The organism is Paenibacillus sp. RC84 (assembly GCF_041260495.1).
Lineage (GTDB): Bacteria > Bacillota > Bacilli > Paenibacillales > NBRC-103111 > Paenibacillus_F.
The window spans coordinates 1-57,671 of record NZ_JBGBYL010000016.1 but is presented as its reverse complement, the minus strand read 5'-3'; the positions used below and the strand labels follow the sequence as shown (position 1 = coordinate 57,671).

Annotated in this window: 59 protein-coding genes and 1 riboswitch (1 of these 60 running past the window's edge); of the genes, 55 read left to right on the top strand and 4 right to left on the bottom strand. The window is 53.5% G+C overall.

What is annotated here, in order from left to right:
* The 4 genes from ABH899_RS27350 to rsmI all read left to right on the top strand — a co-directional run.
* Positions 1-504 carry the 3' portion of a PSP1 domain-containing protein gene (locus ABH899_RS27350; protein WP_016424270.1) on the top strand. The gene continues 300 nt to the left of window position 1, outside the view, so only the last 504 of its 804 coding nucleotides appear in the window; its start codon lies beyond the left edge, outside the window; its stop codon occupies positions 502-504.
* A gap of 36 nt (positions 505-540) precedes the next feature.
* Complete coding sequence (gene yabA / locus ABH899_RS27345) at positions 541-879, top strand: DNA replication initiation control protein YabA (protein WP_326055251.1); 339 nt, start codon at positions 541-543, stop codon at positions 877-879.
* Between the two features lie 74 nt (positions 880-953).
* On the top strand, positions 954-1,751 hold the full coding sequence (locus tag ABH899_RS27340) for a tRNA1(Val) (adenine(37)-N6)-methyltransferase (protein ID WP_370001969.1): 798 nt from the start codon (positions 954-956) through the stop codon (positions 1,749-1,751).
* 6 nt (positions 1,752-1,757) lie between these two features.
* Entirely contained in the window at positions 1,758-2,855 is a 1,098-nt protein-coding gene (gene rsmI, locus ABH899_RS27335; protein WP_370001967.1) for a 16S rRNA (cytidine(1402)-2'-O)-methyltransferase, read from the top strand.
* 352 nt (positions 2,856-3,207) lie between these two features.
* Here rsmI and ABH899_RS27330 read toward each other — a convergent pair whose 3' ends face one another.
* On the bottom strand, positions 3,208-3,462 hold the full coding sequence (locus tag ABH899_RS27330; protein WP_009671874.1) for an AbrB/MazE/SpoVT family DNA-binding domain-containing protein: 255 nt from the start codon (positions 3,460-3,462) through the stop codon (positions 3,208-3,210).
* Between the two features lie 340 nt (positions 3,463-3,802).
* On the opposite strand from ABH899_RS27330, the gene ABH899_RS27325 reads away from it, so the two are divergent.
* Complete coding sequence (locus ABH899_RS27325; protein ID WP_370001965.1) at positions 3,803-5,077, top strand: HD domain-containing protein; 1,275 nt, start codon at positions 3,803-3,805, stop codon at positions 5,075-5,077.
* Positions 5,078-5,113: 36 nt separating this feature from the next.
* Positions 5,114-5,881: a TatD family hydrolase gene (locus ABH899_RS27320; protein WP_009671899.1), complete on the top strand. Its 768-nt coding sequence runs from the start codon at positions 5,114-5,116 to the stop codon at positions 5,879-5,881.
* Here ABH899_RS27320 and ABH899_RS27315 read toward each other — a convergent pair.
* Complete coding sequence (locus ABH899_RS27315; RefSeq protein WP_370001963.1) at positions 5,864-7,126, bottom strand: ABC transporter permease; 1,263 nt, start codon at positions 7,124-7,126, stop codon at positions 5,864-5,866. The two genes, ABH899_RS27320 and ABH899_RS27315, sit on opposite strands and share 18 nt — an antisense overlap.
* Positions 7,123-7,866, bottom strand: a complete 744-nt coding sequence (locus tag ABH899_RS27310; RefSeq protein WP_009671901.1) for an ABC transporter ATP-binding protein — start codon at positions 7,864-7,866, stop codon at positions 7,123-7,125. Before ABH899_RS27310 ends, ABH899_RS27315 begins: the two co-directional genes overlap by 4 nt.
* Positions 7,867-8,154: 288 nt before the next feature.
* Positions 8,155-8,349: riboswitch (cyclic di-AMP (ydaO/yuaA leader) on the top strand.
* A 279-nt stretch (positions 8,350-8,628) separates the two neighbouring features.
* Here ABH899_RS27310 and ABH899_RS27305 point away from each other — a divergent pair.
* The 12 genes from ABH899_RS27305 to ABH899_RS27250 all read left to right on the top strand — a co-directional run bounded on the left by ABH899_RS27305 (position 8,629) and on the right by ABH899_RS27250 (position 18,559).
* Positions 8,629-9,750, top strand: a complete 1,122-nt coding sequence (locus ABH899_RS27305; RefSeq protein ID WP_370001960.1) for a resuscitation-promoting factor — start codon at positions 8,629-8,631, stop codon at positions 9,748-9,750.
* Positions 9,751-9,856: 106 nt separating this feature from the next.
* Positions 9,857-10,402, top strand: coding sequence for a ribonuclease M5 (gene rnmV / locus ABH899_RS27300; protein WP_009671863.1), 546 nt, complete (start codon positions 9,857-9,859; stop codon positions 10,400-10,402).
* A 48-nt stretch (positions 10,403-10,450) separates the two neighbouring features.
* Positions 10,451-11,371: a 16S rRNA (adenine(1518)-N(6)/adenine(1519)-N(6))-dimethyltransferase RsmA gene (gene rsmA / locus ABH899_RS27295; protein WP_317956938.1), complete on the top strand. Its 921-nt coding sequence runs from the start codon at positions 10,451-10,453 to the stop codon at positions 11,369-11,371.
* 62 nt (positions 11,372-11,433) lie between these two features.
* Entirely contained in the window at positions 11,434-12,312 is an 879-nt protein-coding gene (gene yabG, locus ABH899_RS27290; protein ID WP_009671923.1) for a sporulation peptidase YabG, read from the top strand.
* Positions 12,313-12,694: 382 nt separating this feature from the next.
* The gene (veg, locus tag ABH899_RS27285) at positions 12,695-12,976 is read left to right on the top strand and encodes a biofilm formation stimulator Veg (protein WP_009671869.1); all 282 of its coding nucleotides are present in this window, start codon (positions 12,695-12,697) and stop codon (positions 12,974-12,976) included.
* A 182-nt stretch (positions 12,977-13,158) separates the two neighbouring features.
* Positions 13,159-13,338: a small, acid-soluble spore protein, alpha/beta type gene (locus ABH899_RS27280; protein WP_009671894.1), complete on the top strand. Its 180-nt coding sequence runs from the start codon at positions 13,159-13,161 to the stop codon at positions 13,336-13,338.
* 353 nt (positions 13,339-13,691) lie between these two features.
* A complete protein-coding gene (gene ispE, locus ABH899_RS27275) occupies positions 13,692-14,546 on the top strand; it encodes a 4-(cytidine 5'-diphospho)-2-C-methyl-D-erythritol kinase (RefSeq protein WP_370001957.1) in 855 nt (284 codons plus the stop codon).
* Between the two features lie 169 nt (positions 14,547-14,715).
* On the top strand, positions 14,716-15,540 hold the full coding sequence (gene purR / locus ABH899_RS27270; protein ID WP_009671872.1) for a pur operon repressor: 825 nt from the start codon (positions 14,716-14,718) through the stop codon (positions 15,538-15,540).
* A gap of 16 nt (positions 15,541-15,556) precedes the next feature.
* Positions 15,557-15,943 (top strand): RidA family protein, encoded by a 387-nt coding sequence (locus ABH899_RS27265; protein WP_370001954.1) that lies wholly within the window; start codon positions 15,557-15,559, stop codon positions 15,941-15,943.
* 114 nt (positions 15,944-16,057) lie between these two features.
* On the top strand, positions 16,058-16,342 hold the full coding sequence (gene spoVG / locus ABH899_RS27260; RefSeq protein ID WP_009671859.1) for a septation regulator SpoVG: 285 nt from the start codon (positions 16,058-16,060) through the stop codon (positions 16,340-16,342).
* Positions 16,343-16,457: 115 nt separating this feature from the next.
* Positions 16,458-17,855 carry a bifunctional UDP-N-acetylglucosamine diphosphorylase/glucosamine-1-phosphate N-acetyltransferase GlmU gene (gene glmU, locus ABH899_RS27255; protein WP_370001977.1) on the top strand — a complete coding sequence of 466 codons (1,398 nt, stop codon included), beginning with the start codon at positions 16,458-16,460 and terminating at the stop codon, positions 17,853-17,855.
* An 80-nt stretch (positions 17,856-17,935) separates the two neighbouring features.
* The gene (locus tag ABH899_RS27250) at positions 17,936-18,559 is read left to right on the top strand and encodes a 50S ribosomal protein L25/general stress protein Ctc (protein WP_009671870.1); all 624 of its coding nucleotides are present in this window, start codon (positions 17,936-17,938) and stop codon (positions 18,557-18,559) included.
* Between the two features lie 115 nt (positions 18,560-18,674).
* Here the strand turns inward: ABH899_RS27250 and ABH899_RS27245 are convergent, their stop codons facing one another.
* Positions 18,675-18,875: a hypothetical protein gene (locus ABH899_RS27245; RefSeq protein ID WP_009671908.1), complete on the bottom strand. Its 201-nt coding sequence runs from the start codon at positions 18,873-18,875 to the stop codon at positions 18,675-18,677.
* 231 nt (positions 18,876-19,106) lie between these two features.
* Between ABH899_RS27245 and pth the strand changes: the two genes are divergently transcribed.
* The 37 genes from pth to lysS all read left to right on the top strand — a co-directional run bounded on the left by pth (position 19,107) and on the right by lysS (position 57,491).
* Complete coding sequence (gene pth / locus ABH899_RS27240) at positions 19,107-19,676, top strand: aminoacyl-tRNA hydrolase (protein ID WP_009671867.1); 570 nt, start codon at positions 19,107-19,109, stop codon at positions 19,674-19,676.
* Between the two features lie 216 nt (positions 19,677-19,892).
* Positions 19,893-20,123, top strand: a complete 231-nt coding sequence (gene fin, locus ABH899_RS27235; protein ID WP_009671878.1) for an anti-sigma-F factor Fin — start codon at positions 19,893-19,895, stop codon at positions 20,121-20,123.
* A 127-nt stretch (positions 20,124-20,250) separates the two neighbouring features.
* Entirely contained in the window at positions 20,251-23,772 is a 3,522-nt protein-coding gene (mfd, locus tag ABH899_RS27230) for a transcription-repair coupling factor (RefSeq protein ID WP_042235299.1), read from the top strand.
* Positions 23,759-24,919 (top strand): peptidylprolyl isomerase, encoded by a 1,161-nt coding sequence (locus tag ABH899_RS27225; protein ID WP_009671918.1) that lies wholly within the window; start codon positions 23,759-23,761, stop codon positions 24,917-24,919. The genes mfd and ABH899_RS27225 overlap by 14 nt, the downstream gene beginning before the upstream one ends.
* A 232-nt stretch (positions 24,920-25,151) precedes the next feature.
* On the top strand, positions 25,152-25,694 hold the full coding sequence (spoVT, locus tag ABH899_RS27220; RefSeq protein ID WP_009671922.1) for a stage V sporulation protein T: 543 nt from the start codon (positions 25,152-25,154) through the stop codon (positions 25,692-25,694).
* Positions 25,695-25,852: 158 nt separating this feature from the next.
* Positions 25,853-26,395, top strand: a complete 543-nt coding sequence (gene spoVT / locus ABH899_RS27215) for a stage V sporulation protein T (RefSeq protein WP_370001950.1) — start codon at positions 25,853-25,855, stop codon at positions 26,393-26,395.
* Between the two features lie 44 nt (positions 26,396-26,439).
* Positions 26,440-28,239, top strand: a complete 1,800-nt coding sequence (locus ABH899_RS27210) for an oligosaccharide flippase family protein (RefSeq protein WP_370001948.1) — start codon at positions 26,440-26,442, stop codon at positions 28,237-28,239.
* A 108-nt stretch (positions 28,240-28,347) separates the two neighbouring features.
* Positions 28,348-29,829: a bifunctional methyltransferase/pyrophosphohydrolase YabN gene (gene yabN / locus ABH899_RS27205; RefSeq protein ID WP_370001947.1), complete on the top strand. Its 1,482-nt coding sequence runs from the start codon at positions 28,348-28,350 to the stop codon at positions 29,827-29,829.
* Positions 29,830-29,943: 114 nt separating this feature from the next.
* A complete protein-coding gene (locus ABH899_RS27200; RefSeq protein WP_009671911.1) occupies positions 29,944-30,216 on the top strand; it encodes an HU family DNA-binding protein in 273 nt (90 codons plus the stop codon).
* Positions 30,216-30,476, top strand: a complete 261-nt coding sequence (locus ABH899_RS27195; RefSeq protein WP_009671920.1) for an RNA-binding S4 domain-containing protein — start codon at positions 30,216-30,218, stop codon at positions 30,474-30,476. Before ABH899_RS27200 ends, ABH899_RS27195 begins: the two co-directional genes overlap by 1 nt.
* A 121-nt stretch (positions 30,477-30,597) precedes the next feature.
* A complete protein-coding gene (yabP, locus tag ABH899_RS27190) occupies positions 30,598-30,879 on the top strand; it encodes a sporulation protein YabP (RefSeq protein WP_009671862.1) in 282 nt (93 codons plus the stop codon).
* The gene (yabQ, locus tag ABH899_RS27185) at positions 30,876-31,457 is read left to right on the top strand and encodes a spore cortex biosynthesis protein YabQ (RefSeq protein WP_370001943.1); all 582 of its coding nucleotides are present in this window, start codon (positions 30,876-30,878) and stop codon (positions 31,455-31,457) included. The genes yabP and yabQ overlap by 4 nt, the downstream gene beginning before the upstream one ends.
* A gap of 55 nt (positions 31,458-31,512) precedes the next feature.
* Positions 31,513-31,854: an FtsB family cell division protein gene (locus ABH899_RS27180; RefSeq protein ID WP_370001942.1), complete on the top strand. Its 342-nt coding sequence runs from the start codon at positions 31,513-31,515 to the stop codon at positions 31,852-31,854.
* 106 nt (positions 31,855-31,960) lie between these two features.
* Positions 31,961-32,443: a S1 domain-containing RNA-binding protein gene (locus tag ABH899_RS27175; RefSeq protein WP_016424266.1), complete on the top strand. Its 483-nt coding sequence runs from the start codon at positions 31,961-31,963 to the stop codon at positions 32,441-32,443.
* Positions 32,444-32,774: 331 nt separating this feature from the next.
* Positions 32,775-35,267, top strand: coding sequence for a stage II sporulation protein E (gene spoIIE, locus ABH899_RS27170; RefSeq protein ID WP_218231775.1), 2,493 nt, complete (start codon positions 32,775-32,777; stop codon positions 35,265-35,267).
* Positions 35,268-35,509: 242 nt separating this feature from the next.
* The gene (locus ABH899_RS27165) at positions 35,510-36,229 is read left to right on the top strand and encodes a vWA domain-containing protein (RefSeq protein ID WP_009671875.1); all 720 of its coding nucleotides are present in this window, start codon (positions 35,510-35,512) and stop codon (positions 36,227-36,229) included.
* Positions 36,213-37,133, top strand: a complete 921-nt coding sequence (locus ABH899_RS27160) for a protein kinase domain-containing protein (RefSeq protein WP_009671868.1) — start codon at positions 36,213-36,215, stop codon at positions 37,131-37,133. Before ABH899_RS27165 ends, ABH899_RS27160 begins: the two co-directional genes overlap by 17 nt.
* A gap of 84 nt (positions 37,134-37,217) precedes the next feature.
* Positions 37,218-38,735: a tRNA lysidine(34) synthetase TilS gene (gene tilS, locus ABH899_RS27155; protein WP_370001939.1), complete on the top strand. Its 1,518-nt coding sequence runs from the start codon at positions 37,218-37,220 to the stop codon at positions 38,733-38,735.
* 40 nt (positions 38,736-38,775) lie between these two features.
* Positions 38,776-39,315, top strand: a complete 540-nt coding sequence (gene hpt / locus ABH899_RS27150) for a hypoxanthine phosphoribosyltransferase (RefSeq protein WP_009671909.1) — start codon at positions 38,776-38,778, stop codon at positions 39,313-39,315.
* A gap of 95 nt (positions 39,316-39,410) precedes the next feature.
* Positions 39,411-41,387, top strand: coding sequence for an ATP-dependent zinc metalloprotease FtsH (ftsH, locus tag ABH899_RS27145; RefSeq protein WP_370001937.1), 1,977 nt, complete (start codon positions 39,411-39,413; stop codon positions 41,385-41,387).
* A gap of 213 nt (positions 41,388-41,600) precedes the next feature.
* Positions 41,601-42,539, top strand: a complete 939-nt coding sequence (gene nadA / locus ABH899_RS27140; protein ID WP_370001935.1) for a quinolinate synthase NadA — start codon at positions 41,601-41,603, stop codon at positions 42,537-42,539.
* Positions 42,540-42,579: 40 nt separating this feature from the next.
* The gene (gene nadB / locus ABH899_RS27135) at positions 42,580-44,211 is read left to right on the top strand and encodes an L-aspartate oxidase (RefSeq protein WP_370001933.1); all 1,632 of its coding nucleotides are present in this window, start codon (positions 42,580-42,582) and stop codon (positions 44,209-44,211) included.
* Positions 44,192-45,061: a carboxylating nicotinate-nucleotide diphosphorylase gene (nadC, locus tag ABH899_RS27130; RefSeq protein WP_370001931.1), complete on the top strand. Its 870-nt coding sequence runs from the start codon at positions 44,192-44,194 to the stop codon at positions 45,059-45,061. Before nadB ends, nadC begins: the two co-directional genes overlap by 20 nt.
* Positions 45,058-45,831, top strand: a complete 774-nt coding sequence (locus ABH899_RS27125) for a type III pantothenate kinase (RefSeq protein WP_370001929.1) — start codon at positions 45,058-45,060, stop codon at positions 45,829-45,831. The genes nadC and ABH899_RS27125 overlap by 4 nt, the downstream gene beginning before the upstream one ends.
* A 23-nt stretch (positions 45,832-45,854) precedes the next feature.
* On the top strand, positions 45,855-46,730 hold the full coding sequence (hslO, locus tag ABH899_RS27120) for an Hsp33 family molecular chaperone HslO (protein WP_009671895.1): 876 nt from the start codon (positions 45,855-45,857) through the stop codon (positions 46,728-46,730).
* An 18-nt stretch (positions 46,731-46,748) separates the two neighbouring features.
* On the top strand, positions 46,749-47,699 hold the full coding sequence (locus ABH899_RS27115; RefSeq protein ID WP_370001927.1) for a peptidylprolyl isomerase: 951 nt from the start codon (positions 46,749-46,751) through the stop codon (positions 47,697-47,699).
* Positions 47,700-47,811: 112 nt separating this feature from the next.
* Positions 47,812-48,750 (top strand): cysteine synthase A, encoded by a 939-nt coding sequence (cysK, locus tag ABH899_RS27110; RefSeq protein ID WP_370001926.1) that lies wholly within the window; start codon positions 47,812-47,814, stop codon positions 48,748-48,750.
* Positions 48,751-49,045: 295 nt separating this feature from the next.
* A complete protein-coding gene (locus ABH899_RS27105; protein WP_370001925.1) occupies positions 49,046-50,644 on the top strand; it encodes an anthranilate synthase component I family protein in 1,599 nt (532 codons plus the stop codon).
* A 23-nt stretch (positions 50,645-50,667) separates the two neighbouring features.
* Entirely contained in the window at positions 50,668-51,255 is a 588-nt protein-coding gene (pabA, locus tag ABH899_RS27100) for an aminodeoxychorismate/anthranilate synthase component II (protein WP_218231767.1), read from the top strand.
* On the top strand, positions 51,256-52,134 hold the full coding sequence (gene pabC, locus ABH899_RS27095; RefSeq protein ID WP_370001922.1) for an aminodeoxychorismate lyase: 879 nt from the start codon (positions 51,256-51,258) through the stop codon (positions 52,132-52,134).
* 21 nt (positions 52,135-52,155) lie between these two features.
* Positions 52,156-52,986, top strand: coding sequence for a dihydropteroate synthase (gene folP, locus ABH899_RS27090; RefSeq protein WP_370001920.1), 831 nt, complete (start codon positions 52,156-52,158; stop codon positions 52,984-52,986).
* Between the two features lie 89 nt (positions 52,987-53,075).
* Positions 53,076-53,444, top strand: coding sequence for a dihydroneopterin aldolase (gene folB, locus ABH899_RS27085; RefSeq protein ID WP_009671857.1), 369 nt, complete (start codon positions 53,076-53,078; stop codon positions 53,442-53,444).
* Complete coding sequence (folK, locus tag ABH899_RS27080) at positions 53,441-53,977, top strand: 2-amino-4-hydroxy-6-hydroxymethyldihydropteridine diphosphokinase (RefSeq protein WP_218231764.1); 537 nt, start codon at positions 53,441-53,443, stop codon at positions 53,975-53,977. The genes folB and folK overlap by 4 nt, the downstream gene beginning before the upstream one ends.
* Positions 53,929-54,141, top strand: a complete 213-nt coding sequence (locus ABH899_RS27075; RefSeq protein ID WP_009671865.1) for a helix-turn-helix domain-containing protein — start codon at positions 53,929-53,931, stop codon at positions 54,139-54,141. Before folK ends, ABH899_RS27075 begins: the two co-directional genes overlap by 49 nt.
* 11 nt (positions 54,142-54,152) lie before the next feature.
* Complete coding sequence (dusB, locus tag ABH899_RS27070; RefSeq protein WP_009671892.1) at positions 54,153-55,163, top strand: tRNA dihydrouridine synthase DusB; 1,011 nt, start codon at positions 54,153-54,155, stop codon at positions 55,161-55,163.
* A 147-nt stretch (positions 55,164-55,310) separates the two neighbouring features.
* Entirely contained in the window at positions 55,311-55,787 is a 477-nt protein-coding gene (gene greA, locus ABH899_RS27065) for a transcription elongation factor GreA (protein ID WP_009671888.1), read from the top strand.
* A 204-nt stretch (positions 55,788-55,991) separates the two neighbouring features.
* Positions 55,992-57,491, top strand: coding sequence for a lysine--tRNA ligase (gene lysS / locus ABH899_RS27060; protein ID WP_218231763.1), 1,500 nt, complete (start codon positions 55,992-55,994; stop codon positions 57,489-57,491).
* Positions 57,492-57,671 lie beyond the last annotated feature (180 nt).

Below are 57,671 nucleotides of genomic sequence, written 5' to 3'. Positions count from 1 at the left end.
AAGCTGGTGGACGTGGAATATACATTTGACCGGAATAAAATCATTTTTTATTTTACGGCTGAGGGAAGGGTTGACTTCCGGGAGCTGGTTAAGGACCTGGCGAGCATTTTCAGAACGCGTATCGAACTCCGTCAGATCGGGGTAAGGGATGAAGCCAAAATGCTGGGCGGTATCGGACCGTGCGGTCGAATCTTATGCTGCTCTTCATTCCTGGGTGATTTCGAACCGGTGTCGATCAAGATGGCCAAGGACCAGAATCTGTCCCTGAATCCGACCAAAATTTCCGGATTGTGCGGCCGGCTTATGTGCTGCTTGAAGTTCGAGCATGACAACTACGAAAGCGCCAAAGACAGCGTGCCTTCCGTAGGAACTTATGTGATTACCTCACTTGGCAACGGCAAGGTGCTTTCACTGAACATGAACGAAAAAACTTGCAAGGTTCAGCTGTACGATATCGGCAAAATAATGGATCTTCCTTTTGACGATGTAGCGGAGCAAGATTAGTTAACGGATGCAGGAAGCGTTACTTGAGGTGAGACAGTGGAGAAACATGAAATGTTTGCGCAAATCGACGGTTTGGAAGAGCAGATCGGAAAAGCATATGCGGAGCTTGGCGATTTGAAGAAAACCATCATTTCTTTGCTTGAGGATAACCAAAGGCTGATGATGGAAAATCAACAGCTTCGCAAATTGCTGAAGCAGGGGGATGCCGAGGAGACGGACTCCGAACCGGAGAAAGGCGTTGAGCCTGTAATCGGCGAGGGGTACGACAATCTGGCCCGTCTGTATTATGAAGGCTTCCATATCTGCAATGTCTATTACGGACACCTGCGGACGGAAGGAGACTGTTTGTTCTGCCTGTCTTTCTTAAATAAATAACGTAAGCCGTAGGGAGCTTTTCTCTACGGTTTTTTCCATATGAGAATTCCGGTTAAAATAAAGGAGGAGTCCACGTGCAGGTTGCACTGCATGAAACGGAGCGGATCGACGATCTGCTGACACATGATTTGAAAATCATCCAAAGTGAAGAGGTATTTGCCTTTTCTTTGGATGCGGTTTTATTGGCAAGGTTCTGCACGGTGCCTCCACGGGGCAAAATTGTGGATCTGTGCTCCGGCAACGGAGTTATTCCCCTTCTGTTGTCTACAAGGACACCCGCAGCCGAGATCTGGGGCGTCGAAATCCAGGAGCGCTTGGCAGGTATGGGAAGACGCAATATCGAACTGAACGGTTTGCAGGAAAGGCTTCACATGGTACATGCCGATCTCAAGCAGATTCACCGGACATTGGGAGCTTCCCGGTATGATCTGGTGACGGTCAACCCGCCCTATCTGCCTGTCCCTGCGGGCGAACAAAACCGCAACGAGCATGTGGCGGCCGCAAGACACGAGCTATTCTGTACCTTGGAGGACGTGGTAGCCTCTTCCGCTAAACTGCTGAAAGCCGGAGGCAAGATGGCCATGGTACACCGGCCGAACCGGCTGGTCGATATCTGCACGTTGATGAGACAGTACCGCGTCGAGCCCAAAAGAGTCCGTTTCGTTCACCCGCGGCAGGGGGAAGAGGCGATGATGGTACTGATCGAAGGTATCCGTGACGGCAAAGCGGATATGCGAACTCTTCCGCCGCTTTTCGTTCATGAGGAGGGCGGACGGTACTGCGGCGAACTTCATGCCGTATTCTACGGGGAGAAGAGTGAGTTGGAAGCAGGCGGGCAAAAAAGCCCGGAAAACGAAAGAAACAGAGGATAATCCGGCATGAATTTTAATATACAGCGAAGCTATATAATGAAGAAAGACGATCAGCGCATAATCGGGAAGGAGGGAGATGCGGCGGATACAGCGGAGAACATAAAGGGTCGAGCGGCGTTAGAAGTGGAAGATTCACCGAACACGGAAAGGCAGACCGGTGCTGATACGCTCCAAAAAGGTGCCTACGGCCATGACGCTATCTCGTCTATACCGGAACAGGTTCAGGGCAGAGTCCGCAGCCGTAAACCGGAAAAGTCGATCGGCATGGGGATGCTTTACCTGGTAGGCACTCCGATCGGCAATCTCGAAGACATGACCTACCGGGCTGTCCGTGTCCTGAAGGAAGCGGACCTTATCGCCGCTGAGGATACGCGCCAGACTCGCAAGCTGCTGACTCACTTCGATATTTCCGGGAGGCTCGTCAGCTATCACGAGCACAATAAGCAGGCGAGCGGCCCGGAGCTGGTCCGGCTCATGAGCGAGGGGCAGACCATCGCGCTCGTCAGCGATGCGGGGCTGCCGGCCATCTCCGATCCGGGGCACGATCTTGTCCGGCTGGCAATTGAAGCCGGAGTTACGGTCGTGCCGATCCCGGGAGCGAACGCGGCCTTGTCGGCCCTTATCGCCTCAGGGCTGCCTACCGATGAATTTACCTTCATCGGGTTCCTGCCGCGCGATAAGAAAGATCAGCAGCGGGAGTTGGCGAGGCTGGCGCCTGCGCAGGGCACGCTGCTGTTCTACGAATCCCCCCATAGGGTTGTCCGTACGCTCGAGCAGATGCTCGAATCATGGGGGGATCGGGAGATCTGCCTAGCGCGCGAATTGACGAAGCGCTATGAGGAATTCGGGCGCGGCCGGATCAGCGGGGCGCTGGCCCATCTCGGCGAGCATCCGCCGCAGGGCGAGTACGTCGTCCTCGTGGAGGGACGAAGCGCAGCCGAAACGGCGGAGGCGGAAGCCGCCTGGTGGAAGGAGCTTTCACTGGAGGAGCATGCCGCCCATTACATGGGACAGGGGCTGAGCAAGAAGGAAGCGATCAAAAAGACCGCTTCCGACCGGGGGCTGCCGAAGCGGGACGTCTACAACGAGCTGCTTCAGAATTAAGCTGCCGGTCCAAGAGAAATTATGCCGAGGCTTGCGGGTATGATGGCAGAGGCTCCGGAATCACCGGGCGGATCAGGGAATGAGCGCTTCCAAACGAGGCCCGATGCAAGTGATGACGGAGCCATTCTGTACGGAGACGGGTGTACACTTTCAGCGGCTCCTATTCCCTCAGGTTTCGCATGTGGTGCTTGGTAACTGTACCCTGCAGCAGAAAGCTTTTTCACGTTTCCGGACAAAAAAATGTCCCTAATCCATGGCGGTGGTCCGCCGGGATCAGAGACGTAGAGGAGATATGAAAAAGGTTAGAATTACCAATGGGAACTTTGCTAGTTCTTATTATATACTATTTTTCTTATTTTGTCACAGGTATTGGCATTTCATTTAAACATTCGTGACAAACAATTTTTCCTTTGAAATAAGTCACATTTTCAGCGTTGCCGCAGAAGATACAAGCAGGCTCATATTTCTTGAGCATGATGCGTTCGCCGTCTACATAAATCTCCAGCGCGTCCTTTTCACCGATACCGAGTGTACGGCGAAGTTCGATTGGAATAACGACACGCCCCAATTCGTCGACTTTTCTTACAATACCTGTGGATTTCATCATATATAAAAGCTCCTTCCAATCTACTGAAATAATTAATCGTCATTATTCGACATAGTTTTCGATATTCATGATACCAAGCATTCCCAAAATAGTCAACCCAAAATTGGTCTCTAATTGCAGTTTTTATATTTAATGAATTCTTTGTGAAATGCCGAATTCCTCCTTAACCCTTAAAAATAAGTGGATCTTTTGCAGTTAACCGCTTTCCTTTGAACTGACAATTGTTTTATTTTTGTGACAAGTACCACTTGGTTTGGAAAATGGCCAGAAACATTATTCGACAAATTCCTTGTTTAATTGGTCAAATAGTCGGCTTTTATGTCGAAAAGGAGGCGGAAAAATGATAGAAGAAAAAGTTTTTAAAGACCCTGTCCATAAATATATTTATGTGCAGGACCGTACGGTTTGGGACCTCATCAACACCAGGGAATTTCAGCGGCTGCGGCGTATCCGCCAGCTAGGCACTTCATTCCTGACCTTTCACGGCGCGGAGCACAGCCGTTTTTCCCACTCGCTCGGCGTTTACGAGATTACGAGAAAGATTATTTCTCAATTCGAAAGAAATTCATATGCCGACTGGCCGGAAGAGGAAAGGCTGCTTTGTTTATGCGCCGCCCTGCTGCATGATGTCGGTCACGGGCCATTTTCCCACTCTATTGAAAAAGTATTCGGAACGAATCACGAAAATTGGTCCTGCCGGATCATTTTGGGTGACAGTGAAGTAAACCAGGTGCTTTCCAGAGTGTCGCCGACGTTTGCCCATGACGTTGCCGGTGTCATTTGCAAAACCTATCGCAAGGAAATCGTAACGAGTCTCGTCTCGTCCCAGCTCGATGCCGACCGGATGGATTATTTGCTGCGGGACGCGTATTTTACAGGTGTGAATTACGGAACTTTCGATCTGGAGCGTATTCTGAGGGTAGTACGGCCTTATAAAGGGAAAATTGTTGTAAAAGAGAGCGGGATGCATGCCGTCGAAGATTATTTGATGTCCCGATACCAGATGTACTGGCAGGTTTATTTTCATCCGGTTACCCGGAGCGCGGAGATTTTGCTGGGGAAAGTTCTGGAGTGCGCCAAGGCGCTATTCGAAGACGGTTACTCGTTTACATTTATGCCGGAGCCGATCCTTCATCTTTTCCAAGGAAAATTGTCGCTGGAGGATTATTTCCTCCTGGACGAATCTTTGATGCAGACGGTCCTGATGTATTGGAGTTTGGAAAAAGACTCCGTGCTGGCTGATTTGTCCGGCCGCTTTCTGCACCGCCGCTTGTTCAAATTCTCGGCCGTGGAAGAGTGGGACAAAGAACTCCTGACGGAATTCCGTGAGGCTCTGGTGGAGGCCGGGTTTGATGCGGATTATTATCTGGAGCTGGATTTCCCGTCGGACCAGTCATACGATGTATACCGGCCCGATACCGGCAAGGAAGACAAACAACCCATTCTGCTGCTTGACGGCCAGGATAAATTGACGGAAATTTCGGCACGCTCCGAAATCGTCAAATCGATCTCGGGCATTCATATGGGGCAGCACCGTATATATTACCCCGCCGAGTTGTTTGAAAAAGAGGGCGGCAAGGCTGCGGCTCTCCGTAAGAAGCTGTTCGACGCCTAATTCAAAAAAACAGACGAAACAAAAGGAGTTCCCGTTATGCTGACCGATACTCATACTCATATGAACAATGAAGCTTTCAACGAAGACCGTGATGATGCTATCCAAAGGGCGTGGGACAACGGGGTAACCCGGATTGTTAACGTAGGGTTCAACCGCGAAACCATTCCTTCTTCCATCGAGCTTGCCGAGAAGTACGATTTTATATGGACGACAGTAGGCTGGCACCCGACCGATGCGATCGATATGCGGCCCGGCGACCTTGAATGGATCGAGGATCTGTGCAAGCACGAGAAAGTAGTGGCGATCGGGGAGATCGGGCTGGACTATCACTGGGATACGTCGCCGAAAGATGTGCAGGCGAAAGTGTTTCGCGAACAGATCCGCCTTGCACGCAAGGTCGGACTTCCGATCGTGATCCATAACCGAGAGGCTCACCAAGATATCGTCGATATCCTGAAAGAAGAAAAAGCCGCCGAAGTCGGCGGCATTATGCACTGCTATTCCGGCAGCTGGGAAACGGCGAAGCAGTGTCTGGATATGAACTTCCATATTTCCTTCGGGGGTCCCATTACGTTCAAAAACGCCAAGCAGCCCAAGGAAGTCCTCAAGCAGGTGCCGCTTGACCGCCTGCTTATCGAAACGGATGCGCCTTATTTGACGCCTCATCCGTTCCGGGGCAAGCGCAACGAAACGTCATACGTGCGTCTCGTTGCCGAAGCGGCGGCCGAGCTGCGCGGCATGAGCCTGGAGGAACTGGCCAAAGTGACGACGGACAATGCCGTGCGTTTACTCGGCCTCAAATGAAGCGGTAAATTTCCGCTTCATTACCGTAGCGCAAAGCATGAGGCCGAGCGCGAGCCCCGCAAGCGGGGCGGCTGCATAAACGCCCGCCCCGCTTAGCACCATCAGCAGGGTAAGAACGATACCCTGCAGGGTGAAAGCGGCGCTGATGATCCGCACCACGGCGTCCACTTTCCGGCGCGGATCTACCGGATAAGTCTGCAGCCAGAACGTGTAGCGGTGCGATTGTTCCAGCGAGGTGAGCTGGATCAGCGAAATGAACATGGCCGCGAGGCAGACGGCGGCGGCCACCGGTGCGGATTGAACGGCCGCGGCTGCGAGGCCGGCGACAAGCGTGATCCGGACGACGATGCCGAGCAGCTCCGAACGGACGAACGTCTTCGTGAAGAGATACAGATAAAGCGAGGAGGACCGGAACGAATACCGGTTCGTAATCCCGGCCAGCCATCGTCTCTGTTTTACGCGCACAGGAAGCTGGGGCACATCGGCGAAGCCGCTAAAAAACAAGTACAGGCGGTACTGCTGTTTGCGCTCGTTGTCGATGAGGTAATCCCAGGCTACGCCGATTGCCCGCCGACCGGGCCCAAGCCTGTACATGACCGCCCAGACGACAAGTCCCGCCAATAGAACGACCCCGCCCGGAAGCGGTCCCGTACCGAACAAGGCGAAAACGACGGCTGCGCTTAAGACCCAGCGGTAACCCGCTGAGATCAGACGCCATCCGGGGGATGAAAAACGGCCTTCCTGCCACGAGCCGAGCAGGTTGGCTGTTTTTATTAGAAGAACAAAAATCGCCATCAGCCACAAGGGCTGTCCTTCCGTACCCGTGCAGTGTTTGTATAAAGGCCATGCAATCAGCATCAGAACGATGGATCGTGCGGCCTGGATCCCCAGACTGTAGCGGAAAGCCGCCCGGAAGAACACGTTCATAACGGGTTCCAGAGGAAGCAGAAACACCCGGTCCGCATTCTTTAGAAGGGTTCGCACTGAGCCGGCTGCGAGAGCCGGAACGAGGACGAGCAGAACGATCCAAATGTAAGGAAAAGATGTCGGAAGCTGCTGAAGTATTTTTGCATAATAATAGGAAGAAACGATAAAAATCAGGAAAAGAAAACCGAAAAATTGGCTTCTTGCGACATAAGCCCAGTAACGGGACGTTTCCTGGCGGTAATGGTCGAATCTGCGCTTCCACAGCTGACGGACAGCCCCGGCCGTGCCCTCTCTGTGAACGGCTGCTTCTTGGTTCATGCCGGATTCCTCCGCACCAGCTCATAGAACAGCTCGTCCAGGGTCGCATCGGACAGCCCGGTTTGTTGTCTCAGCTCGTCGAGTGTGCCCTGGGCAAGAATTCGTCCCTGATGGAGAACGACGAACCGGTCGCAGTATCTTTCGATCGTGGCCAGGATGTGGGAACAGATCAGGAAGCTGGCGCCCCTGCTCTTGAAGTCCGCCATAATGTCGAGAAGAGAGCGCATCGCCAGCGGGTCAAGGCCGAGGAACGGCTCGTCAATGACATAAAGCGCGGGCTCGACAAGAAACGCATTCATGATCATGACTTTCTGCTTCATCCCTTTGGATAGCTGGCCCGGGAAGCTTTTGCGCTTAGGCTCCATCTGGAACTCGCTCATCAGGCGGCCGGCACGTTCCTTGAACGCTTCCTTCGGAATATCGTAAGCCATCGCCGTCAGTTCCAAATGCTCTTCAATCGTCAGATCGTCGTACAATTCGGGAGACTCCGGGACGAAAGAGTACGAGGACCGGTAGCCGAGCGGATCTTCCTCCAATGTCCGGTTACGGATGCGGACGCTGCCTTCCTGCGGCTTCAGGAGCCCGAGGATGTGTTTGATGGTCGTGCTTTTTCCCGCTCCGTTGAGTCCAATCAGACCGACCATTTCACCTTGTCCGACTGTAATTTCGAGATCGCGGAGAATCGGTTTTCCGGGCAAATAGCCTCCGCTGAGACGGGAAATGTGAAGAATCGGATTCATGCCTTCACCTGCTTTTCTTCAATCGGTTATTGCGGCTTTCGGCCTTTTCGGGCGGATTGCCGTATCTTTTATTATAGTCAAAAAATGCCTGGAAGCCCAATGCCCAAGCGGAACGGCGGAAATGGGGAAAACTAGAAGCGAGATAACGGGAGAAAAAAGGAGAACGACTGCAAGATAATTAGATAAATGCCGTTGGTTTGGTTAAATTTGCTTATTTTTAGGGAATATGCCCCCTTTACAGGTTGGATATTTGAGCGTAATATACTTTCATGATAACTTAATAAACGCCAAGTTTTAACGCTGAGTTTCCGTAAAAGGAAAACGGGGGAACCGCTGTCAAGGTCGGAACAGCTTTGGGCCGATACAACAGGAAACAATTTGGGGTGAATCTCAATGGCAGGTGCAGGCAGCACCGCCGGCGAGTAGGGCAGCTCTCACGGCCCGAATCCGTCAGCTAACCTCGTAAGCGTACCGGGAGAGATACCAACTGTCGTGTCATTCTGTTTAGTCGCGCTCACACACAGGCCACCGGGAAGCTTTCTCTTTCCGATGGCCTTTTTTGTTCCATATCGGACGGGTATTCGACCCGCATAAACATCAAGCGGAGGTGATGCCGACCCCGTAGAGACTGAGAGCAACCGGTCAGCCGGCGGGAAAGAAGCCAATTGCAAGGGTTCCGTTAGGAACCGCCAAATAAACCTAAGTCGCGTCCAAATCATCATGCGTATCACAGAGGCGAGGCTTTGAAGGAGGACCGAAGAAGTGGGCAATATCTCGCAATCAGAGACCCATGTTAAGCGATCATCCAGCATGTCCTTCGCATTGCGATGGAAGCATGAAAACTTGCGTATGATCATTCTTGCAGCTATCATTTCATTCGCTTTGACTTTCATGTTTTTGGTGTTGTTATACGGTACGGCTGGTAAAAGCGTATCATTGGTGGTAAACGGACGAGAAACCGTTGTGGAAACAAGACAATGGGTCCTACAGCGCCTACTGGATGAACAAGCCATTACAATCGGTGAGCACGATCAGGTATCTATGCCGCTTGACGGCAAGATTCAAGACGGTCAGAAGATTGTCATTGATCATGCATCACCCGTGCAGCTAACTGCCGACGGGCAGACACAAACTGTGCATACCACTGCGAAAACGGTAGATCAAGTTCTGCAAGATTCAAATATTTCGCTGGGAGAGCACGACAAAGTGACTCCGGCCAAAGACACGGAGCTTTCAGCCAATGCGGCTATCGAAGTTGTCCGGGTGAAGAAAGAAACGGAAGAAATTTCGGAGCCCATCGCATTCAGTGTGGTCAAGAAATCCGATGAGGATCTGCTGAAAGGCAAAGAGCAGGTCGTACAGGAAGGCCAGGAAGGCGTATTGGTCAAAAAGAAAGAGAAGATTTTCGAAAACGGAAAACTCGTATCCGAGCAAGTTATCGATCAAGCAGTCAAAAACGCCAGTGTGGATAAGATTGTGGCTATAGGCACAAAAAATCCGGTCGTTACGGTGGCAGCCGCATCCGAACCGGTTAAGCCTAAGCAGGTAACTAAAGCAGGTACCGACATAGACGCGAAGAAAATATTAAAGAACGTTACCTTGACCGCTTACTCTTCCGAAGAGCCGGGCGTAGGCAACCGGACCGCCAGCGGAACGAAGCCTGTTCAAGGCCAGACGATTGCCGTAGATACATCAGTCGTGCCGTTAGGCTGGTGGGTGTACATTGAAGGCATCGGATACCGCCGTGCAGAAGATACGGGCGGTGCTATTAAAGGCCAGAAAATGGACGTTTATTTCGACAGTATGAGTTATGCCAAGACTTTCGGTGTGAAACGGGGATATACCGTTTACGTCATCGGTCCGAATAAACCGACACAAGATTAGGATAACATGTTACCTGTAACGAAGATTTACAAACCGGTAACAAACCGTATGCAAAAAGAAGAGGGACACCCTCTTCTTTTTGTGCGCTTAAGAGAGGATAAAGAACATGATCAAAGAAATCATTGTTGTCGAAGGAAAAGACGATACGACCGCTATCAAGCGGGCGGTTGAAGCGGATACGATCGAAACCGGAGGATCGGCAATCAACCGGGCAATTCTGGATCGTATCCGGCTGGCCCAGGAGCGCAGAGGGGTCATCGTCTTTACGGATCCGGATCATGCGGGTGAGCGCATCCGTAAAATCATTTCGGGCAAGGTGCCCGGCTGCAAACATGCTTTTCTCCCCCAGGAACTTGCCGAGAAGCGGGGGGATATCGGAGTCGAGAACGCGACTCCGGACGCTATACGGTCCGCTCTGGCGAACGTAAAGACCGAATATGAGGGCGCCGCGTCTCTTTTGACATGGGAGGATCTGATCGCCGCCGGCCTCGTTGTTCATCCCGATGCAGCGGCCAGACGACTGGAAGTAGGAAAAAAGCTCGGAATCGGGTATTGTAATGGTAAGCAGTTTTACAAGCGCTGCGCCGCTTTTCAAATTTCCCGGGAAGAGTTCGAAGCTGCCGTAGAGCAGTTGGACCGTCCGGATCAATAATTTACGCACAGGCAGCTTTCGTCAGGGACGGAAGCTTGGAGGATGACTATGAAATTAAATGAACAAGGCAGCGGCCCGTCCTTTGCTTCTGAAGATGTGGCAACGCCCAAACGGACCAAAGATATTCTAAACCGGCACAATCTGGTGCTCAAAAAAAGTCTGGGACAGAACTTTCTGACGGACGGCAACGTTCTGCGCAACATCATCTCCGCGGCGGAGCTTACTCCCGAGAAGGGGGCGCTGGAGATCGGGCCCGGAATCGGCGCCCTGACCCAGCAGCTGGCGAAAGAGGCCGGCCGCGTCGTGGCGGTAGAGATCGACCAGCGTCTGCTCCCCATCCTGCGGGAGACGCTGTCGCCCTATCCGACGGCCGAGGTCGTCCACGGCGACGTGTTGAAGCTCGATCTGAGGCAGCTGATCGAGGAGAAATTCTCCGGCTTGTCCGGAATCAGTGTCGTCGCCAACCTTCCGTATTACATCACGACGCCGATCATCATGAAGCTGCTCGAAGAAAAGCTTCCGCTCGAAAACATCGTCGTGATGATCCAGAAGGAAGTGGCGGACCGGATGGCGGCCAAGCCGGGCGGCAAGGAGTACGGCAGCCTCAGCATCGCCGTACAATTCTATTGCGAAGCGGAACTGGTTACAATCGTTCCGCGCACCGTTTTCGTGCCGCAGCCGAACGTCGACTCGGCTGTGATCCGCCTGCGTCTGCGCAAAGGACCTCCCGTCGAAGTAGCGGACGAAGACTTCTTCTTCGAGGTGGTACAAGCCAGCTTTGCGCAGCGGCGCAAAACGATCTATAACAACCTCGGAGCCCGGTTCTTCTCCAAAGAGAACAAACGCGATTTGGAGGCTCTTCTGCTGGAGGCGGGCATCGAACCAAGCCGCCGTGGCGAAACGCTCAGCATGGAGGAATACGGCCGCGTGGCGGAAGCTCTGCGGAACTGCCCGACCTGCAGCAAATAGAAGCGGGCTAATCACCAATTGCCCACCCCTGCCATACGATAGGCTTAGGAGGGGATGGCTTCATGAGGCAAGGCGATCTGGCGACCCGCAAATCCTACGGCAACGATATCATTTTTCGAATCCAGGAGATCGATACGACAAGGGCGATTCTTCGGGGAGTCGATTTTCGCCTGCTGGCGGACGCTCCCATTGCTGATCTATCCCGCGTAACGGCCGCCCGCGATTCGGATTTTCCGAGAGTGAATTTGCCGAGGGTAGGCGAGACAATCCGCAGCATCCGCCAGTTTCGTCAGGAGCTGTATCAGCTCAACGATAATCTGGTGCGTAATAAGCTGCCCGAGAATACGCAATATTTCGAGATGCCGGGTAAAATCCTGCATCTGGACGGCGATCCGAACTATCTGCGCAAAAGCATGAATCTGTACGGAGAGCTTCGCATCCCCGCGGAGGGCTTCTATGTGAGCGAATCACAGATGGCTGTGACCCTGCAGCGTCTCCTGCCGCAGGTGAAGCCCGATATCGTCGTTGTCACGGGACATGACGGTCTGCTGAAAAACAGAAAGAAGCTGGACGTACATCAGCTCGACAGCTATAAAAACTCGCTTCATTTCGTCAGGGCCGTCCAAGTCGCGCGGCAATACCAGAGCAACCGCGATGCGCTCACGATCGTGGCGGGTGCCTGCCAGTCCCACTTCGAGGCGCTGCTGCAGGCGGGGGCGAATTTCGCTAGCTCTCCCGCCCGGGTGCTCATTCATGCGTTGGATCCCCTATGTATAGCCGCCAAAGCTTCCTACACATCGATTCGCGAAACCGTGTCCATGGTCGATCTGGCCGGCGTTACGGTAACGGGTCTGGACGGAGTCGGCGGCATTGAAACCAGGGGGAGCTACCGGATGGGTGTGCCCAGGCTCGTGAACCTGACCGCGGAAGCCACCGTATAAGCTTCTGGCAGGGCGGCTGATGAGGCCGAGGACGCGAAGCGGTGCCAAGGGGCTTCGGAACAAAGGATGCGGCTTTAGCACCTGTTTGGCGTTTAAAGATAAGCGTACAGAACCATGTATCTTGGATACAAGGGGCTGTACGCTTTTTTATACGTTGCGGTTTAAGGGCGGAGAAATGGCCTTTATGGAATCGGCGGATCTTAGGAAAAGGCAGCAGTGCATAATTCTGCAGGTTTTGACAAAAGCTAAGCCTGTGAAAAGAATTAAAAATAGGATTTTATACCGTTGACAACGTATTTGTCTGGCTGATATAATATTTGGCTTGTTTGACAAACGCACTGTTTTGAGGTATAATAAACAGAGAAAGAGGTGGTAGATCACAATGGCTAAAAATGCGCTGTTGGAAATCAAACGCAGTCTTGAGCCTCATGTTGGACAGAAAATCATGTTGAAAGCAAATGGCGGCCGTCGGAAAACCATTGAGCGTTTCGGTGTTTTGGAAGAAACCTACCCTTCTGTTTTTATCGTAAAGCTAGACCAAGAACAACAATCATTTAAGCGGGTCTCGTACAGCTACGCGGATATTTTGACCGAATCCGTTGAAGTTACGGTTTGTGACGATGACGCAGCAGAAGAACTCCGCATCACGTATATACAGCATTAAGAACAGCGGCACTCCTTTGGGAGCTGCCGTTTTTTGCTTTTCGAGGGCGTTTGTGTGCAAAGATTGCATGGGTACAAGTGATACGTTCCTGTCCTGTCCCGGTGCGAGTGAATGACATTCCGTTCTCGACGCATACTACTGGGGGAAACCTACCGCAATCGCACTCCAAAGGAGGAACTAAGATGAGCAGAAGAAGAAGAGGCGTCATGTCGGAGGATTTTAAGTACGAACTAGCTAAAGACCTTGGTTTCTATGAGACTGTCGAGCGTGAAGGCTGGGGAGGGATACGGAGCAAGGATGCGGGAAATATGGTGAAAAGAGCTCTGCAGATCGCCGAGCAGAACCTAAAACGCCGTCCGTAAGCGGGGGAAGCTGCTGCTCATTAACGCGGAAGGGCACCGAGGCTGAATTTCATCCGACAAGGTTAGCTTAAAAGATGCGGCACATTCATCGGAATGGTGTTATCGAGTTTGCCTGGAATTTCCTAACCGAAGAAAACGGGCGGATGAGGAATTTGCAGGTTCATCCTCTTATGGAAGCTAAGATAGTACCGGATAATCACCGTTAAATACAATTGTTAATAAATAAGTGAACAAATGGAAAATGCCCGCCCCGCTTGTATTTGAACCGTGCGGAAGCTTTAGCTTTTCTTAGAGGCATTTGCTATAATATGTGAAGCTATTATCGGCAAAGCGCCCAAAAGAAGGTGACCGTTGTGAAAATATACGAAAGAGCTTCGGCCAAAATCAACCTGTCCCTGGACGTGTTACGGAAACGGGAAGACGGCTACCACGAAGTGGAAATGGTTATGACGATGGTCGACCTGGCCGACCGGATTGAAATGCAGGAGCTCCCCCGGGATACGATCATCATTTCAAGTCAGGCCGGCTACATTCCGCTTGATGAGAAGAACCTCGCCTTCCAGGCCGCGAGGCTCATAAAAGATCGGTACGACGTCCGCAAGGGCGTCTATATACATTTGGATAAAAAGATTCCGGTGGCCGCAGGGCTCGCCGGAGGAAGCAGTGACGCCGCGGCTACGCTGCGCGGCTTGAACCGGCTGTGGGGACTCGGCATCCCCACGGAAGAGCTGCAGAAGCTTGCCGGCGAGCTGGGCTCGGACGTTCCTTTCTGCGTAACGGGAGGAACTGCGCTCGCCACCGGCCGCGGAGAGATTCTTCACCCGGTGGACAACCCTCTGCAATGCTGGGTCATTCTCGCCAAGCCGCCCATCAACGTGTCCACCTCCGAGGTGTACGGCAAGCTGAATGCTGCGGGAATCAACCATCACCCGGATACCAAACGGGTTTTGGAAGCCATCCGGCATAAACGGTTCGACGAGCTGTGCGGAAGTCTCGGCAACGTGCTCGAAGAGGTGACGCTCCAACTGTATCCTCAAGTCCGGCAGATGAAAGAAGTGATGGAGAGGCTTGGAGCCGACGGTGTCCTTATGTCGGGCAGCGGTCCGACCGTATTCGGACTCGTATCGAAGGAAGCCAAGGTTGCCCGGATCTATAACGGGCTAAGAGGGTTCTGCAAGGACGTATACGCGGTCCGGATGCTCCCATAGGCACCGAGCATTCGAGATCCGTGCGATAGCTCCCGGTGTGGAGCTTTTTTTCTGTCTTGGCGGGGGGCGGCCTTGTCCCGAATGTGACGTTTCCTTGTATAGGTTGTACAAAGACGGACAAAAATGGTATATTCTCTTTATAATATTCGGTTTTTATTAGGGGTGCGTCATGAAAAAATTGAAGCGAAGCGCTCGGTTGGTTGAGATGACGCAGTATTTGTTGTTTCGGCCGCATACGCTCATACCGCTGACTACATTCGCGGAACGTTACAGTTCGGCCAAATCTTCGATCAGTGAGGATCTGGCGATTATAAAAGAGGTATTCGAGGACGAAGGACTCGGAGAACTCCATACCCTCGCCGGCGCTGCCGGAGGCGTGAAATTTATTCCGAAGGTCGCTAAGGAAGCGTCGCTTTCGTTCGTGCAGGATTTGTGCAATCAGCTTGAGCAGCCGGAACGCGTGCTGCCGGGCGGATTTTTGTATATGGCCGATATTATGGGGCGGCCGCAAGTATTGAACGAAATCGGCAAAACGTTCGCTACCGCATTCGCGGGCAGAGAGCTGGACGTCGTGATGACGGTGGAAACCAAAGGCATCCCGCTTGCATACGCAACGGCTTCCTTTATGAATCTGCCGGTCGTGACGGTGCGACGCGACAGCAACGCTACGGAAGGGTCGGCCGTAAGCATCAATTATGTTTCGGGTTCCAGCAAACGCATACAAACGATGTCGCTGGCCAGACGCACGCTCCAGGAAGGAGCGCGGGTTCTGATCATTGACGACTTCAAAAGGGCGGGCGGCACGATTCAAGGAATGGTGGACTTGCTGGGCGAATTCAAAGCAACCGTTGGCGGTGTAGGCGTGTTTATCGAATCGAACGAGGTCGAGGAGGAGCTTGTGAAAGATTATATCTCCCTCGCCAAGCTGACCGGCGTCGATTCCAAAACCAAACAGGTAACCGTTGTTCCTGGAAATTATTTCGATTCCGAATAAAGGAGAGATCTAAGTTATGCGTATCCTTTCAACGAATGAAGCACCTGCTGCCATCGGGCCGTATTCCCAGGCGGTACAGGTGGGCAACCTCGTTTTTACATCGGGACAAATTCCATTAAATGCCGAGGGACAGCTCATAGAGGGCGGCGTTATGGAGCAGACGCATCAGGTGTTCCGGAACCTTCAGGCGGTACTCAAAGAAGCGGGAGCGACTCTTCAGAACGTGGTCAAAGCGACCGTCTTCATCAAGGATATGAACCAGTTCGGAGCCATTAACGAAGTGTACGCTTCCTACTTCGGCGAACATAAGCCGGCGCGTTCTACCGTAGAAGTGGCAAGGCTTCCGAAAGATGTGCTTGTCGAAATCGAACTGATTGCGGCGATAGCTGTCGAAAACGTTTAAGAGCACATTTAATTTAAGGAAAATCTAAATTTTTCCTCTTTATCCAGAAGGAATTTGCACGAAAATGTGGAAGTATACACCAAGTCCTGCGAATGGAAAAAGGTGGTGAACACAGTGCAAATTACAGATGTCAGACTTCGCCGGGTGAATTCCGAAGGAAGAATGAAGGCGATTGCTTCCATTACCATCGATAACGAATTCGTCGTACACGATATTCGTGTTATTGACGGTAATAATGGAATGTTTGTTGCAATGCCTAGCAAACGGACTCCGGACGGGGAGTTCCGTGATATTGCCCATCCGATTTCATCCACAACCCGCGAGAAGATTCAAGCGGCGGTCTTGTCTGAGTACGACCGTGCGGCTGCGGAAGAGGAAGTTATTGAAGAAGGCGCATAATCAACGCCGGTTTTGGCAGAAGGAGTCCTGTTCCTGCAGGGCTCTCTTTTCTTTTTCCGGCAGATAAGATATAGTCATGGATGAAACCCAGAGGAGAAGAAGGAGTGGATTGAAGTTGAAGCTGATGGCGATTGTACTGGCCGCGGGACAAGGAAAACGAATGAAATCCAAGCTGTACAAAGTGCTGCATTCCGTCTGCGGAAAACCGATGGTGGGACACGTGCTGGATACACTTGAACATATACAAACGGAGAAAACGATCGTAATTGTAGGCCACGGGGCCGAAGCCGTTAAAGGCTATTTGGGAGACCGGGCGGAATACGCTCTTCAGGAGCAGCAGCTCGGAACGGGACATGCCGTTCTCCAGGCGAAAGATGTTATCGGAGCGGAAGACGGCGTTACCTTCGTCGTATGCGGAGATACGCCGCTGGTCCGTCCGGAGACGCTGGAGAAAATGCTCCGCCTGCATCAGGAAAAAGGCGCGGCGGGCACTATTCTGACGGCGGAAATGACGGATCCCGCGGGCTACGGACGCATTATCCGCGGCGAAGGCGGCCGGGTGGACCGGATCGTCGAGCAGAAGGACTGCACTCCGGAAGAAGCGGCTGTGCGCGAGATCAACACGGGCACCTACTGCTTCGATAACCGCAAGCTGTTCGAAGCGCTGGAGAACGTGAAGAACGAGAACGCCCAGGGCGAGTATTACTTGACGGACGTCGTCGGGATTCTGAAAAATGCCGGCGAGATCGTCGAAGCATACTGCACGCCGGACGAGGCGGAGGCCATTGGCGTTAACGACCGGATCGCCCTCTCGGAAGCGGAGACGCTGATGCGTCGGCGTATCAACCGCAGCCACATGGTGGGCGGGGTAACGTTCATCGACCCGTCTCAAACGTATATTGAGAAAGACGTCGTGATCGGGCCGGATACCATCCTGTATCCGGGGACTACTCTGCGGGGCAAAACGGTCATCGGATCGGAATGTGTGATCGGACCGAACACCGAGATTTGCGACAGTACGCTCGGCGACGAAGTAACCGTCAAGCAATCGGTGCTTCAGGAAGCCAAAGTCGGCAGCCACGCGAATGTGGGGCCGTTCGCTTACCTGCGTCCGGGAACGGATCTCGGCGAGCATGTCAAAATCGGCGATTTTGTGGAAATCAAAAACGCCAAGCTCGGCGAGGGATCGAAAGTGTCGCACCTCAGTTACGTGGGAGACGCCGTTATCGGTAAGAACGTCAACTTCGGCTGCGGTGCCATCACGGTCAATTACGACGGCTTCAACAAGAGTCTGACGGAAGTCGGCGACGATGCCTTTATCGGAAGCAACGTAAACCTGATCGCCCCTGTTAAAGTCGGCGACGGAGCCTATGTGGTGGCGGGCTCGACGATTACGCACAACGTGGAAGACAACGATCTGGCGATCGCCCGCGAGCGCCAGACGAATAAAAAAGGCTATGCCGATCGCATTCGCAGCAAGATGAAAGCGAAGAAAGAAAACAAGCACTCGTAAAATTTTTTATAATAATTGATTTAAACCTCCCCCGGATGGGTAATTTATCTTTAGCCATCTAAAAGGGAGGTTCTTTTTGTATGGGAGTAGCTCTTAAAGGAAATACCAGAACCAATGCCACCAAGTCGGAGGCCAAGCAGCTGCGCAGACAAGGCAAGGTGCCTGGCGTAGTTTACGGGAAAACCACGGACAGCCTGACGGTTGTTCTGGAGCGGAAGGAACTCGTGCCGCTGCTGAGAAGCCACCCGAATGCGGTGATTGATCTTAATATCGAAGGCGTGGGCAAACGCCCCGTACTTATCAGCGGAGTTCAGAGAGACAGCCTGAGCCAGGATGTCATCCACATTGATTTCCATCAGATCAACATGAACGAGCCGGTTAAGGCTACGGTTGCCGTCGAGATCGTGGGAGAAGCGGCAGGTGTGAAGGAAGGCGGCATTCTCCAAGTGGAGACGGCACAGCTCGATGTCCGCTGTCTGCCTGATGATCTGCCGGACTCCGTGCAGGTGGATATCAGCAATCTCGGCATCGGGGAGAATATCCTCGTATCCGATTTGAAGCTGCCTGAGAACGTCGAAGTGAAAACGGAAGCTGAGGACGTTGTGGTTACCGTGCTTCAACCGCAGAAGGAAGTCGAAGAAACGACTGCGGACGAGCCTGCAGCCGAAGCTGAGGCTGAAGAAACTGCGGAGTCGAAAGAATAATACGGCCTTCGGGCAAAAAGAGAGGCTGCTGCCGGTTATCCGGCAGCAGCCTTTGTTATCCTTAACCGCTGGGCGAATAAGTTGATAAGCTATGTAAGCGCTTGCCAAATTGCGCCTAATAACCCGGTCTCGATACGAATGTGAACATGCCGCGGTTGTAAAACGTGTTGTTGATCTTGATGAAGTGGGAAGAATAGAGATAGACGAAGCCTATATCTTTGTGGGCGTTAAGATAGTATACTTGGACAGGAACCTCCGCTTCCAAATGATCTTGAAAATGATCGTCCTGGTAAAGCTGCTGGCCGTTGTCGTACATAAGATTCATCACCTGCTACCCATATTTTTTGAAGCGTAAATCATGCTGATTTGCGCCAATTTATGACTTTATCTTTGCGGCCGGGACCGGCAAATGAGCCGAGCGGCCGAAAAACCGCAGGCCTATGCCCGGAACCGCGCAAAATGCCTGTATATAATAGACAAGTTTCGGCAGGGAATCGTTACGGTGTCTAGTTAAAAAAAGTAAAAAAATTTTGGGAGTGAATGAAACGTGAAATGTTTTGTCGGTTTAGGCAATCCAGGGAAACAGTACGAGCATACACGGCATAATATCGGATTCATGGCGATTGACCGTTTTGCCGAGAAATGGGGCGTCTCTTCGTTCCAGAATAAGTGCAAAGGCCATCTGGCCGAGGTGCGTGTGAACGGTACAAAGGCCTACTTGCTGAAACCTATGACCTATATGAATTTGTCGGGGGAGTCGATCCGGGCTTTCATGGACTTTTATAAAGTCGACGTGTCGGATCTCGTCATTTTGTACGATGACATGGATACGCCATTCGGGAATATCAGACTGCGTTACCAGGGGAGCGCCGGCGGCCATAACGGGATCAAATCCGTCATAGCCCATACGGGCACGTCCACGTTCAACCGCATCCGTATGGGGATCAATCGACCGAATCCGGGCTATCCGATTGTCGACTATGTCTTGTCGAATTTCAGCAAAGCGGAGACGGGGGCGCTGCCGGCCGTTCTGGACAAAACGTGCGAAGCGATGGAGCACTGCCTGAGCGAGCCTTTCGAGAAAACGATGGCGGTTTTCAACGGAAGCGGGAATTAGTCCGGAGTCCCGGTTGCATGCAATATCCTGAGTTGCGGCAAACGGGGGTTCTCTCTCGTGTGCCCGGCTTCCGGAATGCTGATCCGGGGACATCGGCCGCTCCAAGACACATTGTATGCCGTACATAGGCTGGCAAATTACTTCCAGAGTTGGCTAGGATTTTAAAAGTAGGGCCATACTAAGGAGTAATCGAAACCTGCAGGGAGGCATACATTGATGTCAGTAAAATATATTTGCCGTCATTGCCAATCGTCTATCGGGGAAATCAGCCGGGATCAAGTGAGCGAATACCAGCTCGGTTTCCATTTCTTGACCCCCGAAGAACGGAGCGATATAATAGCGTATAACATGGACGGGGGCGTTACGGTCAAGGTGGTTTGCGATTACTGCAAGCAGGCACTGGACGCCAATCCGGAGCTTAACCTGATCGGCAGCCCGCTGCAGTGACCGATTCCGGCCGCTGCCCGCGCGCTGCTTAGGGCGCTTATCCCGTACTCCGGACATGTGCAAAAATTGTGTCATGACAGCCTAGGCAAGCGCCGAGGCTTCTTTTTGTGAGAGGAGTGTACTTGATTTGCAAGCTTTAATACAGGCTTTTTCAACGGACCGCGATTTTCAAAGTGTGATTACGGGTATTCGTTCCGGCATGAAAGAGCAGTTGATCGCCGGATTAACCGGCTCCTCTCGTCAGGTGATGCTTGCCGCACTGATGCAGCAACTCGAGCGTCCGCTTCTCATCGTTACGCATAATATGTTCTCCGCCCAGAAGATCTTCGAGGATTTAAGCGAATGTCTTCCGGAAGACGGGGTTCTCTTATATCCCGCACAAGAGCTGCTTGCCGCCGAAGCGGCTATTGCCAGTCCTGAAATGCTGGCGCAGCGGATCGATGTGCTGACCAAACTGGCCGGCGGATACCGGGGAGCGGTCATTGTGCCGTATGCCGGATTCCGCCGGTTGCTTCCGACGAAGGAAACGTTCAAGGAAGCCCAGCTCACCGTACGTTTGGGGGATACGATTGACCTGGAGGAATTTCTGACCCGTCTGACCGAGCTGGGTTACGAGCGTGTGGAGCGGGTGGAAGCGAAGGGGGAAATGAGCGTCCGGGGAGGCATCGTGGATTTATTTCCGCTGACTTCTTCCACGGCCGTCCGGATCGAGTTATTCGATGTGGATGTGGATTCTATCCGTACGTTCGACGTATCGGACCAGCGCTCCATCGAAAAGTTGGATTCGTTCGTAATCCAGCCGTGCCGGGAAGTGCTCTTAAATAGAAAGCGTTTTCAGAGCGCTGCTCAGCATGCTTACGAACTTCTTCAGACCCAGCTTGCCAAAATGACGGACCGTCAGGCCAAGGACAGGCTGCTGGAAGGAATCGGACATGATATTGAACTGCTCCGAGAGGGGAACACCTTCCAGGGGCTGTTCAAGTATGTCTCGCTGCTCTATCCGGAGCGGCAGACTCTATCCGATTACATGCCGGAAGATACGGTGCTGCTCGTTGACGAGCCGGCCCGGCTCGTGGAAACCTCCAAGCAGCTGGAGCGGGAAGAGGCGGAGTGGGTGACGAGTTCCCTTCAGGACGGGAAGGCCCTCCCGGCCCTCACGCTTTCGAAGCAGTTGGAGACCCTTATGCAGCGCCGCACTTATCCGACGCTTTATATGTCGCTCTTCCTGCGCCAGGTTCCGCAGACCCAGCCGCAGAACATTGTCAATTTCATGTCCCGGGTCATGCAGAATTTCCATGGGCAGATGAACCTTCTGAAAGCGGAAATGGAACGCTGGAAAAAGACGGGCAGCCGCGTTATCATCTTAGCCAACGGTGAAGAGCGGATGGACCGCGTCCGCCGTGTGCTCGGGGACTATCAAATCGATGAACCCGAGATTATGAACGGAAACCTGCAGACCGGCTTCGAGCTGCCGTCCATTCATCTCGTCGTGATTACGGAAGGTGAGATGTTTACACAGAAGCAGCGGAAAGCGCGCAAAGTAGACAAGAAAATCGAGAATGCCGAGAGAATCAAAAGCTACCAGGAGCTTAAAGTCGGAGACTACGTCGTTCACGTTAATCACGGGATCGGGAAGTATGTCGGAATCGGCACTCTTGAAGTCGGGGGCATTCATAAAGATTATTTGCATATTGTCTATGCGGGCGGCGACAAGCTGTCCGTCCCGATCGACCAGATCGATCTCATTCAGAAATATGTCGGTTCGGAAGAGAAAGAGCCGAAGATATACAAGCTGGGCGGGGCCGACTGGAACCGCGTCAAGAACAAAGTGCGGACCTCCGTCAAGGACATCGCCGACGATCTCATCAAGCTTTACGCGGACCGTCAAGCGACAACGGGATATGGCTTCAGCTCCGATTCCGCCTACCAGCAGGAATTCGAGAGCATGTTTCCGTATGACGAAACGACGGATCAACTCCGGGCAATTGGGGAAATTAAGAAGGATATGGAAAAACCGCGTCCGATGGACCGGCTTCTTTGCGGAGACGTCGGTTACGGCAAGACGGAAGTGGCTATCCGTGCCGCTTTCAAAGCGGCTATCGACGGCAAACAGGTCGCTGTCCTGGTGCCGACGACGATTTTGGCGCAGCAGCATTACGAGACGTTCCGCGAGCGCTTCTCGGGATACCCGTTCAACATCCAGGTGCTGAGCCGGTTCCGTTCGAAGAAAGAGCAGAATGAAACGACCAAGGGTGTCAAAGCCGGTACCGTCGACATCGTAATCGGAACGCACCGCCTGCTGTCCCAGGATCTGAAGTTCAAAGACCTGGGGCTGCTCATCGTCGATGAGGAGCAGCGTTTCGGCGTCTCGCACAAAGAGAAACTGAAGCGGCTGAAAACGAATGTCGACGTGCTGACTCTGACCGCCACGCCAATCCCGCGCACACTCCACATGTCGATGCTGGGGGTTCGCGACCTGTCCGTCATCGAGACGCCGCCGGAGAACCGCTTCCCCGTACAGACTTACGTGCTGGAATACAGCACAACGCTCGTACGGGAAGCGATCGAACGCGAGCTGGCGCGTGAAGGACAGGTGTATTTCCTGTTCAACCGCGTCCAGGGGATCAACCAGATGGCCGAGCAGATCTCCATGCTCGTGCCGGAAGCCCGCGTGACCGTTGCGCACGGGCAAATGTCGGAGCAGGAACTCGAGAAAACGATTCTCGACTTCCTGGACGGCGAGTTCGACGTGCTCGTAAGCACGAGCATCATCGAGACCGGCGTCGATATCCCGAACGTGAATACGCTGATCGTGCATGACGCCGACAAGATGGGCTTATCCCAGCTGTACCAGCTGCGGGGCCGGGTCGGCCGTTCCAACCGGATCGCCTACGCGTACTTTACGTATCAGCGCGACAAAGTGCTGAACGAAGTGGCGGAGAAACGTCTCCAGGCAATTAAAGAATTTACAGAACTTGGGTCCGGATTTAAAATTGCCATGAGGGACTTGTCCATTCGCGGAGCGGGCAATCTGCTCGGAGCCGAGCAGCACGGGTTTATCGCTTCCGTCGGATTCGACCTGTACTCTCAGATGCTGAGCGAAGAAATCGCCAAGCGCAAGCTGGAGCTGGACGGAGAGCAGGCGGAGCCCGAGAAGGAATGGATCACGCAGCTTGACCTTCACCTGGATGCTTACCTGCCGTCGGATTACATTTACGACAGTATGCAGAAGATCGAGATTTACAAGAAAGTGGCGAATATCCGCTCCTTCGCGGAAGCGGAAGATTTGGATGAGGAATTGGTGGACCGGTTCGGCGATTTGCCGCCTGCCGTTTCCAATCTTTTGGCCGTAGCCAGATTGAAGGTGTATGGAGCCGAATATAAAATCGAATCCATCTCCCAGAAGGGCGACGACTATCAGATCAAGATTTCTCCGGACGAGACGGAAAGGCTGGACGGTCAGAAGCTGTTTACGATTTCGAACGGCTTCGACGGACGCGTCAAGCTGATTGCCGGGCCTCAGATTCATGTTCATATCCGCGGCAAAGGGCTGTCCCCCGAGGACACAATCGCATTGGTGGAGCGTTTTCTGTTACAATACAGGGAAGCCTTGAAAACGAAGGGAGAATTGCAGAATGCAACACAATAAATCAGGTTGGGCCAAAAGCAAGTGGCTGCTGCTTGCCGTATTAGTCCTTGTTTTGGCCGTGGCCAGCGGATGCGGCAAGAAGGACGAAGGAAAAGCCGGCACGCCGGAAGAGGTTATCGCCACTTACAAAGACGGGGGTAAAGTGACCCGCGGAGAGTTTGACAAACTGCTTTCCTTCAACCGTCTCCTGTATCCGGAATACGCGCAGTTCGAAACCGACCCGGCTTACCAGCAAAGCATGCTGGAGCAGTATATCATGCTGAAGGTTCTTTCCGGACGTGCGAGCGATGACGTGAAGAAAGAAGCGGACAAGCAGGTAACCGAGCAGGTTACGCAGCTGAAAACTTTCGTGGGCGCGCAAGAAGGCGGCCTGGAGAAGAAGCTGAAAGACGCGAAACTGGAAGAGAAGGACATTGAGGACCTCTTGAGACTCAGCGTGTATTCCACGAGCCACTTGGAGAAGCAGGTCACCGACGACGAAATCAAAGCGGAATACGAGAAGGCCAAAAAAGCGGACCCGAACGCCTACGATGTAGCGACTGTCCGTCATATTCTCATCGGTCTTAACGATCCGGCTACGAATAAAGAGCTCCGTACGAAAGAAGAAGCTTTGAAGCGTGCAAAAGAAGTGCAGCAGAAGCTGAAAAACGGCGGAGACTTCGACGCTCTTGCCAAAGAATACTCGGATGACCCGGGTTCGAAAGATAAAGGCGGCAAGTATGAAAACGCCAAAGTCAGCCAGTGGGTAGCCGGATTCAAAAAAGCGGCCCTCGAGCTGCCTTTGAATACGATCAGCGATCCCGTTGAGACCGATTACGGCTACCACGTCATGAAAGTGGAATCCCGTAAAACCGAAACCGTAGAAGACGCCAAGAAAGAGCTGGCCTCCAACCTGGCGCAAGTGAAGATGCAGGAGTTCGTAACGAAGGAGCTTCCCGGCTTGATCGAAACGAACAAGCTTCCTAAGCCGACTCCGACTCCGGCTCCATCGGCCAATCCGAGCCCGGCACCTGGCGCCAGCACGGAACCGAGCGGCACGCCGGCTCCGACAGGCAGCCCGTCTCCACAGACGACGCCTACCGCGGCGCCGACCGACGTGCCTGGAGCGACGCCTCCGGCCGCAAGCCCTTCGCCGGCGGCGAAGTAAGCGGATCTGCGAAGCCTGGCGGCAGATCATTGATGTCACGAAAGCCATCTCGTCCATCCGGACGGGATGGCTTTTTATTTTACGTGGATGGAAAGAGGGAAATGTATAAGAATATGGGGGCGGATGAATACTATGGTCAGAATCGAATCGCTACACCCTTCTCTTTTAAATACACGCAGATCGGCGTCCAGTCGTATCCAAAACTTCAAGTGAAAGTGGGGCAACAAGAGTCATGAAAGCAACTGGAATCGTTCGTCGCATTGATGACCTGGGCAGGGTCGTCATTCCTAAGGAAATACGGCGCACACTGCGCATCCGGGAAGGCGACCCGCTCGAGATATTCGTCGATCGCGACGGTGAAGTTATCTTGAAGAAGTATTCCCCGATCGGCGAATTAGGGGATTTTGCCAAAGAATATGCCGAGTCTCTCTATGAGAGCACCAATCATATCACACTGATTACGGACCGGGATACGGTTATCGCGGTAGCGGGCGGTTCGAAGAAAGAGTATATGGACAAGCAGATCGGGCAGATCGTGGAGACCACCATGGAAAACCGTAAACCGACGATCGAGAGCGGTTCGGGTACATACGAAATCTCCAAAGACAATCCCGAAACTTACAGCTCTTTCGTCATCGCTCCGATTGTTGCGGGCGGAGATCCGATCGGTTCGGTTATTCTGATGAGCAAGGACGAAGAAGTCAAGATGGGCAACATGGAATCGAAAATGGTGGAGACTGCAGCCGGTTTTTTGGCGAAACAAATGGAGCAGTAACCGAAAGCTTCCCTTACTTGGAAACCAATTCCGGAGGTAAGGGGGCTTTTTTTGTTTTATGAGGAAATTTATATATAATGGGAAGAGTCCTCTTTAATCCGTATTTTTTCAAACATCCTAGTGTAAACCCCCAGAAGGAAAGCGAGGCTTTAAGCAGTATGAAAGCGACAGGTATAGTTAGACGCATAGACGATTTAGGACGGGTTGTCATTCCGAAGGAGATTCGGCGCACCATGCGCATCCGGGAAGGCGATCCCATGGAAATATTCGTGAACCCCGACGGCGAAGTCATTTTGCAAAAATATTCTCCGGTCGGTGAACTTGGAGATTTTGCGCTGGAATACGCGGAGTCGTTAAACGAGAGCACCGGGTATCAAGCGGTTATATCGGACCGTGAGACCTTCATCGCAGCGGCAGGCCGCGGACGTAAAGAATATGACGGCAGACCGGTGGGCGAGCAAGTGGAGAGCGCCATGAACGGAAGACAGACTATCGTGCAAGCAACGGCCGGCATTTACGAGCTGGTTAAGGATGCGGCAGATGCTTACGGCTCGTTCGTCATTGCACCGATCATTCATAACGGGGATGCCATCGGCGCCGTTCTGTTAGTCAGCAAGGAAAATGATGTGGTCATGGGAAAAACCGAGCGGATCATGGCCGAAACGGCCGCTTCCTTCTTGTCCAAGCAAATGGAAGTGTAGATAGACATAGGCACATTTAATCTTTTATCGCAGGAGAGACGTCCATGTCCACGGAAAAGGGAACGCAGGAACAGACTGTGACAGTCGGAAGCTCCCGGCTCCTTCAGGGCGCCGCGTTACTGGCCGCCGCGGCGGTATTCTCCAAACTGCTCGGAACGCTCCAGAAAATTCCGCTGCAGAATATAGCCGGAGACGGGGCTTTCGGCATTTACAATGCCGTCTATCCGCTGTACCTCCTGATTCTTTTTCTGGCGACGGCGGGTTTTCCGATCACGGTCGCAAAATTCGTCCAGGACCGGGCAGCCGCACGCGATCATGCAGGGGCGAGGCGGGTGGCGGCAGCTTCCGCTCTGCTCCTGACAGGAACCGGCGTGCTTTGCTTTCTCTTGCTGTATTTCGGAGCCGATGCGCTTGCGGGCTGGATAGGAACAGCGGCTGCAGCGCCGGCCATCCGCAGCATTTCGTACGCGCTTCTGCTGGTTCCTGTACTCTCGGTTCTGCGCGGTTATTTTCAAGGCTATCAGAACATGGTCCCCACCGCGGTGTCCCAGGTAGCCGAGCAGACGGTGCGCGTGCTTACGATGGTTCTTCTTCTGCTGTACCTGACCGAACAAGGTGCGGGAGACGGCGATATTGCCGCCGGAGCGACATTCGGTTCCGCAACGGGGGCAGCGGGAGCCTTGCTTCTGCTTCTGTTCTATTGGCAGAGAAGCCGGGAAAGAAGGGCTGGGAATCCGGCTGAATTAACGTTGGTGGAAACCGCGGATCATTCCGACTCCTTTGAAGCCCCGCATAGCGCGGGCAAGAGGCTTGAACGATCGGCTGATGAGAAACCGGCCTCTATAGGAGAGGCAGCCCAAGCTGAGGCGACCGGCCCTGTCGGGACCAAAGAACCGCTTGGCCGGCTCATGGCCTCTATCGGTGCTTACGCTCTGCCGATCTGCCTCGGCTCGATCATGACGCCGATTCTCAATCTCATCGACGCCTTCACCATTCCCCGCCTGCTGCTCGGCGGAGGAGCGGATCCGGCTGAGGCGATGCGCCAGTTCGGCCTGTACAACCACGGCCTGCCCTTGGTTCAGGCCGTGACGATGGTCGCGTCCTCGCTGACGGCCGTGCTGGTGCCGGCAATCGCCGCTGCTAAGGCGGCGGACCCGGCGCAGCTGCAAATCCGCACGGAGCGGACCGTGCGGATGACGGGCCTGCTCGGCCTGGCGGCGGCCGCCGGCCTCGCCTCTCTCACCGTGCCGGTGAACGTGATGCTCTATCAGAGCGGAGAAGCGTCCGGCACGATGGCTCTGCTCGCGCTCACGGCGCTGTTCGGCACGCTCAATATCGTGCTTGCCGGAGTGCTGCAGGGCCTCGGCGCCGTGAACGCTCCCGCGCTGCACCTGCTCGCTGCAGCCGCCGTCAAGATCGGCGGCAGCCTACTGCTCGTGCCGCGCTGGGGAATCGCCGGCGCAGCCGTGTCGGCGGTGCTCGCGTTCGCGGCCGCGTCCGCCCTCGGCCTCGCCGAGGTGCGGCGGCTGACCGGCGCTCCGCAGCGCTGGCGCGCCTCGGCCCTGGCGCCGTTTGCCGCCGCAGCGCTCATGTGCGCCGCTCTGGGCGCGCTCCAGCTCACGGGCGGGCCGCTGCTTGGCGCCGTGGCGCCGGGTCTCGGCTCGCGCGGACAGGCCAGCGTATTGGCGCTGGCCGGGGTGGTGCTCGGCGCGGCCGTGTACGCGATCGCGCTGCTGCGCTTCGGCGCCGTGAACCGCGCGGAGCTTGAGCAGCTCCCCGGCGGCGGCAAGCTGGCTTCGGCGCTGACGAAGCTGCGCCTGCTCCCGCAGGGGGAGCGGCTCTAGGAGCGAGCCGCGGCCCCGTGATAGACCGCGCCGTTTCGGCGTAAAATAGCTGCGAATCAACCGGCTCCGCTTAAGCGGGAACCGGAATACGCGTGGGAGGCAAGGACTATGACGCAAGGAATTACGGTTCTCGGACTCGGTTCCGGGGACGAAAACCAGCTCACGCTCGGCGTGCTGCGCCGTTTGCAGCAGGCTCCGAAGCTGATTCTCCGCACCGATCATCACCCGGTTGCCGCCTATCTCCGGGCGGAGGGGATCCGGTACGAGACCTTTGACGCGATTTACGAAGCGAAGGACCGCTTTGACGACACGTATGAAGCGATAGCGGCCTCGCTGCTGGAGTCGGCCCGTACAGAGGCTGTCGTGTATGCCGTTCCCGGACATCCTATGGTGGCAGAATACACCGTGCAGCTGCTGAGGGCGAAATGTCCGGACGCGGGCATTCCGCTGGAGATCGTGGGCGGGGAAAGCTTCCTCGACCAGGCGTTTCTCCGGTTCGGCTTCGATCCTATCGAAGGGATGCAGCTTCTGGATGCGACGGACCTGCGGCCCGGCATGCTGAACCCCCGCTTGCATACGGTTATCGGACAAGTGTACGATACATTTACGGCGTCGGATGTGAAGCTTACGCTGATGGAGCTTTACCCGGACGATTACACCGTCTTTGCGGGTCACTCCCTTGGCGTTGCGGGGGAAGAATCGGTTGTCCGGATTCCTCTTTACGAGCTCGACCGGATCGAGGGCTACGGCAACCTCTCTCTTGTATGGGTGCCGCGCAGCGACCGCGACGAACTCCGCAACCGTACATTGGAGCGGCTGCATGAAATTGTGGCGATTCTCCGCAGCCCGGAAGGCTGCCCGTGGGATCGCGAGCAGACGCATGCCAGCCTCCGCAAAAATCTCATCGAAGAAGCGTACGAGGTACTGGAGACGATCGATGAGGACGACCCCGACCACATGTGCGAGGAGCTCGGTGACCTGCTGCTGCAGGTGATGCTCCATTCCCAGATGGAAGAGGAGACCGGCGCATTTACCGTCTATGACGTAATCGCGGGTCTCAACGAGAAGCTGATCCGCCGTCATCCGCACGTTTTCGGTACGGAAGGAGCGGAAAATGCTGAAGAGGCTCTTGCCAACTGGCAGCAGATGAAGGACGAGGAGAAGCGCCGCAAAGGGATTGACCCTTCGAAGCAGTCTGCTTTGACGGGAGTGCCCAAGGATCTGCCGGCTCTGATGAAAGCTCTGAAGCTTCAGAAGAAAGCGGCCGTCGTCGGTTTTGACTGGTCCGAGGTCGGAGAAGTGATCGGCAAAATCACCGAGGAACTCGGTGAAGTGCAGGAAGCAATGGAAAACGGTGCGGCGGCGGAGCGCCTGGACGAACTCGGGGATCTGCTTTTCGCCGTCGTCAATCTGTCACGTTTCCTGAAAATCGATCCGGAAGAAGCGCTGGCTTCGACTAACCGCAAGTTTGTACGCCGTTTCCAGTACATCGAAGAGCTCCTGGAAGCCCGGGGCAAGTCCCTGGCGGAGGCGGATTTGGCAGAGATGGAAGAATTGTGGCAGGAAGCAAAAAAACTTCAATCCACGTAGGTTTTTCAGCAGGATTTCCCAAGCTGAGCAAGAATACTTAGTTTCGGAAGCGGCTTTCCTGTGAGATTCAAAACCAGCTACACATTGTCATTCACTTTAGGAGGTATTCGAATCATGAACAAAACAGATCTGATCAACAACATTTCCACAAAGAGCGGACTCACCAAGAAAGACGTGGAAACCGTCCTTAACTCTTTCCTCGGTGAAATTACGGACGCGCTGTCCACAGGAGATAAAGTTCAGCTGATCGGCTTCGGTACATTCGAAACCCGCAAACGCTCCGGACGCACGGGCCGCAACCCGCAAACCGGTCAAGAAATTTCTATTCCGGAATCGAATGTTCCTGCTTTTAAAGCGGGCAACAAGCTTAAAGAAGCCGTAAAATAATGAGACTCGACAAGTTTTTAAAAGTATCCCGGCTGATCAAACGCCGTACGGTGGCCAAAGACGTCTCCGATCAGGGGCGTGTCTGGATCAACGGGCGGGATGCGAAACCGAGCTCGACGTTGAAAGTAGGCGACGAGCTTACCATTCAATTCGGGCAGAAGAAAGTGACCGTTCGCGTGGAACAGCTGACGGAGTCGACTCGTAAAGAGGATGCGGCTCATATGTACACGCTTCTGCGGGAAGAAGCGAATAACGGATAACCAAGAGGCTGAAAGGCGGCTTATGCCGACTTAGGCCTCTTTTTTACGTGTTTCCGGGTGTTCTAAAAACGGACATCCTCCCATATCGTAGTGGTAGGAAAAGCTGTAGGGGGGACTCGCCATGATGGAGGCCGGAAAGACCAAACGGCAGGAAGTGAAAATGCTCAACCGCAAGCTGCTCGAGATCTCCGGGGTGAAGAATGTGGAGAGCTTTGACAGTGAGGAATTTTTGCTGGAGACGGACTGCGGGTTTCTGCTCATTAAGGGCCAGAATCTGCATATCAAGAATTTGAGTCTGGAGCAGGGACTGGTGGCGATAGAAGGATACGTCAACGCCTTGTCTTATGTGGACGCAAATTCCCCGGAGAAAAACAAGGGATTTCTGGGTAAGCTGTTCAAGTGACACTGAACGTCCAGTTTTTAACCTTGTGGTTCATGTTCGTCAGCGGGATGGGGCTGGGGATGCTCTACGACGCCTTCCGGGTGGTGTTCGTGCAGCTGCGGCTGCCGCGCTGGACTTTCCCGCTTGCGGATGTGGTTTACTGGATTACGGCGACCGTCTGCGTGTTCGGGACGCTCGTGCACAGCAATCAGGGACAAGTCCGATTCTTCGTCTTTGTCGGGTTAATTATCGGCCTGCTGGTCTACATGATGACGCTGAGCCGTACCGTCCGTAAGGTTATTGCGGGCCTGATCCGGGCCGTTAAATGGCTCCTCCGCTTTTTCAGGCGAATGTTTACGCTGCTCTTTATCAAGCCTGCGATCGGGTTATACAAGCTGGCCTGGGTGCTGCTGGGCTTTTTGGCGGCGCTGGCTATGTTCCTGTTCCGAGTTGTGGTACAATTGGTTTACCCTGTGTGGAAACTGCTGCTTTGGCTGACACGTCCCCTGTACAAGCATTTACGGGTACCTGCCCGAGTGCTGCGGTGGTTAAATTTTTTAAAGCAGCTGTTTCAGAAGTGGTTCCGCAAGGGTAAGTAACCGGGCATGGGTCGAACTGTATATGGCCCTGCACGATCAGGAGGCTCAGAGATTAATGCCTGTTCCACCCAAATCAACGCAGACGCAACCTAAATCGAATAGCAAAGGCACGCGCCGCAGATTCCGTATTGCCGCCGTCATTCTGCTCGGTTTTCTGACGTGGGCGGGAGTTACATTCTGGGGACAACATGGCAAGATCAGCGAGAAGCGTGCAGAAATGCAGCAGATCAAACTGGAGTTAACCGATGAACAGAAGCGTAAAGCGGACCTTCAGCAGGAGATTGCCCGTTTGCACGACCCTGAGTATTTGGAGCAAGTCATCCGCAGCGAGTTGAATTATGCCCGCGCAGGAGAAACGCGTTTTTTTATACCGACGTCCAAATCACAAAATCCGTAAAATCGGATTATTTGGGCTTTTCTCCATGTTGACCGTCTATTCAGCAATGGGGTATAATCGGCATAGCCATTCTTTTGAACAATTTAAGGGAGGAACATTGTATTTTATGGCAATAGAAGTGGGCAGCAAATTAGAAGGAAGAGTGACCGGGATCACTCACTTTGGGGCATTTGTCGAGCTTGAACAAGGTGTCACCGGATTGGTGCATATCTCGGAGATTGCCGACAACTACGTGAAGGATGTCAACGACCATCTCAAGCTGGAAGACAAGGTTCTGGTCAAGGTCATCAACGTGGACAAGGACGGGAAAATCGGCTTATCCATCAAGCAGACGATTGAAAAGCCCGCTGAACCTGCTCGCCCTGAAAGACAAGGCAATGGCAAGTTCGACTCCCCTCGTTCCGGAGATCGTGGCGGATTCGGTAACCGTGGAGACCGCGGCGGACGCGGTGGCGGCTTCCGTAACGCACCCGGCAAATTGTCTTTCGAAGACAAGATGAACCGTTTCCTCAAGGACAGTGAAGAGCGCATTTCTTCGCTGAAGAAGCAGGACTCCAAGCGTGGCGGACGTGGCGGACGCCGCGACTAATTGTTCCTCGCTCTACTATTTACACAAATTTACAACCACATTCCGTTTCGGCGGATGTGGTTTTTTTGCGTCGATTAACATGCGGTTATTCGGGGAATCGACACAACCTTACCGCATACGCATCCCATTTACCGGTGACAAGCTCCCGCCGCTTCGGAACGGCTGTTCGGAAGGGAGAAGCCAAGCCCCCATGGGGTAGGCATTCGCGCCGACCTGACAGGCCCCCTTTTTTTGTCGGAAATTTCTTAAACTCTAGTAACTCATTGTGACAAAATCTATGATAGAACCCACCTATAATAAACACCACTAAGAGAAATGGTGGTGTCTGAACATGGAAAAACGAAATGGTGCACTTTCCATCGGTCTGCAATGGGCAGGCGCGGTGCAGCGGACGAAATCGGCAGCTCAGGGCAGAGTGGCGGAAAACAGACTCATTCAATCGTTTGTAGCCAAGAAATGGTCTATCCTGCTCCTGCTGATGGCCTTTCTGCTGGGGAGAGCCATGATCCTTGAGGAGCTTGCTCCGTTTTCGATAGCTTTTTTTGCGGTCATGTATTTCCAGCGCCGTGATTTGCTTCTATGGACAGGCGTGTTTCTATTTGCCGGAAGTTTACTGGCCGTACAACCTCAGAGCGGGTTTATCCTGACCGAGATGATCGTGTTTCTCCTCATCCAGAAAGGATTGGAGAAATACGAGCGCTCGGATATCTCCCTGGCGCCGGTGCTCGTCTTCATCACAACGCTGCTCGTGCAGATGTTCGCTCACTTGGTCAGCTCGGACCTCTCCTGGTACTCCTTGACAATGACGGGAGTGGAATCGGTGCTGAGTCTGGTGCTTACGCTTATTTTTGTACAAGCGGTGCCCGTCTTCACGCTGACCCGCAAAAATTATCAGCTCAAGCATGAAGAGATCATTTGTCTGATCATTCTGCTGGCGTCCATGATGACCGGCACCGTGGGCTGGACGCTCGGACCGGTTACGGTCGAGCACGTTGTCTCCCGTTACCTGATTCTGTTATTCGCACTGGTGGGCGGAGCGCCGTTCGGAGCCTCGGTCGGTGTGGTGACGGGTCTTATCTTAAGTCTCGCCAATACCAATGCGATTTACCAGATGAGTCTGCTGGCCTTTTCGGGCATGCTGGCGGGCCTGCTGAAGGAAGGCAGACGGATGGCGGTAGCCTTCGGCATGCTGCTCGGCTCGTCGATCCTCTCCATTTATATCGGGACGCAGGGGGAAGTCATGAACTCCACCTGGGAATCCGTTGCGGCGGTAGCGCTTTTCCTGCTCACACCCAAGAGCGTTCTCCAGACGCTGGCCAAATACGTGCCGGGTACCCAGGAGAACCTCAAATCCCAGCAGGATTACGCCAAACGCGTCAGGGATATTACGGCCGGCCGGGTCGAGCAGTTTTCACAGGTGTTTATGCAGTTGGCCCGGAGTTTCAAACAGCTTACGGTCGAGAGCCAGCCGGTACCTAAGGAAGAGGAGATCAGCCATTTCATGGAGGCCGTTTCCTGCCAGACCTGCCAGATGTGCCCGAAGCGGGTCCGCTGTTGGGACCAGCGTTTCTATCAAACGTATCAATTTATGACGAGCATGATGACGGAAATCGAGCTGAATCCGAATTTCTCGCGGAAGCAGATTCCGATAGATTGGAAGCAGGCCTGTACGAAGCCGGATCAGGTGCTGGATGTTATGAAAAACCAGTATGCGAAGTATCAGAATGATATGCACTGGAAAAAGCAGATTTCGGACAGCCGTCAGATTGTGGCGGATCAATTAAGCGGTGTGTCCCAGGTCATGGAGGATTTGGCTAAGGAGATCAAGCGGGAGGGCCAGGAACTCTTTCTGCAGGAGGAGCAGATTCGTCAGGCTCTGGAGGATCTCGGGCTTTCCATACACAGCATTGATGTTATTTCGCTGGACGAAGGTAACGTGGAGATCGAGATCATCCACCAATATACAAAAGGCTTCGATGAGTGCCGCAAAATCATAGCGCCTCTGTTAAGTGAAATTCTCGGAGAACATATTGCGGTGAAAAATGAGGAAATGCTCCCGAGGGGTGAAGGTTACAGCACGGTATTGTTCGGCTCCGCCAAAGAATTCGAAGTGGAAACGGGGATCGCGGGAGCAGCCAAAGGCGGAGAACTGCTGTCCGGGGACAGCTTTTCCGTAGCGGAGCTGGGCAACGGCAAATTCGTCGTGGCGCTGAGCGACGGAATGGGCAACGGCGAGAGGGCCAGAGCGGAAAGCTCGGCTGCGCTTACTATTTTGCAGCAGCTTCTTCAATCGGGCATGGACGAGAAAATCGCGATCAAATCGGTCAACTCCGTTCTGCTTCTGCGTTCTTCCGACGAAGTGTATGCGACGGTGGATATGGCTCTAATTGATTTGTACAGCGCAGAGACGACCTTTATGAAAATCGGGTCCACACCGAGCTTCATTAAAAGAGGCAGCGAAGTGATTCCGGTGATGGCTAACAACCTGCCGGTCGGCATTCTGCAGGACATCGAAGTGGACCTGCTGTCGCGATCCCTTCAGCACGGCGACCTGCTGATTATGATGACTGACGGCATTTACGACGCACCCGGGCATGCGGTCAACAAAGAAATCTGGATGAAGCGGGTGATTCAGGAAATCGATACGGACATTCCGCAGGACTTTGCCGATAGACTGCTTGATCGTGTTATGCGCTGCCACCACGGGGAGATTATCGACGACATGACCGTGGTCGCGGCGCGTGTCGAGAAGCATCAGCCGGAATGGGCAACTTTCCGCTGGCCAGGCGTTAACCGGATCGAGCGGCCGAAGGTGGTGAGCTGAGCGCCCCGATAACGATAGAACGGTGACCTGCCAGTATATAAATAGAAAGGAGGCCGAATGCTGAAATTCGACAAATGCAGCCGTGCAGCGGAGTATCCTAACGGGTGCCCCGCTGCTTTTTCTTGAAAAGGTCCCGCCACCCGATCGACCGGGCGACCAGCCTCTAATTTTTCCCCCTATGATTAGAATCTCGCAGACTTGGCGAAACTAGTAAGAACATTCATAGGTTGGAGGCGGAAGAGATGAAACAGATCCTACTAATCACCGACGGCTGTTCGAACGTCGGAATCAGCCCGGCGGCCGCTGCGGCGGAAGCGCGCGCGGAAGGCATTACCGTCAACGTGATCGGTGTCGTTGACCAGGGCGAGCTCGGCCTGCTCGGCGCCGAGGAAATCCGCGAGATTGCGAAAGCCGGAGGCGGCATGAGCCGGATCGCAACCCCGCAGCAGCTGTCGCAGACCGTGCAGATGATGACGCGCAAGACCGTGACGCAGACGGTGCAGCAGGCGGTCAGCCGGGAGCTGCAGAGCATACTCGGCAGCGGGGACATGACCGAGCTGCCTCCTGCACAGCGCTCCGAGGTCGTGCGCGTCATAGACGAGCTTGCGGAGAGCGGTTCCCTCCGCGTCGCGCTGCTGGTGGATGCCAGCGCCAGCATGAAGCCGAAGATGGCCGCGGTGCGTGAGGCCATCTCCGATCTGCTGCTGAGTCTCAAGGCGCGGAGCGGAACAAGCGAACTGTCGGTTTTTCATTTTCCGGGACGGCATGACGGTGATCCTGATGTGGAAATGGATTCGGGCTGGACGTCAAATCTTGCAAATCTGGATAAGATGTTCTATAAATTAAACATGAAGGGCACCACCCCTACCGGACCTGCCATGCTGAAAGTGGCGGCGTACGTATCGGGTAAACCTATCTATTCAGACGATGAGGACGGGATGCTGCGTGACTACGTCGTATGAGCCCGCCCTGCCGCTCGGTACGACCCTCAAGGGGATCTGGAACGGCAGAACTTATACGGTTGTGCGCGGGCTGGGTTCGGGAGCGAACGGCCAAGTGCTGCTTGTACGCAGAGGCGAGCGCCGGTATGCGATGAAGATCGGATACGATCCTCTCGACCATCAGTTCGAAGTAAACGCCCTGCAGTCCCTTTCCAAAACGGATACGTCGTTCAGCCGATTTTTGCTGGATGCCGACGATGCGGAATTCGAGGGACGCCGCTTGTCGTTTTTTATCATGCCTTACATACAAGGTCTTTCTTTATCGAAATACATACGGACCTACGGCAAGGACTGGATTTACGTGATCGGATCGAATCTGCTTAAAAAGCTTACGGAGCTGCACCGCAGCGGGTTTATCTACGGAGATCTGAAATCCGACAATCTCGTTCTTACGGAGCATGGAAGCGTGGAGCTGATAGATTTCGGCGGCATGACGGCCAAGGGACGTGCGGTTAAGCAGTTTACGGAGATTTTTGACCGCGGCTACTGGTGTGCGGGAGAACGGGTTGCGGAGGAGAGCTACGATTTGTTTTCGTTCGCCGTTCTGATCATCAAAACACTGGATGAACGCGACGCGTTCCGCCCCGCCCTGCAGGAGCTTCCACAGAACCGGAATATCTCCATGCTTGAGGATATCGTCAAAAGCAGCGAGCGGATGAAAGGCTTGGCTCCTTTTTTGCTGAAGGCTCTGAATAACCGGTTTGCTTCTTCCGAAGAAGCGCTTGCCGTATGGAGGGAACAAGCCAAGAAGGCGCGCGGCATCAAAGTCCCGGCCGAACGCAAAGAAGCCCCCGGGATTGTTCTGTTTTTGACGATATCCTTGATTGTTTTGCTGGGAACGATCGTTTACTTTTATCTGGACTGAAAAAAGGTCAAGACTTCCGCCCTTTCTTTACAAGGGCCGATTAACAGGGTGCTGCGGCAGTTGACGGAAAGCGGGGAAACAATCATGGAAGGGAAGCGGCAGCCCAGAGAGGCTAACCATAGGGAGCCCGGCAGCAAAGGATTGGACCCGGGATTCCGGGTCCGTACGGCCGTCGAGAGCCGTATCGCCGAAGAGAAGCTGCTGGAACCGGGCGATACCGTCGTTGTAGCCGTGTCGGGAGGACCGGATTCGGTTGCGCTTCTTCATTTGCTGCACGGGCTGTCGGGTTCAAGGAATTGGCGTCTCGTCGTAGCGCATGTCAATCACCGATTCAGAGGGGAAGAGTCCGACCGTGAAGCGGCATTCGTCGCCTCCTTTGCGGAGCGTCTCGGATTGCCCTGCGAGTCGGCTTTTATTGATGTGCCTGCTTATATAGAAGAAACAGCCTTGAACTCTCAGGTCGCGGCGCGGCGGAAACGGTATGAGTTCCTTTTTGAGACGGCTCGCAAGTATGGCGCAAGCAAAATCGCGCTTGCCCATCACGCGGACGATCAGGCCGAGACGATTCTGATGCGGATTTTACGGGGCACCGGGCCCGGAGGATTAACGGGAATACCCGTGCGGCGAGCCGAAAAAAAAGTGGAACTCGTCCGGCCTATGCTTCGTATATACAAGAAAGAGGTAATTAGTTATTGTGATTTCCTGGGGCTCGCTTACTGCCGGGACAGCAGCAACGATTCGCGGAAGTATTTCCGGAACCGGATACGGCTGGATGCGATGCCTTATTTGCGCCAATATAACGATCAGCTTCCGGAGTCCTTGAATCGGCTGGGTGAAATCATGACGGCCGAGAACGATTATATGGAACACGAAGCTGACCGCGTGTATGCTTCCGTCGTCAAGACCGAGGCGGGTTCAGCGAGCTTGGATCGGGGTGATTTTGTTCACTTGCACGTCGCTTTACAAAGGCGTGTGATTAAACTAATATTAAATTATCTCGCTTTTCAAGAGGAAAACGTCGATTATGCAAGATTAGAGGCGATTCGTACGGCAATTGTGCAGGACAGTCCCTCCAATCTCACATGGCCAATCGACGGACGTATTGCCTTGATTCGTGAGTACGAACGTATCTGTTTTCGATCCGAGACATCAGCCAGGTCGGGGGATGCGGCTTTTTTGCATCAAGTGGACTTGCAGCAGCCGTTTCTGCCTATTCCCGAAGCCGGAATGACCTTTGGTTTTACGGCCGAGGAGCGGGATGGAGTCGGCGGCGCCGATATTCCGGCACCCTGCCCCGACGAGGCTTGGTTTGACCTTGATGTCCTTCGGATGCCGTTGTCGGTGAGAAACCGGCAAGCCGGGGACCGTTTGGACGTGTTTGGTTTAAACGGCACCAAAAAAGTAAAAGATATTCTCATGGATGCCAAAATACCGCCCAGCCGCAGAGACCGGCTTCCGCTGCTTATGGATGCAGAAGGAAGGGTTCTGTGGATACCGGGCGTTCGTCGTTCCCGCCATGCGCTTGTCGGACCGGGAACCGTACGTTGGCTGCACATCCGGATTGAGCCCCCGGTGACTGAGGGAAACGGCCTTGGAGAATGATTTGTCACAGTTTTCATATTATTAAGTAGGGGGAGCATCCTTGTTTAACGACATTCAAGAAGTTTTTTACTCGGAGGAACAAATTCAAGCTAAGGTACAGGAGCTTGGAGCCCAGATATCCAAAGACTTCGAAGGCCGCAATCCGCTTGTGATTTGTGTGCTTAAAGGAGCTTTTATTTTCATGGCGGACCTCGTGAAGCAGGTTACGATTCCGCTTGAGCTTGATTTTATGGCGGTATCCAGCTATGGACAATCGACCAAGTCGTCGGGCGTCGTCAAAATCATTAAAGATTTGGACGTGTCCGTAGAAGGACGTCACGTACTGATCGTCGAAGATATTATCGACAGCGGTTTGACCCTGAGCTACCTCATTGACGTGCTTGAGAGAAGAAATGCCCAGTCCGTGTCTGTGGTTACTCTGTTCAACAAACCTGCCAGACGGTCCGTCGATCTGCAGCCCGATTATGCCGGTTTTGAAATTCCGGATGCGTTTATCGTAGGCTACGGGCTTGATTATGCCGAGAAATACCGCAATCTTCCTTACATCGGTGTTCTGAAACCAGAGATTTACTCTTCTTAAGAACACCCGGGTATGTCCCACGGCCGGCTTTGTTGTGATGCTAAGACATGCTGTGGTAAAATATAAAAAGTGTGTCGTTTGAGAGGAGGTAGCGGATGAATCGCTTTATCCGGAATACCGGTTTTTATTTATTGATTTTCCTGGTAACAGTCGGTATTGTGCATTTCATTAGTACGCAGAACGATCAAAAAGAAGCGATTACCTACAACCAGTTCCGGCAGGAATTAACGTCCAAGAACGTCGAGAAGCTTCAAATTAAAGTCGACGGGGGCACGTACCTGATCAACGGGCAATACAAGAATCCTAAGGCGGCGGATAAATCTACATTCGTTACCCGTGGTCCATTTGATTCACGTGTAGTAGAGCTGATCGAAACAGCGGGGGTTCAAGAAGAGTATCTGAAAATGGAAGGCGACAGCGTTTGGATTTCGTTCCTGACGTCCATCATTCCGTTTGTGATCATCTTCGTCCTGTTCTTCTTCTTGATGAACCAGGCTCAGGGCGGCGGCGGCAAAGTCATGAATTTCGGCAAGAGCCGTGCACGCTTATATAATGAAGAGAAAAAGCGCGTCACGTTCGAAGACGTGGCCGGCGCGGACGAAGAGAAACAGGAATTGATCGAAGTCGTCGAATTCCTTAAAGATCCGCGCAAATTCTCTGCAGTAGGAGCCCGCATTCCGAAAGGCGTGCTTCTCAACGGTCCTCCGGGGACCGGTAAAACCTTGCTTGCCCGTGCTGTTGCGGGTGAAGCCGGAGTTCCGTTCTTCTCCATCTCCGGTTCCGACTTCGTGGAAATGTTCGTCGGTGTCGGTGCTTCCCGTGTACGGGATCTCTTCGAGAATGCGAAGAAGAACGCGCCTTGTATTATCTTTATCGACGAGATCGACGCCGTCGGCCGTCAGCGGGGCGCAGGCCTCGGAGGCGGACACGACGAGCGCGAGCAGACGCTCAACCAGTTGCTCGTCGAGATGGACGGATTCGGGGCGAATGAAGGAATCATCATCGTCGCGGCTACCAACCGTCCGGACATTCTGGACCCGGCACTTCTCCGTCCGGGACGTTTCGACCGTCAAATTACGGTTGACCGTCCGGATGTGAAAGGCCGCGAAGCGGTCCTCAAGGTTCACGCGCGCAACAAGCCGCTGGCCAAGGACGTAAGATTGGACTCCATCGCGCGTTACACCACCGGCTTTACGGGTGCCGACTTGGAGAACCTGCTTAACGAAGCGGCGCTTATCGCAGCGCGCCGCAACCGCAAAGATATCTCGATGGCCGAGGTCGAAGAAGCTTTCGACCGTGTTATCGTAGGTACGCAGAAGAAAAGCCGCGTAATCAGCGAGCGCGAGAAGCGTACGGTAGCTTACCATGAATCCGGTCACGCCATCATCGGTTACTATGCCGAGAATGCGGACATGGTTCATAAAGTAACGATCGTTCCCCGCGGCCGCGCAGGCGGTTACGTGATGATGCTTCCTAAAGAAGGCGAAGACCGGATGATGCAGACCAAGAACGAGCTGCTCGACAAGGTCACCGGACTTCTTGGCGGTCGCGTTGCCGAAGAAATCTTCATCGGCGAGATCGCGACAGGAGCATACAGCGACTTCCAGAAAGCGACCGGAATCGTTCGCAAGATGGTCATGGAATTCGGTATGAGCGACAAGCTCGGCCCGATGCAGTTCGGCAGCAGCCAAGGTCAAGTATTCCTGGGCCGCGATATCGGTCATGAGCAGAACTACAGCGATGCGATCGCTTATGAAATCGATCAGGAAATGCAGCTGATCATCCGGGAGTGCTACGACCGGGCGAAGCAGATCCTGAATACTCATAAGGACAAAGTTCACCTTGTCGCTCAAACGCTTCTCGAAAGAGAAACGCTCGATAAGGAACAGATCGTGGAGCTTCTTGAGAAAGGTCAGATTTCGGGCAATGAGGATATAAAAGTTACGATCCAAGGACAGGATGACAGCGTTAAGCCGGAACCTGCACCTGAAATCGAACTGAAAACCGAAACGCCTGAACGGACCAAACTCAATCCGGATAAACCGGATGATGAAGGCAACAACCAGGCATAGCCGATAGAACTGAGCATACAACCGGATGTCCCCGCGGACGTCCGGTTTTTTCATTTTAGCGGCCGGATTTGCGGATTGACACGTCCATGCATGTTGTGTAAATTTAGTTGTGATACTTGAATTGCCTTTTACAAAGAGTTCACAAGGGTGAGAAGGCGATCGCCATAGCTATTGAACATAGGGCGTGCCGCTTCATATAAGGAGGATGCATTCATGGAGGCATTGGCTCTCGAAAGAAAAGCCGAGCAGAACAGACTGCTGAAAGAGCGAATTTTAGAGCTTAAGAAAGAACGCAATGCCATTATTCTCGCTCATTACTACCAGCGTGACGAGATTCAGGAAGTCGCCGATTTCCGCGGGGATTCATTTCTTCTGGCTCAGAAAGCCGCTGAAACCGATGCAGATGTTATCGTTTTTTGCGGAGTACACTTTATGGGGGAAAGTGCTAAAATTCTCGCTCCTACCAAGAAGGTGATTATTCCCGACGAACGGGCCGGCTGCCCAATGGCCGACATGGTGAACGTGGAAGGATTGCGGGCTCTGAAGAAAGAGCACCCCAATGCGAAGGTAGTCGCTTACATCAACACGTCAGCGGAAGTGAAGTCCGAAACGGATATCTGCTGCACATCCGCAAATGCAAGAAAAGTCATCGAATCGATCGATGCCGAGGAGATTATCTGGGTACCGGATAAAAATTTAGGCGACTATGTATCAAAATTCACAAACAAAAAAATGATTATCTGGGAAGGCTACTGCAACACCCACGATATGCTGACCGTCAAAGATGTCGAGGAAATGAAGGCGGCTCATCCCAACGCGCAATTCGTGGTTCACCCGGAATGCCGACCGGAGGTTGTAAAGCTTGGAGATTTTGTGGGCAGCACGACGGCTATCATCAAGTACTGCCGTGAATCCGATTGCCAGGAGTTTATCGTCGGAACGGAAGACGGAACAGGCTATCAGCTTCGTTTAGACAGCCCTAATAAAACTTTTCATTTTGCCACGAAATATCTGGTATGCCCGAATATGAAAGTAAACAATTTGAAAAAAGTCGTCCGGTGTCTGGAAACCATGCAGCCTGAAATTTATGTAGCACCGGAAGTGGCTGAAAAAGCAAAGCTTTCCTTAGAGCGCATGTTACAAGTTAAGTAGCATGCGCTACTCTCTTTGTTGAAGGCACGGGTGAACCGCCATGATACCTAGATACTTAACGGATACGGATTTGACCGCCATTCCGCACTATAAAACCGACGTAATCATTATCGGCGCAGGCATTGCCGGTTTATTCACGGCCCTGCAGGCCAGCGCTTCTCAACGCGTGCTTTTGATTACGAAGAAATCGCTTCTGGACAGCAACACCCGGTATGCCCAAGGTGGAATTGCCGCTGTAATTTCCGATGAAGATTCGCCTGAGTATCATCTGCAGGACACGCTTGTCGCTGGCGCGGGCTTGTGTTCGAGAGATGCTGTGGACGTACTGGTTCATGAAGGACCGCAGGGCGTACAGGACCTGATCCGGATGGGGACGCAGTTTGATTTGGAAGACGGGGAAATCGCCTTGACCAAAGAAGGCGCTCACAGCCAGCGGAGGATTCTCCATGCGAATGGGGATGCGACCGGCGCTGAGATTGTGAGGGCGCTTTCCGAAAATACCAAGAATAACCCGTCCATTGAAATTTGGGATGATCATATTGTGATTGATCTGATTACGGTTGATGGGGAATGCTGCGGTGCCCTGGTTCAAAAGCCCGATGGACAGCGTGTATATGTCCAGGGCAACGCGACCGTGCTATGTACAGGCGGTGCGGGTCAGTTGTTCCGGTACACGACTAATCCGGACGTTGCGACCGGAGACGGGGTGGCGATCGCTTACCGCGCCGGAGCTGACATACGTGATATGGAGTTTATCCAGTTTCATCCGACCGTGCTTGTTTACCCGGGAGCGCCGCGTTTTCTAATTTCGGAGGCGGTCCGCGGTGAGGGCGCTTATTTGCGCAACATCAAAGGGGAGCGGTTTATGGAGAAATACCATCCCCAGCTTGAGCTTGCCCCCCGAGATGTAGTAGCCCGCGCGATCGTCAGCGAAATCGAGGAGACGGGTTCCAGTTTCATCTACCTGGATATAACCCATGAGCCGGAACAGATGATCCGGCACCGGTTCCCTACCATCTATGAAACTTGTCTGTCATTCGGTCTGGACTTGACAAGCGACTGGATTCCCGTCGCCCCTGCCGCTCATTATATGATGGGAGGGGTAAAGACCGATCTGCATGGGGAAACCAACATAAAGAGGTTATTCGCCTGCGGGGAAGTATCCTCTACGGGTGTACACGGAGCCAACCGGCTGGCGAGCAATTCGTTATCCGAAGCGATTGTTTTCGGACGCCGGATTATAGATCGTATCCGGTCACTTGCTCCGCTTCTGAACCAGGTGCCCCAGACTGGTGAAGAAACCGCTGCCCGTACGGAGCTGCCGAAACAGGCAATGGTAGAGAAAAAATTGAAGCTGCAGAAGGTCATGGTTCGTTATGCGGGAGTCCGCCGAGATGCGGCTGGGCTTCAGCGGGCACTCGACGAACTTAAACGGCATCTGCCGTCCTTCGACTCATGCCTTACCCGCAGGGAAGATTACGAATTCGCTAATTTGCTGACCTGCGCACTGCTGACAGCCGAAGCCGCGCTGCACCGTGAAGAAAGTCGCGGCGGGCATTACAGGGAAGATTTTCCGCAGCGCAGAGACGAGCAGTGGCTTAAACATACCGTATTAAACCGTGAATGTGGTCTGACGGAGGAGTGGATACTTAATGATGGAATTAAACTTTAAACAAGTACGGCAGAACATCAAATTGTGGCTCGACGAAGATATCGGAACCGGTGATGTGACCACGATGTACACCATCCCCGCGGACCAGCAGAGCAAAGGGATCATTCATCTGAAAGAATCCGGAATTGTGGCGGGCCTGCGGGTAGCGCAGGAAGTATTCGCGGAAGTGGATGAGAACCTGGTGTTTTCACCGCAGGTAAAGGAAGGGGAGTTTGTTTCCAAGGGGACGGTAATAGCCATCGTGACGGGAAACACTCGGAGTATCCTGAAGGGAGAACGGCTTGCTCTCAATCTTCTTCAACGGATGTCCGGTATCGCCACGCGTACGCGTCAATATGTGAACGCGCTGGAGGGCCTTCCTACCCGGCTCGTCGATACACGGAAAACGACGCCGGGGCACCGGATGCTTGAGAAATACGCCGTGCGAGTCGGCGGCGGGTTCAATCACCGCTATGGCCTGTACGATGCCGTTATGATCAAAGATAATCACATCAAGGGCGCAGGCAGCATTACGGCGGCCGTCCGTGCGGCTCGTTCGAGAATCCCTCATACGATGAAAATTGAAGTAGAGGTGGAGAACTTCGAGCAGTTGGACGAAGCCATTGCGGTTGGCGCGGATATTATTATGCTGGACAATATGAAAGCGGCCGACATGGCCAAAGCCGTTTCCATCGTAAAAAGCCAGGCTCCGCATGTATTGGTGGAGGGCTCCGGTTCCGTTACGCTGGAAACGATCAAATCGCTGGCGGAAACAGGGGTACATGTGATTTCCGTCGGAAGGCTGACCTACTCCGTGTCTGCGCTTGATATCAGTCTGGATCTTAACGAGCAGAAAGGAGTTTCGTTGTGATTTTAGTCGTAGACGTTGGCAACACCAATATAGTCCTGGGCATTTATCAGGGCACCGAATTGCTTCATCACTGGCGGCTCGGCACGAATCGCTCTGCGACCGTGGACGAGTACGGGATGATGTTTCATAACCTCTTTCAATATGCCGGCATTGATATCCAGCAGATCGAAGGGGTCATTATTTCATCCGTTGTACCGCCTCTGATGTTTGCGCTGGAACACCTTTGTTTAAAATATGTGAAGAGAACGCCGCTTATCGTCGGGCCCGGCATCAAGACGGGGCTCAACATCCGGGTCGATAATCCGAAGGAAGTGGGGGCGGACCGGATCGTTAATGCCGTGGCTGCGCTCGAGCTGTATGGCTCTCCTTGCATCATTGTTGATTTCGGTACGGCGACCACGTACGATTATATAGACAATGCCGGGCAGCTTATCGGCTGTGCGATTGCGCCCGGCATTGGAATTTCAACAGAGGCTCTGTATCAGCGGGCGGCTAAACTGCCGCGTATCGAACTGATCAAGCCCAAGAGCGTTATCGGACGCAACACGATATCGTCCATGCAGGCGGGAATCATTTTCGGCTATGTCGGCCAGGTAGACGGAATCGTGGACCGGGTCAAACAGGAATTCGGCATTGCTCCTAAGGTTATCGCGACCGGAGGACATGCCGAACTGATCGCAAGCGAATCCCGTACGATCGATGTCGTCGATCCGATGCTGACGCTGGAGGGCCTGCGCTTCATTTATACCAAAAATGCGAAGCAGGAATAGCTTACAAGAAACGGGGTAACGTGATGAGTGATTATTTGATCCGCGGAACTGCGCTGGAAGGAAGAGTCCGGGCGTTTGCCGTCCTGACGACCTCCATTACGGAAGAACTCCGCCAACGGCACCATACAACGCCGACAGCCACGGCCGCCTTGGGAAGAACGGCCGCAGCCGGTCTTATGATGGGCGCTATGCTGAAGGGCGAAGAAAAGCTGACCCTGCAGGTTAAGGGCGGCGGACCTATCGGTTCTATCGTCGTTGACGCCAATTCCAAGGGCGAGGTGCGCGGATATGTAGACGATCCGAATGTGGATCTGCCATTGAACGCCAAGGGGAAACTGGATGTGGCGGGCGCGGTCGGAACGGACGGATTTTTATATGTAACGAAAGATCTCGGGCTTAAAGAAAATTACCGCGGCAGCATTCCGATCGTCTCCGGTGAACTGGCCGAAGATTTTACCTACTATTTCGCCAAGTCCGAACAGACGCCTTCGGCTGTTGCCCTTGGTGTACTTGTGGACGTCGACCGGACGGTCAAAGTTTCCGGAGGGTTCATTATTCAGCTTCTGCCGGGGCTGACGGACGATGAAATCACTGAAATCGAAAAGACGCTGGCACAGATCCCGCCGATCACTACCCTGCTGGATCGCGGCGCATCGCTTGAAGAAGTGCTGAAAGAAGTCCTGCCGTCCGTAGAAATTATGGAACGGTCTGCCGTATCTTTTCAATGCAAATGTTCCCGGGAAAGAGTGGAGCAAACCATCATCAGCTTGGGCCGTGATGAGCTTCAATCTTTAATCGATGAAGACGGACGGGCGGAAGTCGTCTGCCATTTCTGCAATGAAGCCTACCAATTTGAACGCGAAGAGCTGCAAACTATGTTGGATTCCATCAACAAGTAACAAATCGAGGGAGAGAGCATGCACAATGTAAAAGTGTTGTGGGGAGCTATCCTCGCTTTGTCGATAGGAGTCATTGTCCTCTTGTCGCTACAATTGTCGGAAACGGGACTAGGGAAGAAGTCGGCGGCAGGCGGACGTTCCGGGGATATTCCTGCCGACGGTCACATTGTGGCCCGGATCACGGGCCGTGAATTTACACAAGGCGAATTGACGGAGAAGTTGACCAAACACTACGGTGCCGAAATGCTCAATCAAATGCTGGACCGCGAGACCCTCCGGCTGGAAGCCCAGGAGCAGGGAGTGGACATCAACGAAGCGGAAATCAGCCGTGAGCTGAAGCGGATGCAGCAGGGCTACGAAAACGAACAAAACTTTTACGACTCGATGAAAGAACAGCTCGGAATGAGCAAAGAGGACGTCAGAGAAGACGTGCTCTATAAACTTTTGCTCGAAAAGCTTGCGACGCATGACGTCGAGATAGCAGACGACCGGATTACCAAGTACATACAGGGGCATCCTGAAGAATTCAAGCAGACCGCTCAAATTCACCTTCACAAAATGGTCGTGTCCGCTCTGGATCAAGCTAAGAAGGCGACGGCCGCCTACCAGGGCGGGGAGAGTTTCGCGACTTTGGCGAGGGACCGTTCTTTGGACGATTCCGGGAGCCAGGGAGGAGATCTGGGTTGGATGGAGGAGGACGATCCGTTCCAGCCGGCGGAGATCATGAAGGCGGCCCGTAAATTAGGGGTCGGCCAATTGAGCGCGCCAATCAAGACCGCGGGAGGATATGCCCTTATTTTAATCACGGAGAAAAAAATGAATACCGGTCCCGACGAAGCGGCTATCCGGGAGAGTGTGCGGAAACAGCTCGCCCTGCAGGAAGCGCCTCCTCTTAACGAGTATTTGCTGTCCCTCCGCCAAAAGTGGAAAGCGACCATTGCCGACCCGGGATTAAACCCGAATTCTTAGAGAATTGTAAGGTGTTGACAAGGGTCTTAGGCACTGATAATATAGGATTATAATACCAACCTAATAACTCGGATATAAATCCTTTTTTTTCAAACCTGGGAGGGTGACACGAATGGCTAAATTGGTGGAAAGCATTACACAGTTAATCGGGAATACTCCGCTTGTAAAATTAAATCGGGTCGTTCCGGAAGATAGCGCGGAAATTTACGTAAAGCTTGAGTTCCAGAACCCGGGAGCAAGTGTAAAAGACCGGATTGCCATCAGCATGATCGAAACCGCTGAACAGGAAGGCAAGCTGAAGCCGGGCGACACGATCGTAGAACCGACGAGCGGCAACACGGGAATCGGTCTGGCCATGGTAGCGGCAGCGAAAGGATACCGTGCCATTCTGGTTATGCCGGAAACGATGAGCATGGAGCGCCGCAATCTGCTCCGCGCTTACGGTGCCGAGCTTGTTCTGACACCGGGAGCCGAAGGCATGAAGGGCGCTATCCGCAAAGCGGAAGAGCTTCAAGCGGAGAACCCTGGCTATTTTATTCCTCAGCAGTTTAAAAACCAGGCTAACGTCAAAATCCACCGTGAAACGACAGGTCCGGAAATTGTCGAAGCCATCAAAGGCTATGACGGCAAGCTGGATGCTTTTATTGCCGGAATCGGAACAGGCGGAACGATCACCGGTACGGGCGAAGTGCTTCGCGAGAACTTCCCTGGCATCAAGATCGTAGCGGTAGAGCCAAGCGCTTCGCCGGTTCTGTCGGGAGGCAAGCCGGGCCCGCATAAGATCCAGGGGATCGGCGCCGGCTTTGTACCGGACATTTTGAACACGGAAATCTACGATCAGATCATTCCGGTCGACAACGAGGACGCTTTCGAAACTTCGCGCCGCGTTGCCCGTCAAGAAGGGATTCTGGGCGGTATTTCTTCCGGTGCGGCGATCTTCGCTGCCCTTAAAGTCGCCAAAGAACTCGGACCCGGCAAACGTGTCATTGCCGTCATTCCAAGCAACGGCGAGCGTTACTTGAGCACTCCGCTTTACCAATTCGACGAATAGAACCGGATAATATCGGATACGTTCCAAAAGTCTTCAGCAGATCTTGCTGGAGGCTTTTTATTTTGGGCCAATTCAAGTATACTAAGGGACAAATCCGGCGCGAACCGAACCGTCGGGTCCGTTTTTAAACGATGCTTTAAACCTGTAAGTGAAATGTTTTCGGTCTTCGAACAGGCAGATCGTGGCGTGTAGCATACGGAATTTGCCGAAAAAACGCAATCTGTATCGTTTCGATTAAACGCTAACCTAACTTACCTTACCGCATGAGTATAGAGCAGAATGAGGAGCTGGCTGCATGTCTGCGACAACAATAACGTTAACCACCTTGGCTGACTGGACGGAATGGGCGCAAGCAGGCGCTTACACCTCCGTTCCTTATATAACAAGCATCCCGTGGACGGAAGAAATCAGTACCTGGGAGCATGCATGGAGAACGGCGGGCACACACGCATTCGTACTGGAGAGCGGCAGAGGAGGCCGGTATACCTTCCTCGGGCTGCACCCGGTTGCGGCCATATGCGGCAGTGCGGCATCGGCTGAAGCCGCGGAACGGGACGGAGCCGTCCCGAACGGCTGGCGCTCCGCTCCTATGCAAGGCGCCCCGCTGGATACCGTCAAGCGGTGGATGGCTCCCTGGCGCTCCCCGGATGTAGCGGGGGCCCCAAAATTCACAGGCGGCTGCGTAGGATTCTGGAGCTACGATGTTGTGCGGAGCATGGAGAAACTTCCGGAGCTGGCGGAAGACGACCTTCCGCTGCCGGAATACAGCTTCGCCCGCTACGACGAGGTTTGGGTCTTCGACCGCGAGGAAGGCCGGCTTTACGCGGCCGTGCATACCCCGCTGCCGGCGGACCCCTCCGCCTCCGACCTCTCCCGGCTCTACCAGGCCGCCGTTCGGCGTTCGGAGAGCATGCTCCGGCTCTGGCGCGGGCTGGCCGGGGACGCCGAGGCTGGCGCAAAGCGGCTCCAGCGTGAAGCGGAGTGGCAGGCGCTTGTGAGCGCCGGCGAAGACACCACGCTGGAGGCGGAAGCGGCGGAAGGCGCCAGCCGGGCCTTTCCGCGGGAATCTTTCATCCGCGCCGTCGAGCGGATTCAGGCTTACATCGGGCAGGGGGATGTTTTCCAGGTGAATTTGTCGGTCCGCCAAAGCAGACCGCTCCAAACATCGCCCGAGCAGATCTACGAAGCGCTGCGCATTGTGAACCCGTCGCCCTATATGGGGCTGATGAGGTTCCCCGGCTTCGCGCTTGTGTCGGGTTCGCCCGAGCTGCTGGTTCAGCTCGAGGGCAGGCACCTGCGCACCCGGCCCATCGCGGGCACGCGCCCCAGAGGCCGCACGCCGGAAGAGGACGCCCGGCTTGCGGACGAGCTTCTCTCCAACGAGAAGGAACGTGCGGAGCACGTGATGCTCGTGGATCTGGAGCGCAACGACCTTGGACGGATCGCCCGGTACGGCTCCGTCAAGGTCGATGAGTTTTTCGTGATCGAGCGGTACTCTCACGTGATGCACCTCGTCTCGGAGGTAACCGGCGAGCTGCGGGAAGGCCTGGACGCGTTCGATGTCATCGCGGCCGCATTCCCGGGAGGCACGATAACCGGGGCGCCGAAAATCCGGACGATGGAGATCATTGAAGAATTGGAGCCGGTCCGGCGCGGCCCGTATACAGGATCGATGGGATGGATTGACTACAACGGCAATATGGAATTTAATATACTTATACGAACGCTCGTAGCGGCCGAAGGCAGCGGTTATATTCAGGCGGGTGCGGGAATTGTGATCGATTCCGTGCCGGACCGTGAGTACGAAGAGGCCCTGAACAAAGCGAGAGCGTTATGGAAAGCGATCCAGTTTAGCGAGCACAGCATGAGCCGAGCAGGGACAGAAGTCCTGTAGAAGAGTAGAGGAGGAAGACAAGCATGATTCTTGTCATTGATAATTACGATTCGTTTACGTACAATCTGGTTCAATATCTGGGCGAATTAGGGCAGGAGATCGTCGTGAAACGCAACGATGCCATAGATCTGTCCGGCATTGAGGAGCTATCGCCGGATCACATTCTAATTTCGCCGGGACCCTGTACCCCGAACGAAGCGGGCATCAGCCTTGGCGTGATTCGCCATTTCAAAGGCCGCATCCCGATTCTGGGTGTTTGCCTCGGCCATCAGGCTATCGGTCAGGCTTTCGGCGGTGACGTGGTCCGGGCCGGCAAACTGATGCACGGTAAAACATCTCCGATTCACCATGACGGCAAAACGATTTTCGAAGGCATTCCTTCTCCCTACACGGCAACGCGCTATCATTCCCTGATCGTCCGCAAAGAAACGCTGCCGGATTGTCTGGAAATTAGCGCTACCTCGGACGAAGGAGAGATTATGGGACTCCGTCATAAAGAGTACCCGATCGAGGGCGTGCAATTTCATCCGGAGTCCATCATTACGGACCACGGCCTGACTTTGCTCCGCAATTTCCTGGGGAGTACCGTACCGGCGGGAACCGGAGCTTAAATGAAGATTTGGATGAACGGAAATCTTGTAGAAGAAAAAGAAGCGGTCGTTTCCGTTTACGACCACGGATTTTTATATGGCATGGGGCTGTTCGAGACGTTTCGCACGTACAACGGACACCCTTTTTTACTTCGGGAGCATATGGAGCGAATCCGCGAGGGCTGTGCGGAACTGGGCATTCCGTTTCAAACGGACGAGACAGGGTTGAGGGCCAGAGTGGAGGAGCTTCTTCAGGCTAACGGACTGGAGGACGCCTACTTCCGGTATGCCGTTTCGGCCGGAGTGGACATGCTCGGTTTGCCGGGCGGCGCTTTTTATGAGAATCCCAGCGAGATTATTTACGTCAAAAGCCTTCCGCAGCGGAAGGCGGATCAGCCTGCCTCACGTCCCCTTCAACTGCTGAATCTGCGGAGAAATACGCCGGAAAGCGGACGCAGGCACAAGTCATTCCATTACATGAACAATATCCTTGCCAAAAGAGAAATGATGAACTATCCGTGGGCGCATGGGGCGGAAGGACTTTTTCTTACGGATAACGGCGGATATGTAGCGGAAGGCATCGTCAGCAATATTTTCTGGATCAAAGGAGCCGTGTGTTTCACTCCTTCTTTGACAACGGGCATTCTTCCCGGCATTACGCGCGCTTTTGTCCTTAAGCTTGCAGAAGAGGAGGGCTTGGAAATAAGCGAGGGTTTATTTCCCTGGAGCGAGCTGTGTGAGGCGGACGAGATTTTTGTGACGAATTCCGTTCAGGAAATTGTCTCTATAAATGAACTGTTTGATGAACGAGGCGGCTCGATAACCGTCTCACGGGGAACGGCCGGACCTTTTACGAGCCGCCTGGCTCAGTTGTATCGGGAATGCACGAGATTACTCTAGCCTTAGGAAGTGACTTTTGGAATGATTCGAACGTTGGCAGCAGGAGAGACAAGCTTTGAACTCGGACGCCGGACTCTCATTATGGGAATTCTGAACGTCACGCCGGATTCTTTCTCCGACGGAGGCTCTTACACTACTGTGGAGCATGCGGTACAACACGCGCTGAGCATGGTGGAAGAAGGCGCCGATATGATCGACATCGGCGGAGAGTCGACCCGCCCGGGACACGCGCCTGTTTCGCTCCGGGAGGAGTTGGAACGAGTCGTACCTGTTATCCGGGAACTGGTCCGGCACGTTCAGGTTCCGATTTCGGTGGATACTTACAAAGCGGAGGTTGCGAGGCAGGCGATCGAAGCGGGCGCCCATATCATCAACGATGTATGGGGATTCAAAGCGGACCCGGACATGGCTGGCGTGGCGGCTCAAGCCGGCTGTCCGGTTATTCTTATGCATAACCGCCCGGAGGCCGTGTATACGGATTTTCTTCCGGAAGTTCTGGAGGATCTCCAGGAAAGCATTGATCTCGCTTTGGGCGGGGGAGTGAAGAAGACGAATATCATCCTCGACCCCGGTATCGGATTCGCCAAAAGCTACGAGCAGAATTTATGGCTGATGAACCGGCTGGAGGCTATTGTGGAACTGGGGTATCCCGTCCTGCTTGGCACTTCCCGCAAAAGCATGATCCGCACGACGCTCGGGCTGCCGCCCGATGACGTCATTGAAGGAACGGCGGCAACAACGGCGCTCGGAATTGCGCAGGGCTGCGATATCATCCGTGTACACGATGTGCAGGCAATGAAGCGGGTAGCCGTCATGACGGACGCGATCGTTCGCGGACCCGGGAGTATGTAGAGCCTGAATCTGACCGGTTAGTCTACTGGATTACGGACCGGCAGTTTTGCGCCTATTCTGATTTTGAGGCTTGAGGAGGAAGACATGTAATGGACAAACTTATACTGACACGTATGGAGTTTTACGGGTATCACGGCGTTTTTGCCGAAGAGAATAAATTGGGACAGCGTTTTTATGTGGATGTTGAGCTGCACATGCCGCTGGACAAACCCGGCCGTACCGATAACATAGAAGATTCCATCAACTATGCGGAGGCTTATGCCGTTATTAAAGAGGTCGTAGAGAAAAGAACCTTTAAATTGATCGAGGCTCTGGCGGAGCAGGTTGCATCCTCCCTTCTTGAAACTTATACTAGTATCGAAGAAGTGACGGTGCGGGTAATCAAACCACATCCGCCTTTCGATATTCATTTTGCAGGCGTGACCGTTGAGATAAGCCGGAAGCGGGCGCAATCATGAGCCCTGCCGACATCACGACCGCGTATATCGCGCTTGGTTCCAACATCGGAGACCGGGAGCGGTATCTAGCCGAAGCGCTTAAGAAGCTGGACGAACATCCGCACGTTCAAGTGCTGGCCTGTTCGGCCATTTATGAGACGGATCCGGTCGGGTATGTGGACCAGGATGCCTTTTTAAACATGGCCGCAGCCGTTTATACGAGCCTTTCTCCGGAAGAGCTGCTTGCAGTCATGCAGAACATCGAGCAAGTGCTGGGCAGAGTCCGAGACATTCGCTTCGGTCCCCGAACGATTGACTTGGATTTGCTGCTTTACGGGGAGCGGGAGATCCGCACGCCGGATTTGATTGTCCCGCATCCCCGTATGCAGGAGCGAGCGTTTGTGTTAGTCCCCTTGGCAGATCTTTTTTCACATATACCGAACACATCGTTTGCATCCATAGAGAAACAGTTGGCTAAACTGGATGGAAAGGAAGGCGTTATGTTGTGGAAAAAAATGCAGTGGCCCAGCGAATTCGGGCATTCCGCAAGCTGAAAGGATACACCCAGAACCAACTCGCCGAACTGCTCGGCGTTTCAATAGCCGTTCTCGGTTCCATCGAACGGGGAACACGTAAACCGGACACCCGGATGATTCAGAAAATATCCAATGCCCTGGGCATTGAACCGGAGGAGCTTCTTCCGCCCTCCGGCAAATAGGAGGAGAACACATGTTAAAAATAGGCGACGTCGTCGCCCCGAATAACGTTGTACTGGCACCGATGGCCGGCGTATGCAACCCCGCTTTCCGTCTGATCGCCAGAGAATTCGGATGCGGCCTGGTCTGCGCTGAGATGGTCAGCGACAAAGCGATTGTGCACGGCAACTCCCGTACGATGGAGATGCTCTACGTGGACGAACGGGAGAAGCCCCTCAGCCTGCAAATTTTCGGCGGCGATACGGAAACGCTCGTGCAAGCCGCTAAATATGTCGACGCCAATACGAATGCCGATATTATCGATATCAACATGGGCTGCCCCGTACCCAAAATCACGAAATGCGATGCGGGGGCACGCTGGCTGCTCGACCCTTCGAGAATCGAAGAAATGGTTCGGACGGTAGTGGGCTCCGTGAACAAACCCGTTACGGTCAAAATGCGGATCGGCTGGGACTCCGAGCATATTTACGCGATCGAGAACGCCAAGGCGGTCGAGCGCGGCGGCGGTTCCGCCGTCAGTGTGCATGGCCGTACGCGTGAACAGCTCTATACCGGCAAAGCGGATTGGAACATCATCCGCGACGTCAAGCAGTCCGTCTCCATTCCGGTTATCGGGAACGGGGATGTCGTAACACCCGAAGATGCCAAGCGGATGATCGATGAAACCGGTGTAGACGGCGTCATGATCGGCCGCGGCGCGCTGGGCAACCCATGGATGCTGTATCGCACTGTACAGTATCTGACCAAAGGCGAGCTGCCTCCGGAGCCGGAAGCCGAAGAGAAAATGCGAATCGCGACCCTTCATATGGACCGTCTGATCAAGCTCAAAGGCGAAAACGTGGCCATCAAGGAAATGCGCAAGCATATGGCGTGGTATCTCAAAGGTATGAAAGGCGCCGCCCGTCTTAAGGACGCCATCATGGAACAGACGACCCGCGACGGCATGGTCCGCATCTTGGACGAATATGCGAGTTCTTTCGACAATATGTCCGATAATCAGGAAGAACAGCCTGCTTTGCACTAAGTAAAGGGGGCGCTGGGTTACATTGACAATTGCAATTGGTTGCCCTATAATCAGGCAATAAGTTGCATCTTTACGTTAAGTTTTTTGAATAAATGAGTGAATTCGTATAGCATTTCCTTGAATTTACACGACGGGAGATAGGTTTGTATGAGTGAAAAAGAAGTGCTCCTTACCCAGGAAGGCCTCAAGAAACTTGAGGAAGAACTCGAACATTTGAAATCGGTTAAACGCCGCGAGGTGGCCGAACGGATTAAAGTAGCCATCGGCTACGGGGATATCAGCGAGAACTCCGAGTACGAGGATGCGAAGAACGAGCAGGCTTTTATTGAAGGCCGCGTCATTACCTTGGAGAAAATGCTCCGCAACGCCCGTATCGTCAATCTGGACGAAGTTGACATCAATACAGTCAACGTGGGTTCTATCGTGACGCTCAAAGATCTCGAATTTGGTGATCTTGTCGAGTATACGATTGTCGGCACAGCCGAATCCGATCCTTTTCTGAATAAAATTTCCAATGAAAGTCCTGTCGGCAAAGCGATCCTTGGCAAGCAGAAGGGCGCTAAAGTCGATGTGACAGTTCCTGCCGGCGTTATCCAATACGAAATCATGGACATCAAAAAATAAAACCGCTATCTCGGATCACCATCCGAAGCGGCGATTGCAGGAAAAGCTTCCTTTGGAAGCTTTTTTCGCGTAAAATAGACCGTATAATTACGGGCAGCCCGCATAATAAGCGCTGCTTTTCTCCTCCTGGGAGCATCATCGGGAGCGGGAAGGGCATGCTAAAAGCTTCGCAATCCGGAGCTATAACATATAGGAGTTGAAAGCATGAGTCAGGAACTCGAGTTAAACGAATTGTTACAAATTCGCCGCGACAAACTGGACGAGCTGCGCGGTCTGGGCGTAGATCCGTTCGGCGACAAATATGTACGGACGCACACGGCCAAACAAATTTTGGATGCCTATGAAGAAACGCCTAAAGAAGAACTGGAGCAGCAGACCGTTGAAGTCAGCATTGCCGGACGTATCATGCAGAAGCGTGCTATGGGGAAAGCAAGCTTCGCCCATCTTCAGGACATCACGGGCAAAATTCAAATATACGTTCGTCAGGATGCGCTTGGCGACACGAAGTACAGCGCCTTTGATCTGCTGGATATCGGCGACATGGTGGGTGTGAAAGGTACCGTTTTCAAAACGAAGACCGGTGAAACCTCCATCAAGGTAAAAGAACTGGAAGTGCTGACTAAATCGCTGCTTCCTCTGCCCGAGAAATATCACGGCCTCAAGGATGTCGAAACCCGTTACCGCCAGCGCTACGTCGATCTGATCATGAACCAGGAAGTGAAGGAGACCTTTATTCTGCGTTCAAGAATCATTCAATCCATGCGCCGTTATCTGGATGGCCTCGGCTATCTGGAAGTGGAAACCCCGACTCTGCACGCTATTGCCGGAGGCGCGGCCGCACGTCCTTTTATAACGCATCACAATGCGCTTGATATGCAGCTTTACATGCGTATCGCTATTGAGCTGCACCTGAAACGCCTGATTGTAGGCGGCTTGGAGAAAGTGTACGAAATCGGGCGTGTTTACCGTAATGAAGGTATTTCCACCCGTCATAACCCCGAATTCACCATGATTGAGCTGTATGAGGCTTACGCGGACTACAAAGATATTATGGCGCTGACGGAGAATATGGTCGCCCATATCGCGCAGGAAGTATTGGGAACGACTACGGTTCAGTATCAAGGACATGAAGTAAACCTTGCGCCTTCTTGGAAACGGATCTCCATGGTAGATGCGATTAAAGAAGTGGTTGGCGTTGACTTCAGCGTACACATGAGCAATGAAGAAGCACAGCGTCTGGCAAAAGAACACAAGGTTCCGGTCGAGCCTCATATGACTTTCGGCCACATCGTGAACCAATTCTTCGAAACGTTTGTGGAAGAAACGCTTATTCAGCCCACGTTTATCTACGGGCATCCGCTTGAAATTTCGCCGCTTGCGAAGAAGAATCCGGAAGACCCGCGTTTCACGGACCGCTTCGAGCTCTTTATCGTAGCGCGTGAACACGCTAACGCCTTCACAGAGCTGAACGATCCGATCGACCAGCGTCAGCGTTTCGAAGCGCAACTGCTTGAGCGTGAACACGGCAACGACGAGGCCCATGAAATGGACGATGACTTCATTCGTGCGCTTGAATACGGCATGCCGCCGACAGGCGGACTTGGTATCGGGATTGACCGTCTGGTTATGCTGCTTACCAACGCTCCGTCTATCCGTGATGTGCTGTTGTTCCCTCATATGCGCGAGCAGCGTCAGGGAGAATAGATTTGTAGGTAAAAAGGCGCCGATGTGGCGCCTTTTTAATTTTTTTGGGCTTGTCCAAAATTTGGGCTTGCATTCTGGTTCTCAGCGTGGTATCTTATTTAAGTCGCCGCTGAAACACGGTGCCAACAACGAGGCTGACAAGCCGAGATTGTCCTTTGAAAACTGAACAACGAGTGATTG

Excerpts from the sequence above, each read along its gene's own strand:
- rsmA (WP_317956938.1), top strand. The coding sequence starts at position 10,451 with ATGAAATTAAATGAACAAGGCAGCGGCCCGTCCTTTGCTTCTGAAGAT.
- ABH899_RS27250 (WP_009671870.1), top strand. The coding sequence starts at position 17,936 with ATGGGAGTAGCTCTTAAAGGAAATACCAGAACCAATGCCACCAAGTCG.
- ABH899_RS27225 (WP_009671918.1), top strand. The coding sequence starts at position 23,759 with ATGCAACACAATAAATCAGGTTGGGCCAAAAGCAAGTGGCTGCTGCTT.
- tilS (WP_370001939.1), top strand. The coding sequence starts at position 37,218 with ATGGAAGGGAAGCGGCAGCCCAGAGAGGCTAACCATAGGGAGCCCGGC.
- ABH899_RS27310 (WP_009671901.1), bottom strand. The coding sequence starts at position 7,866 with ATGAATCCGATTCTTCACATTTCCCGTCTCAGCGGAGGCTATTTGCCC.
- ABH899_RS27180 (WP_370001942.1), top strand. The coding sequence starts at position 31,513 with ATGCCTGTTCCACCCAAATCAACGCAGACGCAACCTAAATCGAATAGC.
- ABH899_RS27175 (WP_016424266.1), top strand. The coding sequence starts at position 31,961 with ATGGCAATAGAAGTGGGCAGCAAATTAGAAGGAAGAGTGACCGGGATC.
- ABH899_RS27200 (WP_009671911.1), top strand. The coding sequence starts at position 29,944 with ATGAACAAAACAGATCTGATCAACAACATTTCCACAAAGAGCGGACTC.
- ABH899_RS27280 (WP_009671894.1), top strand. The coding sequence starts at position 13,159 with ATGAGCAGAAGAAGAAGAGGCGTCATGTCGGAGGATTTTAAGTACGAA.
- folB (WP_009671857.1), top strand. The coding sequence starts at position 53,076 with ATGGACAAACTTATACTGACACGTATGGAGTTTTACGGGTATCACGGC.
- ABH899_RS27330 (WP_009671874.1), bottom strand. The coding sequence starts at position 3,462 with ATGATGAAATCCACAGGTATTGTAAGAAAAGTCGACGAATTGGGGCGT.
- ABH899_RS27165 (WP_009671875.1), top strand. The coding sequence starts at position 35,510 with ATGAAACAGATCCTACTAATCACCGACGGCTGTTCGAACGTCGGAATC.
- ABH899_RS27265 (WP_370001954.1), top strand. The coding sequence starts at position 15,557 with ATGCGTATCCTTTCAACGAATGAAGCACCTGCTGCCATCGGGCCGTAT.
- spoIIE (WP_218231775.1), top strand. The coding sequence starts at position 32,775 with ATGGAAAAACGAAATGGTGCACTTTCCATCGGTCTGCAATGGGCAGGC.
- spoVT (WP_370001950.1), top strand. The coding sequence starts at position 25,853 with ATGAAAGCGACAGGTATAGTTAGACGCATAGACGATTTAGGACGGGTT.
- rnmV (WP_009671863.1), top strand. The coding sequence starts at position 9,857 with ATGATCAAAGAAATCATTGTTGTCGAAGGAAAAGACGATACGACCGCT.
- nadC (WP_370001931.1), top strand. The coding sequence starts at position 44,192 with ATGATGGAATTAAACTTTAAACAAGTACGGCAGAACATCAAATTGTGG.
- rsmI (WP_370001967.1), top strand. The coding sequence starts at position 1,758 with ATGAATTTTAATATACAGCGAAGCTATATAATGAAGAAAGACGATCAG.
- ABH899_RS27105 (WP_370001925.1), top strand. The coding sequence starts at position 49,046 with ATGTCTGCGACAACAATAACGTTAACCACCTTGGCTGACTGGACGGAA.
- fin (WP_009671878.1), top strand. The coding sequence starts at position 19,893 with ATGTCAGTAAAATATATTTGCCGTCATTGCCAATCGTCTATCGGGGAA.
- greA (WP_009671888.1), top strand. The coding sequence starts at position 55,311 with ATGAGTGAAAAAGAAGTGCTCCTTACCCAGGAAGGCCTCAAGAAACTT.
- pabA (WP_218231767.1), top strand. The coding sequence starts at position 50,668 with ATGATTCTTGTCATTGATAATTACGATTCGTTTACGTACAATCTGGTT.
- ABH899_RS27210 (WP_370001948.1), top strand. The coding sequence starts at position 26,440 with ATGTCCACGGAAAAGGGAACGCAGGAACAGACTGTGACAGTCGGAAGC.
- ABH899_RS27320 (WP_009671899.1), top strand. The coding sequence starts at position 5,114 with ATGCTGACCGATACTCATACTCATATGAACAATGAAGCTTTCAACGAA.
- ABH899_RS27195 (WP_009671920.1), top strand. The coding sequence starts at position 30,216 with ATGAGACTCGACAAGTTTTTAAAAGTATCCCGGCTGATCAAACGCCGT.
- yabP (WP_009671862.1), top strand. The coding sequence starts at position 30,598 with ATGATGGAGGCCGGAAAGACCAAACGGCAGGAAGTGAAAATGCTCAAC.
- yabG (WP_009671923.1), top strand. The coding sequence starts at position 11,434 with ATGAGGCAAGGCGATCTGGCGACCCGCAAATCCTACGGCAACGATATC.
- spoVT (WP_009671922.1), top strand. The coding sequence starts at position 25,152 with ATGAAAGCAACTGGAATCGTTCGTCGCATTGATGACCTGGGCAGGGTC.
- lysS (WP_218231763.1), top strand. The coding sequence starts at position 55,992 with ATGAGTCAGGAACTCGAGTTAAACGAATTGTTACAAATTCGCCGCGAC.
- ABH899_RS27115 (WP_370001927.1), top strand. The coding sequence starts at position 46,749 with ATGCACAATGTAAAAGTGTTGTGGGGAGCTATCCTCGCTTTGTCGATA.
- nadA (WP_370001935.1), top strand. The coding sequence starts at position 41,601 with ATGGAGGCATTGGCTCTCGAAAGAAAAGCCGAGCAGAACAGACTGCTG.
- ABH899_RS27325 (WP_370001965.1), top strand. The coding sequence starts at position 3,803 with ATGATAGAAGAAAAAGTTTTTAAAGACCCTGTCCATAAATATATTTAT.
- dusB (WP_009671892.1), top strand. The coding sequence starts at position 54,153 with ATGTTAAAAATAGGCGACGTCGTCGCCCCGAATAACGTTGTACTGGCA.
- folP (WP_370001920.1), top strand. The coding sequence starts at position 52,156 with ATGATTCGAACGTTGGCAGCAGGAGAGACAAGCTTTGAACTCGGACGC.
- veg (WP_009671869.1), top strand. The coding sequence starts at position 12,695 with ATGGCTAAAAATGCGCTGTTGGAAATCAAACGCAGTCTTGAGCCTCAT.
- ftsH (WP_370001937.1), top strand. The coding sequence starts at position 39,411 with ATGAATCGCTTTATCCGGAATACCGGTTTTTATTTATTGATTTTCCTG.
- folK (WP_218231764.1), top strand. The coding sequence starts at position 53,441 with ATGAGCCCTGCCGACATCACGACCGCGTATATCGCGCTTGGTTCCAAC.
- ABH899_RS27245 (WP_009671908.1), bottom strand. The coding sequence starts at position 18,875 with ATGTACGACAACGGCCAGCAGCTTTACCAGGACGATCATTTTCAAGAT.
- ABH899_RS27315 (WP_370001963.1), bottom strand. The coding sequence starts at position 7,126 with ATGAACCAAGAAGCAGCCGTTCACAGAGAGGGCACGGCCGGGGCTGTC.
- cysK (WP_370001926.1), top strand. The coding sequence starts at position 47,812 with ATGGCTAAATTGGTGGAAAGCATTACACAGTTAATCGGGAATACTCCG.
- purR (WP_009671872.1), top strand. The coding sequence starts at position 14,716 with ATGAAAAAATTGAAGCGAAGCGCTCGGTTGGTTGAGATGACGCAGTAT.
- pabC (WP_370001922.1), top strand. The coding sequence starts at position 51,256 with ATGAAGATTTGGATGAACGGAAATCTTGTAGAAGAAAAAGAAGCGGTC.
- nadB (WP_370001933.1), top strand. The coding sequence starts at position 42,580 with ATGATACCTAGATACTTAACGGATACGGATTTGACCGCCATTCCGCAC.
- hslO (WP_009671895.1), top strand. The coding sequence starts at position 45,855 with ATGAGTGATTATTTGATCCGCGGAACTGCGCTGGAAGGAAGAGTCCGG.
- yabN (WP_370001947.1), top strand. The coding sequence starts at position 28,348 with ATGACGCAAGGAATTACGGTTCTCGGACTCGGTTCCGGGGACGAAAAC.